The sequence below is a fragment of the Enterobacter sp. Taxon_8 genome (assembly GCF_058354585.1).
In genome coordinates, this window is sequence record NZ_CM177989.1 from 2,291,571 (window position 1) to 2,347,063 (window position 55,493).

General features: G+C 56.2%; 54 protein-coding genes and 1 pseudogene (2 of these 55 cut by a window edge). 23 read left to right on the forward strand and 32 right to left on the reverse strand.

The features are described 5' to 3' along the window. From urtD to AC4IBF_RS10860, 6 genes are all read right to left on the reverse strand, one after another. Nucleotides 1-584, reverse strand: partial view of an urea ABC transporter ATP-binding protein UrtD gene (urtD, locus tag AC4IBF_RS10835; protein WP_252092923.1) — the 5' portion only. The gene continues 214 nt to the left of window position 1, outside the view; the window shows 584 of its 798 coding nt (coding positions 1-584); its start codon is at nucleotides 582-584; its stop codon lies off the left edge, out of view. Beyond that, complete coding sequence (urtC, locus tag AC4IBF_RS10840; protein ID WP_133294403.1) at nucleotides 584-1,657, reverse strand: urea ABC transporter permease subunit UrtC; 1,074 nt, start codon at nucleotides 1,655-1,657, stop codon at nucleotides 584-586. Before urtC ends, urtD begins: the two co-directional genes overlap by 1 nt. After that, nucleotides 1,657-3,231, reverse strand: coding sequence for an urea ABC transporter permease subunit UrtB (gene urtB, locus AC4IBF_RS10845; protein WP_491462810.1), 1,575 nt, complete (start codon nucleotides 3,229-3,231; stop codon nucleotides 1,657-1,659). Before urtB ends, urtC begins: the two co-directional genes overlap by 1 nt. A gap of 24 nt (nucleotides 3,232-3,255) precedes the next feature. Next, a complete protein-coding gene (gene urtA, locus AC4IBF_RS10850) occupies nucleotides 3,256-4,527 on the reverse strand; it encodes an urea ABC transporter substrate-binding protein (protein WP_047958573.1) in 1,272 nt (423 codons plus the stop codon). 203 nt (nucleotides 4,528-4,730) lie between these two features. After that, a complete protein-coding gene (locus AC4IBF_RS10855; protein ID WP_111964617.1) occupies nucleotides 4,731-5,834 on the reverse strand; it encodes a cobalamin-independent methionine synthase II family protein in 1,104 nt (367 codons plus the stop codon). 156 nt (nucleotides 5,835-5,990) lie between these two features. Further along, complete coding sequence (locus AC4IBF_RS10860; protein ID WP_271367859.1) at nucleotides 5,991-6,404, reverse strand: rhodanese-like domain-containing protein; 414 nt, start codon at nucleotides 6,402-6,404, stop codon at nucleotides 5,991-5,993. 73 nt (nucleotides 6,405-6,477) lie between these two features. On the opposite strand from AC4IBF_RS10860, the gene ftrA reads away from it, so the two are divergent. Together ftrA and AC4IBF_RS10870 are read left to right on the forward strand one after the other, a co-directional pair. Beyond that, nucleotides 6,478-7,485 (forward strand): transcriptional regulator FtrA, encoded by a 1,008-nt coding sequence (ftrA, locus tag AC4IBF_RS10865; protein WP_252092918.1) that lies wholly within the window; start codon nucleotides 6,478-6,480, stop codon nucleotides 7,483-7,485. Between the two features lie 40 nt (nucleotides 7,486-7,525). After that, nucleotides 7,526-8,062 (forward strand): dihydrofolate reductase family protein, encoded by a 537-nt coding sequence (locus tag AC4IBF_RS10870; RefSeq protein ID WP_133294400.1) that lies wholly within the window; start codon nucleotides 7,526-7,528, stop codon nucleotides 8,060-8,062. A gap of 161 nt (nucleotides 8,063-8,223) precedes the next feature. Here the strand turns inward: AC4IBF_RS10870 and AC4IBF_RS10875 are convergent, their stop codons facing one another. Then, nucleotides 8,224-8,586 (reverse strand): hypothetical protein, encoded by a 363-nt coding sequence (locus tag AC4IBF_RS10875; protein ID WP_133294399.1) that lies wholly within the window; start codon nucleotides 8,584-8,586, stop codon nucleotides 8,224-8,226. 244 nt (nucleotides 8,587-8,830) lie between these two features. Between AC4IBF_RS10875 and AC4IBF_RS10880 the strand changes: the two genes are divergently transcribed. After that, complete coding sequence (locus tag AC4IBF_RS10880; protein ID WP_115876065.1) at nucleotides 8,831-9,061, forward strand: DUF2554 family protein; 231 nt, start codon at nucleotides 8,831-8,833, stop codon at nucleotides 9,059-9,061. Here AC4IBF_RS10880 and AC4IBF_RS10885 read toward each other — a convergent pair whose 3' ends face one another. Beyond that, nucleotides 9,062-11,026, reverse strand: coding sequence for a peptidase U32 family protein (locus tag AC4IBF_RS10885; protein ID WP_252092916.1), 1,965 nt, complete (start codon nucleotides 11,024-11,026; stop codon nucleotides 9,062-9,064). It abuts the gene before it with no gap. Nucleotides 11,027-11,106: 80 nt separating this feature from the next. Next, a complete protein-coding gene (locus tag AC4IBF_RS10890; RefSeq protein WP_491462811.1) occupies nucleotides 11,107-11,634 on the reverse strand; it encodes a helix-turn-helix domain-containing protein in 528 nt (175 codons plus the stop codon). 92 nt (nucleotides 11,635-11,726) lie between these two features. Here AC4IBF_RS10890 and AC4IBF_RS10895 point away from each other — a divergent pair, with 92 nt between their 5' ends. Next, the gene (locus AC4IBF_RS10895) at nucleotides 11,727-12,893 is read left to right on the forward strand and encodes a benzoate/H(+) symporter BenE family transporter (protein ID WP_367897290.1); all 1,167 of its coding nucleotides are present in this window, start codon (nucleotides 11,727-11,729) and stop codon (nucleotides 12,891-12,893) included. Here AC4IBF_RS10895 and AC4IBF_RS10900 read toward each other — a convergent pair. Next, nucleotides 12,873-13,745 (reverse strand): helix-turn-helix domain-containing protein, encoded by an 873-nt coding sequence (locus AC4IBF_RS10900; RefSeq protein ID WP_367897289.1) that lies wholly within the window; start codon nucleotides 13,743-13,745, stop codon nucleotides 12,873-12,875. The genes AC4IBF_RS10895 and AC4IBF_RS10900 overlap by 21 nt on opposite strands. A gap of 173 nt (nucleotides 13,746-13,918) precedes the next feature. Between AC4IBF_RS10900 and AC4IBF_RS10905 the strand changes: the two genes are divergently transcribed. Then, complete coding sequence (locus AC4IBF_RS10905; RefSeq protein ID WP_133294394.1) at nucleotides 13,919-14,815, forward strand: DMT family transporter; 897 nt, start codon at nucleotides 13,919-13,921, stop codon at nucleotides 14,813-14,815. 34 nt (nucleotides 14,816-14,849) lie between these two features. Here the strand turns inward: AC4IBF_RS10905 and AC4IBF_RS10910 are convergent, their stop codons facing one another. Then, a complete protein-coding gene (locus AC4IBF_RS10910) occupies nucleotides 14,850-15,524 on the reverse strand; it encodes a DUF3313 domain-containing protein (RefSeq protein WP_023311690.1) in 675 nt (224 codons plus the stop codon). Between the two features lie 135 nt (nucleotides 15,525-15,659). Continuing rightward, entirely contained in the window at nucleotides 15,660-17,255 is a 1,596-nt protein-coding gene (locus AC4IBF_RS10915; protein WP_491463318.1) for an ABC transporter substrate-binding protein, read from the reverse strand. 111 nt (nucleotides 17,256-17,366) lie between these two features. Between AC4IBF_RS10915 and pepT the strand changes: the two genes are divergently transcribed. After that, on the forward strand, nucleotides 17,367-18,596 hold the full coding sequence (pepT, locus tag AC4IBF_RS10920; protein ID WP_133294393.1) for a peptidase T: 1,230 nt from the start codon (nucleotides 17,367-17,369) through the stop codon (nucleotides 18,594-18,596). On the opposite strand, the gene tehB is transcribed toward pepT, so the two are convergent. Further along, nucleotides 18,593-19,186, reverse strand: coding sequence for a tellurite resistance methyltransferase TehB (tehB, locus tag AC4IBF_RS10925; protein ID WP_133294392.1), 594 nt, complete (start codon nucleotides 19,184-19,186; stop codon nucleotides 18,593-18,595). The genes pepT and tehB overlap by 4 nt on opposite strands. Before the next feature lie 133 nt (nucleotides 19,187-19,319). Between tehB and ydcK the strand changes: the two genes are divergently transcribed. Further along, the gene (ydcK, locus tag AC4IBF_RS10930) at nucleotides 19,320-20,300 is read left to right on the forward strand and encodes a YdcK family protein (RefSeq protein WP_367897287.1); all 981 of its coding nucleotides are present in this window, start codon (nucleotides 19,320-19,322) and stop codon (nucleotides 20,298-20,300) included. On the opposite strand, the gene rimL is transcribed toward ydcK, so the two are convergent. The 4 genes and pseudogenes from rimL to AC4IBF_RS10950 all read right to left on the reverse strand — a co-directional run bounded on the left by rimL (nucleotide 20,295) and on the right by AC4IBF_RS10950 (nucleotide 24,740). Then, a complete protein-coding gene (rimL, locus tag AC4IBF_RS10935) occupies nucleotides 20,295-20,843 on the reverse strand; it encodes a 50S ribosomal protein L7/L12-serine acetyltransferase (protein ID WP_491462812.1) in 549 nt (182 codons plus the stop codon). The two genes, ydcK and rimL, sit on opposite strands and share 6 nt — an antisense overlap. A 45-nt stretch (nucleotides 20,844-20,888) precedes the next feature. After that, nucleotides 20,889-22,544, reverse strand: a complete 1,656-nt coding sequence (locus tag AC4IBF_RS10940; RefSeq protein ID WP_491462813.1) for a glucan biosynthesis protein D — start codon at nucleotides 22,542-22,544, stop codon at nucleotides 20,889-20,891. A gap of 242 nt (nucleotides 22,545-22,786) precedes the next feature. Next, nucleotides 22,787-23,559: pseudogene (locus AC4IBF_RS10945) on the reverse strand (transporter substrate-binding domain-containing protein). An 11-nt stretch (nucleotides 23,560-23,570) separates the two neighbouring features. Continuing rightward, nucleotides 23,571-24,740 carry a pyridoxal phosphate-dependent aminotransferase gene (locus AC4IBF_RS10950; protein WP_491462814.1) on the reverse strand — a complete coding sequence of 390 codons (1,170 nt, stop codon included), beginning with the start codon at nucleotides 24,738-24,740 and terminating at the stop codon, nucleotides 23,571-23,573. A 114-nt stretch (nucleotides 24,741-24,854) separates the two neighbouring features. Between AC4IBF_RS10950 and AC4IBF_RS10955 the strand changes: the two genes are divergently transcribed. Next, entirely contained in the window at nucleotides 24,855-25,697 is an 843-nt protein-coding gene (locus AC4IBF_RS10955; protein ID WP_115875029.1) for a LysR family transcriptional regulator, read from the forward strand. Here AC4IBF_RS10955 and AC4IBF_RS10960 read toward each other — a convergent pair. Together AC4IBF_RS10960 and hglS are read right to left on the reverse strand one after the other, a co-directional pair. Continuing rightward, entirely contained in the window at nucleotides 25,684-27,189 is a 1,506-nt protein-coding gene (locus tag AC4IBF_RS10960) for a carboxylesterase/lipase family protein (protein ID WP_491462815.1), read from the reverse strand. The genes AC4IBF_RS10955 and AC4IBF_RS10960 overlap by 14 nt on opposite strands. A 43-nt stretch (nucleotides 27,190-27,232) precedes the next feature. Next, nucleotides 27,233-28,576 (reverse strand): 2-oxoadipate dioxygenase/decarboxylase HglS, encoded by a 1,344-nt coding sequence (hglS, locus tag AC4IBF_RS10965; RefSeq protein ID WP_133294385.1) that lies wholly within the window; start codon nucleotides 28,574-28,576, stop codon nucleotides 27,233-27,235. A gap of 528 nt (nucleotides 28,577-29,104) precedes the next feature. Between hglS and AC4IBF_RS10970 the strand changes: the two genes are divergently transcribed. The 8 genes from AC4IBF_RS10970 to AC4IBF_RS11005 all read left to right on the forward strand — a co-directional run bounded on the left by AC4IBF_RS10970 (nucleotide 29,105) and on the right by AC4IBF_RS11005 (nucleotide 35,643). Next, nucleotides 29,105-29,290 (forward strand): con-10 family general stress protein, encoded by a 186-nt coding sequence (locus tag AC4IBF_RS10970; RefSeq protein WP_006684659.1) that lies wholly within the window; start codon nucleotides 29,105-29,107, stop codon nucleotides 29,288-29,290. A 94-nt stretch (nucleotides 29,291-29,384) separates the two neighbouring features. After that, a complete protein-coding gene (locus AC4IBF_RS10975; protein WP_023311678.1) occupies nucleotides 29,385-29,879 on the forward strand; it encodes a YciE/YciF ferroxidase family protein in 495 nt (164 codons plus the stop codon). A gap of 23 nt (nucleotides 29,880-29,902) precedes the next feature. Next, on the forward strand, nucleotides 29,903-30,106 hold the full coding sequence (locus AC4IBF_RS10980) for a hypothetical protein (protein WP_111964639.1): 204 nt from the start codon (nucleotides 29,903-29,905) through the stop codon (nucleotides 30,104-30,106). A 25-nt stretch (nucleotides 30,107-30,131) separates the two neighbouring features. Next, entirely contained in the window at nucleotides 30,132-30,638 is a 507-nt protein-coding gene (locus AC4IBF_RS10985; RefSeq protein ID WP_014883791.1) for a ferritin-like domain-containing protein, read from the forward strand. 17 nt (nucleotides 30,639-30,655) lie between these two features. After that, on the forward strand, nucleotides 30,656-31,528 hold the full coding sequence (locus AC4IBF_RS10990; RefSeq protein ID WP_008502274.1) for a manganese catalase family protein: 873 nt from the start codon (nucleotides 30,656-30,658) through the stop codon (nucleotides 31,526-31,528). A gap of 67 nt (nucleotides 31,529-31,595) precedes the next feature. Continuing rightward, nucleotides 31,596-32,999 (forward strand): cytochrome ubiquinol oxidase subunit I, encoded by a 1,404-nt coding sequence (locus tag AC4IBF_RS10995; protein ID WP_143345098.1) that lies wholly within the window; start codon nucleotides 31,596-31,598, stop codon nucleotides 32,997-32,999. Beyond that, nucleotides 32,999-34,009, forward strand: a complete 1,011-nt coding sequence (gene cydB, locus AC4IBF_RS11000) for a cytochrome d ubiquinol oxidase subunit II (RefSeq protein WP_133294382.1) — start codon at nucleotides 32,999-33,001, stop codon at nucleotides 34,007-34,009. The genes AC4IBF_RS10995 and cydB overlap by 1 nt, the downstream gene beginning before the upstream one ends. An 8-nt stretch (nucleotides 34,010-34,017) precedes the next feature. Beyond that, entirely contained in the window at nucleotides 34,018-35,643 is a 1,626-nt protein-coding gene (locus AC4IBF_RS11005) for an alpha-amylase family protein (protein WP_143345096.1), read from the forward strand. On the opposite strand, the gene AC4IBF_RS11010 is transcribed toward AC4IBF_RS11005, so the two are convergent. Genes AC4IBF_RS11010 through AC4IBF_RS11025 form a run of 4 tightly spaced genes read right to left on the reverse strand, consistent with a single transcriptional unit; the run spans nucleotide 35,644 to nucleotide 38,137 of the window. Next, nucleotides 35,644-36,630, reverse strand: a complete 987-nt coding sequence (locus AC4IBF_RS11010) for an SDR family oxidoreductase (protein ID WP_104948601.1) — start codon at nucleotides 36,628-36,630, stop codon at nucleotides 35,644-35,646. It lies immediately after the preceding gene. A gap of 17 nt (nucleotides 36,631-36,647) precedes the next feature. After that, nucleotides 36,648-37,166 carry a 2-oxo-tetronate isomerase gene (locus AC4IBF_RS11015; RefSeq protein ID WP_133294380.1) on the reverse strand — a complete coding sequence of 173 codons (519 nt, stop codon included), beginning with the start codon at nucleotides 37,164-37,166 and terminating at the stop codon, nucleotides 36,648-36,650. A gap of 11 nt (nucleotides 37,167-37,177) precedes the next feature. Next, a complete protein-coding gene (locus AC4IBF_RS11020) occupies nucleotides 37,178-37,624 on the reverse strand; it encodes a DUF421 domain-containing protein (protein ID WP_127730802.1) in 447 nt (148 codons plus the stop codon). A gap of 9 nt (nucleotides 37,625-37,633) precedes the next feature. Further along, complete coding sequence (locus AC4IBF_RS11025; RefSeq protein ID WP_491462816.1) at nucleotides 37,634-38,137, reverse strand: hypothetical protein; 504 nt, start codon at nucleotides 38,135-38,137, stop codon at nucleotides 37,634-37,636. A gap of 138 nt (nucleotides 38,138-38,275) precedes the next feature. On the opposite strand from AC4IBF_RS11025, the gene AC4IBF_RS11030 reads away from it, so the two are divergent. The 4 genes from AC4IBF_RS11030 to AC4IBF_RS11045 all read left to right on the forward strand — a co-directional run bounded on the left by AC4IBF_RS11030 (nucleotide 38,276) and on the right by AC4IBF_RS11045 (nucleotide 43,356). Then, on the forward strand, nucleotides 38,276-38,665 hold the full coding sequence (locus AC4IBF_RS11030) for a YdeI family stress tolerance OB fold protein (RefSeq protein WP_045910503.1): 390 nt from the start codon (nucleotides 38,276-38,278) through the stop codon (nucleotides 38,663-38,665). Between the two features lie 64 nt (nucleotides 38,666-38,729). After that, on the forward strand, nucleotides 38,730-39,614 hold the full coding sequence (locus tag AC4IBF_RS11035) for an SDR family oxidoreductase (protein ID WP_021242539.1): 885 nt from the start codon (nucleotides 38,730-38,732) through the stop codon (nucleotides 39,612-39,614). Between the two features lie 180 nt (nucleotides 39,615-39,794). Next, on the forward strand, nucleotides 39,795-40,718 hold the full coding sequence (locus AC4IBF_RS11040) for a LysR substrate-binding domain-containing protein (protein WP_127730796.1): 924 nt from the start codon (nucleotides 39,795-39,797) through the stop codon (nucleotides 40,716-40,718). Nucleotides 40,719-40,974: 256 nt separating this feature from the next. Beyond that, complete coding sequence (locus AC4IBF_RS11045) at nucleotides 40,975-43,356, forward strand: glucose/quinate/shikimate family membrane-bound PQQ-dependent dehydrogenase (protein ID WP_252092896.1); 2,382 nt, start codon at nucleotides 40,975-40,977, stop codon at nucleotides 43,354-43,356. 89 nt (nucleotides 43,357-43,445) lie between these two features. Here AC4IBF_RS11045 and AC4IBF_RS11050 read toward each other — a convergent pair whose 3' ends face one another. From AC4IBF_RS11050 to AC4IBF_RS11075, 6 genes are all read right to left on the reverse strand, one after another. Continuing rightward, a complete protein-coding gene (locus tag AC4IBF_RS11050) occupies nucleotides 43,446-45,140 on the reverse strand; it encodes a methyl-accepting chemotaxis protein (RefSeq protein ID WP_136194841.1) in 1,695 nt (564 codons plus the stop codon). A 160-nt stretch (nucleotides 45,141-45,300) separates the two neighbouring features. Continuing rightward, entirely contained in the window at nucleotides 45,301-46,419 is a 1,119-nt protein-coding gene (locus AC4IBF_RS11055) for an S-(hydroxymethyl)glutathione dehydrogenase/class III alcohol dehydrogenase (RefSeq protein WP_021242543.1), read from the reverse strand. A gap of 30 nt (nucleotides 46,420-46,449) precedes the next feature. Beyond that, nucleotides 46,450-46,725, reverse strand: coding sequence for a metal/formaldehyde-sensitive transcriptional repressor (locus tag AC4IBF_RS11060; RefSeq protein WP_021242544.1), 276 nt, complete (start codon nucleotides 46,723-46,725; stop codon nucleotides 46,450-46,452). 101 nt (nucleotides 46,726-46,826) lie between these two features. Continuing rightward, nucleotides 46,827-47,597 (reverse strand): SDR family NAD(P)-dependent oxidoreductase, encoded by a 771-nt coding sequence (locus tag AC4IBF_RS11065; RefSeq protein ID WP_136194840.1) that lies wholly within the window; start codon nucleotides 47,595-47,597, stop codon nucleotides 46,827-46,829. 55 nt (nucleotides 47,598-47,652) lie between these two features. Then, nucleotides 47,653-48,852, reverse strand: coding sequence for an arabinose transporter (locus tag AC4IBF_RS11070; protein ID WP_133294375.1), 1,200 nt, complete (start codon nucleotides 48,850-48,852; stop codon nucleotides 47,653-47,655). Nucleotides 48,853-48,999: 147 nt separating this feature from the next. Continuing rightward, a complete protein-coding gene (locus tag AC4IBF_RS11075) occupies nucleotides 49,000-50,241 on the reverse strand; it encodes an amidohydrolase family protein (RefSeq protein ID WP_491462817.1) in 1,242 nt (413 codons plus the stop codon). Between the two features lie 169 nt (nucleotides 50,242-50,410). Here AC4IBF_RS11075 and AC4IBF_RS11080 point away from each other — a divergent pair, with 169 nt between their 5' ends. Then, nucleotides 50,411-51,325, forward strand: a complete 915-nt coding sequence (locus AC4IBF_RS11080) for a LysR family transcriptional regulator (protein ID WP_143345090.1) — start codon at nucleotides 50,411-50,413, stop codon at nucleotides 51,323-51,325. Between the two features lie 123 nt (nucleotides 51,326-51,448). Here AC4IBF_RS11080 and AC4IBF_RS11085 read toward each other — a convergent pair whose 3' ends face one another. Beyond that, a complete protein-coding gene (locus tag AC4IBF_RS11085; RefSeq protein WP_143345723.1) occupies nucleotides 51,449-51,754 on the reverse strand; it encodes a nitroreductase in 306 nt (101 codons plus the stop codon). A 224-nt stretch (nucleotides 51,755-51,978) separates the two neighbouring features. On the opposite strand from AC4IBF_RS11085, the gene AC4IBF_RS11090 reads away from it, so the two are divergent. Next, a complete protein-coding gene (locus AC4IBF_RS11090; RefSeq protein WP_045620237.1) occupies nucleotides 51,979-52,845 on the forward strand; it encodes an AraC family transcriptional regulator in 867 nt (288 codons plus the stop codon). 289 nt (nucleotides 52,846-53,134) lie between these two features. Beyond that, the gene (locus tag AC4IBF_RS11095; protein WP_252092891.1) at nucleotides 53,135-53,725 is read left to right on the forward strand and encodes a LysE family translocator; all 591 of its coding nucleotides are present in this window, start codon (nucleotides 53,135-53,137) and stop codon (nucleotides 53,723-53,725) included. Between the two features lie 4 nt (nucleotides 53,726-53,729). On the opposite strand, the gene AC4IBF_RS11100 is transcribed toward AC4IBF_RS11095, so the two are convergent. Both AC4IBF_RS11100 and AC4IBF_RS11105 read right to left on the reverse strand, forming a co-directional pair. Further along, complete coding sequence (locus tag AC4IBF_RS11100; protein ID WP_045354903.1) at nucleotides 53,730-54,623, reverse strand: LysR family transcriptional regulator; 894 nt, start codon at nucleotides 54,621-54,623, stop codon at nucleotides 53,730-53,732. Between the two features lie 139 nt (nucleotides 54,624-54,762). Continuing rightward, a protein-coding gene (locus tag AC4IBF_RS11105) for a LysR family transcriptional regulator (protein WP_252092889.1) crosses the window boundary here: on the reverse strand, nucleotides 54,763-55,493 show its 3' portion. 232 nt of this gene lie beyond the right edge of the window; 731 of the gene's 963 nt are visible here — the last part of the coding sequence; the start codon falls outside the window, past its right edge — the gene reads right to left on this strand; it ends in the stop codon at nucleotides 54,763-54,765.

Below are 55,493 nucleotides of genomic sequence, written 5' to 3' on the forward strand. Positions count from 1 at the left end.
GCTGCGGGTTCATCCAGCAGCAGAAGATGCGGGTCCTGCACCAGCAGCATGCCGATCTCCAGAAACTGCTTTTGTCCATGGGAAAGCAGCCCGGCGCGGCGGTCGCGCTCGGCGGTCAGCCGCAGTAAAACCAGCATCTCATCGATCCGGTCGCGCTGCGCGCCGTTGAGTTTTGCCCGCAGGCTCGCCCAGACGGACTTATCGCTTTTCATCGCGATCTCCAGGTTTTCCCACACCGTCAGCGCCTCAAAGACCGTGGGCTTCTGGAATTTACGCCCGATGCCCTGGCGGGCAATGGCCGCAGGCTCCAGCGCGGTCAGGTCGATGGACTGGTCGTAAATCGCCCTGCCGCTCTCTGGACGCGTTTTGCCGGTGATGACGTCCATCAGCGTGGTTTTACCGGCCCCGTTGGGACCGATCACGCAGCGCAGCTCGCCCACGCCGATATTCAGCGAGAGATCGGTCAGGGCCTGAAAACCGTCAAAATTGACGTTAATCGCCTCAAGCTGCAGGACCGGGTCGGTCTGCTCTCGGTAGCGATCGCCGGGCAGCTGGCGGGTGAATAACCCTTCGGCTGGCTGCATTATTTTTCTCCCTTACGAAACAGTCCGTAGACGCCGCGCGGTAAAAACAGCGTAACGGCGATAAAAATCAGCCCCAGAAACAGCTGCCAGTATTCCGGCATCGCGACGGTGAAGAAACTTTTCGCCCCGTTAACCAGCGCCGCGCCAATCACCGGCCCCACCAGCGTGCCGCGCCCGCCAAGCGCTACCCAGATGGCGGCCTCTATCGAGTTCGTCGGCGACATTTCGCCCGGGTTGATAATGCCCACCTGCGGGACATAGAGCGCCCCCGCCAGACCACACAGTACGGCAGAGAGCGTCCACACCAGCAGCTTGAACCCGCGCGGATCGTAGCCGCAAAACGTCAGCCGGTTTTCGGCGTCGCGAACGGCGGTCAAAATGCGGCCAAACTTGCTCTTCGCCAGCACAAACCCTGTGCCCAGGGCCAGGAGCAGCAACAGCACGGTGGCCAGAAACAGCGCGATACGGGTCGTCGTTTCCGTTACCGAAAACCCGAGCAGCGTGGTGAAGCCGGTAAAGCCGTTATTGCCGCCAAAGCCGGTTTCGTTGCGAAAGAACAACAGCATCCCGGCATAGGTCAGCGCCTGGGTCATGATCGAAAAATAGACCCCTTTGATCTTCGAGCGGAAGGCGAACCAGCCAAACACCAGCGCCAGCAGCCCCGGCACCAGCACAATCAGCACCAGCGCCCAGGCAAAATGCTGGGTTCCCCACCAGAACCACGGCAGCTCGCTCCAGGAAAGAAACGACATAAACGCGGGCAGACCGTCACCCGCGGCCTGGCGCATCAGGTACATGCCCATCGCGTAGCCGCCCAGGGCGAAAAAGATGCCGTGCCCAAGAGAGAGCATCCCGGCGTAGCCCCATACCAGATCCAGCGCCACCGCAACGATGGCATAGCAGAGGATCTTGCCAGTCAGCGTCAGCATCCAGGTTGACAGCGCCAGCGGATGCGTCGCAGGCAGTAAGGCGAAAAACGGCAATATCAGCAAGCACACCACCAGCAGGCTGCCTGCAATCTGCGTAGTGAGCGGCGCTTTGCGCGCCAGCGTTAAGGTCAGCGGCTGGCTCATCAGTCAATCACCCTCCCTTTCAGCGCAAACAGCCCCTGCGGGCGTTTTTGAATAAATAGCACGATCGCCACCAGAATCACGATCTTGCCCAGCACCGCCCCCATCTGGGGTTCAAGGATTTTATTAAAAATCCCCAGACCAAACGCCGCGGCCACGCTGCCTGCCAGCTGGCCTACGCCTCCGAGCACCACCACAAGGAAGGAGTCGATGATATAGCCCTGGCCCAGCTCCGGCCCGACGTTACCGAGCTGCGATAACGCCACGCCGCCTAACCCCGCAATCCCGGAGCCAAGCCCGAACGCCAGCATATCGACGCGACCTGTCGGTACCCCGCAGCAGGCGGCCATGCTGCGGTTCTGCGTCACCGCCCGCACGTTGAGCCCCAGACGGGTTTTATTCAGAATGAGCCAGGTAAAGAACAGCACCAGCAGCACGAAGCCCAGCACCACGATGCGGTTCCACGGCAGCGTCAGGTTGGCAAAAACCTGCACCCCGCCGGAGAGCCATGCCGGGTTCGCCACCTCCAGGTTCTGGGCGCCAAAGGTCATGCGCACCAGCTGGATAAGCATCAGGCTGATGCCCCACGTCGCCAGCAGCGTTTCCAGCGGACGACCGTACAGATGACGGATCACCGTGCGTTCCAGCACCATTCCAATGCCCGCCGTCAGGCAGAACGCGACCGGCAAGGCGATAACGGGATAGAGCGCCAGCCACTGGGGCGCAAGCCCGGCCATCGCCTGCTGCACCATCCAGGTGGCATATGCCCCCAGCATCAGCATCTCGCCGTGCGCCATATTAATGACGCCCAGCAGGCCGTAGGTGATAGCCAGCCCCAGCGCGGCCAGCAGCAGCACCGACCCGAGGGAGAGCCCCATAAACGCCTGGCCCAGCAGATCGCCCCACATCAGCCGATGCTGGATCTGGCTAAGACTCTCTTCTGCGGCCGCGCGCACGCCGCCATCCGGCTCAGTGTCTGGCTGGGTAAACGGAGTGAGCCTCGACTGTACGTCCGGATCGTCGGACTGACCTAATAGTTCGACGGCCTTGCGACGCACCTCTGCCTGCGGGCTTGCCAGCTGGAGGTTCGCGACCGCCAGCAGCAGCGCCTGACGCGCCACGGCGTCCGTTTCATCGTTCACACGTTTTTCCAGAAAAGCGAGCATACCGGGCTGGGCATCGCGCTGCAGATGACGCGCAGCCGCCCGCCTCTCGGTGACACTGTCACTCACCAGCTGATGGGTGGCGATGGCGGTCGCAGCCAGCACGCGCAGCCGGTTCGTCAGACGAACGGCTTTGATTGGCGCTTCTGCAGCACGGGCGTCCCCAAGCGACACCATTTGCCCGTTACGCTGCGCAAAGGCGTGCTTTTGACTGTCGGCATACAGGTTTTCCTTCTGCAGGGACTGAAGCAGCGGAAGCCTGGCGGCATCCGGCGCGGCGGCCCACTGCGTCAACAAATCCGCCTGCTGGCTGCGGCTGGCGGCAACAAAAAGATCGGCATCCGATGCCTGCACCATCCCTGGCAGCAGTCCGGAAAGCCATACAAGAGCGATGAACAGGCGCATGGCGTTCATGACGTTTCTCCCTGCGGTGATGGCTTAGTTGCTGGCGGTTTTCATCGGCTGGTCGGGCTTTTTGTCATTTCCGGCGATGAACGGGCTCCACGGCTGGGCGCGTACCGGCTGTTCCGTCTGCCATACTACGTTGAACTGGCCGTTACCTTCGATTTCACCGATCATGACCGGCTTATGCAGATGATGGTTGGTGGCATCCATGGTGAGCGTAAAGCCTGATGGCGCCTTAAAGGACTGGCCGGCCATCGCCGCACGCACTTTGTCCACATCGGTAGTACCGGCTTTTTCCACCGCCTGCGCCCACATGTGAATGCCCACGTAGGTCGCCTCCATCGGGTCGTTGGTGACTACGGTGTCGGCGTTCGGCAGCTTGTGCGCCTTCGCATAGGCTTTGTAATCCGCCACGAACGCCTGGTTAGTCGGGTTATCGACGGACTCAAAGTAGTTCCAGGCCGCCAGGTTACCCACCAGCGGTTTGGTGTCGATCCCGCGCAGCTCTTCTTCGCCGACGGAGAACGCCACCACCGGCACGTCGGTCGCCTTCAGACCCTGGTTAGCCAGCTCTTTGTAGAACGGCACGTTGGAGTCGCCGTTGATGGTCGACACCACGGCGGTTTTGCCGCCCGCTGAGAATTTTTTGATGTTGGCAACGATGGTCTGGTAGTCGCTGTGGCCAAACGGGGTGTAAACCTCTTCGATATCCTTATCCTCCACCCCTTTCGAATGCAGGAACGCGCGCAGGATCTTGTTGGTGGTGCGCGGATAAACGTAGTCCGTGCCCAGCAGGAAGAAGCGTTTCGCCGCGCCGCCGTCTTCGCTCATCAGGTATTCAACCGCCGGGATGGCCTGCTGGTTCGGCGCCGCGCCGGTATAGAACACGTTTGGCGACATTTCCTCGCCTTCATACTGCACCGGATAGAACAGCAGGCCGTTCAGCTCCTCAAAGACCGGCAGTACGGATTTGCGCGAAACCGAGGTCCAGCAGCCGAATACCACCGCCACTTTATCCTGGCTTAACAGCTGTCGCGCCTTCTCGGCAAACAGCGGCCAGTTTGAGGCCGGATCCACCACTACCGGCTCCAGTTTCTTGCCCAGCACGCCGCCTTTGGCGTTGATCTCGTCGATGGTCATCAGGGCGACATCTTTAAGCGGGGTCTCGGAAATGGCCATCGTGCCGGAGAGAGAATGCATGATCCCCACTTTGATGGTATCGGCCGCCTGCACGCCAAAACTCATTCCCATCGCCACGACGGACGCGGATAACGCAAAGGCTTTTAATAAGGTACGACGGTGCATATTTTCACTCCTGAAAAAGAACGCTGTGCGAAAACGTCCGTTACGGCGTGGACGCGGAAATAAATGTGTCAGCGAAGCAGGAGCAAAAAGAATGCCAGAATGGAGATAGCGCTATTTCCGGGAGGGGAGCGCAGGATGTAAAGAGAACGTCTCAGAATGGCACAGCGCTGCACTTTTATAATGCAGCGCTGAGGAGGAAGGTTTTACCAGACTTCGCTGGCGATCTGCGTCACCAGCCGGACTTTGTCCCACTGCTGGGTTTCGCTCAGGCTGTTGCCCTCTTCGGTCGAGGCAAAGCCGCACTGCGGGCTGAGGCAAATTTGCTCTTTCGCCACGTATTTCGCCGCCTCTTCCAGACGGGCTTTGATTCCCTCCGGGTTCTCCAGCTCGCCGTTTTTCGTGGTGATAAGACCCAGCACCACCTGCTGCTTGCCCGGGCGAACAAAGCGCAACGGCGCGAAATCCCCGCTGCGGTCGTTATCGTATTCCAGGAAGAAGGCATCAACGTTGACCGTTCCGAACAGCACTTCCGCCACCGGCTCGTAGCCGCCTTCGGAAATCCAGGTGGAGCGGAAGTTGCCGCGGCAGACGTGCAGCCCGATGGTCAGATCGTCCGGCTTGCCCTCCAGCGCCTTGTTCAGGACGCGGGCATAGATACGTGCAAGCTCATCGGCATCGTCGCCGCGCTCGCGGATCTGACGACGCTGATCGTCCGAACAGAGGTAGGCCCATACGGTATCGTCCAGCTGCAGGTAACGGCAGCCTGCATCATAGAATGCGCGAATCGCGTCGCGCCAGGTGGTCGCCAGATCGTCGAAATAGACGTTCAGGTCCGGATACACCGTCGCATCAATGTCTTTGCGACCGCCGCGGAAATGCAGCACGCTCGGGCTGGGAATGGTCATTTTTGGCTGGGCGTTACCGCTGATGCTTTTCAGATAGCGGAAATCGTCCAGCATCGGGTGCTCGCCAAAGCCCAGTTTGCCGGTGACGCGCACGCCGTGGGCTTTGGTTTGCACGCCGTTAAACTGGATGCCCTGCTGGGAATCGTAACGCTCAACGCCCTGCAGACCGTCGAAGAAGTCGAAGTGCCACCAGGCACGGCGAAACTCACCGTCGGTCACGACATGCAGGCCGCACGCGCACTGCTGCTCAACGACGTGGCGAATGGCTTCGTCCTCCACCGCGCGAAGCTGTCTCGCGTCAATCTCGCCGCTGGCAAATTGCAGGCGAGCCTGCTTGATGGCATCCGGACGTAAAAAACTGCCGACTACGTCGGCGCGGTACGGGGCGTGGTGTCGTTGCATGGAAATCTCCTCAGTCTGCCAGCAATAATTGCCCGCAGTGATAATTCATTATTTGAACTTTTAGACTTCTGGATGTCTAAATGTCCAAAAACAATGTCATACCTCCCCGGTGCCGGCAAACGAGAAAATTTCACGGGTGTTGAAAAAAATTCATCTTCACAGCGCGGCAGTGGTTTCGCTGCTGGCAAACGCGTAGCGTTCATCTTCCCAGCCGGTGATCCCACCGAGCATGATTTTGACCGGCAGCCCGAGACGCGCCAGCTTCAGCGCGGCTCTGTCCGCGCCGTTACAGTGCGGCCCCGCGCAGTAGACGACGAACAGCGTCCCTTCAGGCCATTGGGCCATGCGCTCAGCGGTCATCTGGCTCCACGGCATATGCAGAGCGCCCGGCACATGGCGACGGGCAAACTGCTCCGGGCTCCCCACCACGTGCAGCAAAACAAAGTCCTGCTCATTATTGGCGATGGCGTGATGCACATCGGCGCAGTCGGTTTCTACGCTCAGGCGGCGCAGAAAATGGGTGACGGCTTCCTGCGGCTCGGCAGCCGGAAATTCAGTAACATAGCTCATGATCCTTCCTCATCTTTGGCGTTTGTGTTAACACTACTCTATCCAGAAATTCAGCACGTGAATGCGCTCGCTTATGCCAGAAAACAGCAAAAAGATGACAAACTTAAGACAAATTGCCCGCCCGCAGGTGGTGGTGCTGGCCTATGACGGCCTGTGTACCTTTGAGTTTGGCGTAGCGGTGGAGATCTTCGGTCTGCCACGTCCCGAGCTGGGCGATGAATGGTATCGTTTTGCGGTGGCGAGCGTGGATAGCGGTGAACTTCGGGCAACAGGCGGGATCCGTATCGTCACCGATGGTGATTTAAGCCTGCTTGCGTCTGCGGACCTGATTGTGGTTCCCGGCTGGCGTGGGCTGGACTCGCCGGTTCCTGACGCGCTCTGCAACGCATTACGTCAGGCCAGCGCGCGAGGATGCCAGCTGCTGTCCATCTGTTCGGGCGTATTTGTGCTGGCCGCTACGGGGCTGCTCAACGGGTGCAAAGCCACGACGCACTGGCGCTACATTGAGACGCTTAAAGCCCGCTACCCTGACATCGACGTGGTTGAGGATGTGCTCTACCAGGACGAAGGCGATATCCTGACTTCTGCAGGCAGCGCGGCGGGGATCGATCTCTGCCTTCACGTTGTACGAAGGGATTATGGAATGGAAACCGCTAACAGCGTGGCGCGGCGGCTGGTCATTCCCCCACACCGGGATGGCTCTCAGCCGCAACAGCTGAGCCGCCCGGTGGCACAGCTGCGGGAAAGCCAGCGCCTCGGCCAGCTGTTTGATTTTCTGCATACGCATCTTACCGAGCCGCACAGCGTCGACTCGCTGGCGCGTCGTGTCGGTATGAGTCAGCGCACGTTTCTTCGTCGCTTCGAGGCGGCAACAGGAACGACGCCTGCCCGCTGGTTACTCAATGAGCGCCTGCTGCGGGCGAAAGATTATCTGGAAAGCAGTCGTTTAAGTATCGACAGCATCGCGGAACAGACCGGGTTTGGCCAGGCATCGACGCTGCGTCATCACTTTCGCCAGCAGTTCGCGATTTCCCCGGTCCAGTACCGCAAACAATTTTCTCATTCCGCTACAGCCCGCTGAGGCGTCAGTCTTTTGGTTTCGCAGGAATACGGAGAACCTTATGGTCACCACACACGTTTTTATCGCAACCAGTCTTGATGGTTACATCGCCCGACACAATGATGATATCGACTGGCTCCTGCAGCGCGATGACCCGGCTGAAGATCATGGCTATGCGGCGTTCATCGCTGACAAAGAGTGGATAGTGATGGGCCGAGGCAGCTATGAGAAAGTATTGACCTTTGATGCATGGCCTTATGACCGGCCCGTGCTGGTGCTCTCCAGACAGCTGGCCGACACGCCCGTGCCCGACGCGCTGAAGGGGAAAGTGCAGTTTTCCGGCCGCACGCCAAAGGAGGTGCTCGACTACCTGGCGTTGCAGAACGTCCATCGCGTCTATCTCGATGGTGGGCAGGTGATACAGTCGTTCCTGCGAGAAGGACTGGTGGCCGATATGGTGATCACAACCGTTCCTGTCCTGCTCGGTTCGGGAAAATCGCTGTTTGGCGCCCTGCCAGAGGATATCGATTTGACGCTGGTATCCAGCCGTAGCTTCCCTTCGGGTCTGGTACAGTCGCACTATCGACTGCTATCATAAAAAGACGGTAAACACTGCGCAAAAAAACCGCCAAAAAATGGCGGTAAATGCTTGCATGGATAGATTTGTATTTTGGTCTCTACGTCCCGACACTCCATGGCCGGGCTGCGGATCCCATACAACCTAACACCCGTTGTCTTAACGAAGATTAAACAGTCTTATTAACCTGCATGAGTATTGATCTGCAAATAACGCATAAGGCCCTGTTCAGCGCTCTGTTTTGCGTCATCATTTATGGCTTCAAGATAAAATGACCGCGCCACTCCATAAGGTGCTTTATCAGAGGGGTACGCCGCAAACTGGAATGTTTTTCCTATCGTCTGCTGGGTGCAGTCTAATTCCCAACGCACATCGTTAATTTTTTTACTGTTACAGGTTACGGCTCCATAATCGCTGGTCAAATAGGAACTAACGCGAATTTCTGCCGATTGTATATATTCTGGTTTGTTATCACCAGCATAACGAATCCCTGCAACGGCCCCAACAGCAACCGCCAGAAGCGCAAGCGCAATTATTTTTTTCATTTATTAACGACCCGTTCCTTAGCCAGAGATTAACTATTATATAAGATTTATCCTTAATGCAAATATCCGATTATGGACCAGAAATGGCAATTTACAAACATTCATGACTTTTTAGGAAATGTCCTGGACAATTTTCCGGACACACAATATTTGACAATCTCTTTTCACGAGTTTGAATTATTAAATAATAACACTAAAAAATAATCGGCATGATTACCCCGCAATGTCATTCGGCGGCGATCTCATGATTAAAAAAGGCTTATCTCTCGTCATGCTTATCTGTGCACTCTTTTCAGGCCAGCTTATGGCCGGGCACAAAGGACACGAATATTTATGGGTCAAGAATGTGGCGCATCAGCTTCGTCATGAAGCCGACAGCGATGAGTTACGAAGCGCTGCGGAAGAGTCGGCGGAGGGTTTGCGCGAACACCACCTGTGGCAGAAATCGCGCAAACCGGATACCCACGTTCGGTAATTAACTGCCCTTGCGTTTAGGCAGAGTTTTCATCAGATCGTCCGGACTGACGGACGCCACAATACTGCCCGGCTGCGGCATTTTGAAGATGTGGTTTTTCATCTTGCCAATCACATGCATTTCGCAAGGACGGCAGTCGAACTTGAGAGTCAGAACTTCATCACCGTTTACAAGCTGCATGGGGGTTGCCTTCCAGCTCTTAATATTCCCTTTCGCCTGCTTAGGGCAAAGGTTAAACGCAAAGCGCAGGCAGTGCTTGGTGATCATCACCGGCACATCGCCCTTCTCTTCATGCGCTTCATAAGCCGCGTCGATCAGCTGCACGCCGTGGCGATGATAGAATTCACGCGCTTTATGGTTATAAACGTTGGCCAGGAAGGATAAATGTGTCTCCGGGTATACGGGTGCAGGTACGGCTTCCGCTTTACGGCTAGCGCGCGGATACTGCGCCAGGCGCGCGGCATCCAGCATCTCTGCCGTTTCACGACGGAACTGGTTAAGCAGGCTGTTCGGCACGAACAGAGCATCCGGCAGACTGACCTCAACGTTGCGGGCGTAGTAAATCGTCTGGCCAAGCTTCGCCACCCCATCCTTCAGGCTGTTGAGCGCTTTTTCCGCGTTGTTTGCCACCTCGAACAGGCCATCGAGCGTATGCGTTACGCTGATGCCGTCTTCACAGGTCATGGTCAGAATCAGCTGCTCTTCCCAACCGCCCAGCTCAATGTCCACCGCGATACGACGTTCGCTGGAGGTTTTCAGCAGCGCCTGCTGCCAGTTATGATCGAGGTTACGGTTAAGCGCCGCGTTTGGTCGCGCCTTGTAGAGATCGGCCGGCATTTCATTCGGCCAGACGCGGTAGCGGTTCTCGCCGGTTTTCTCGACCGTATTGGCGCGGAAGCCCACGACCTCACGCTTAATCATCACGTTAAGGCCATCGCCGTTCGCCAGCGGTTCCGTTACCTGGACATCAAGGTGATCTTTCGCCACTTTCAGCACTTCACCCACCGGTAAACCGATAAACTTCGGTGAGTCAAACGCGCCGATATCCCCTTTACGGGCATTAACGAAATAGTCCGTGCTCCCACGGTGGAACGTTTTGTCCGTCGACGGAACAAAAAAATGCTCGGTGCGCCCGGCGGACGCGCGTGCCAGGTCACCGCGATCTTCGATAATGGCGTCGAGCATCTGGCGATAGTGCGCGGTGATGTTCTTCACGTAGCTCATATCTTTGTAGCGCCCTTCAATCTTGAAGGAACGCACGCCCGCGTCGATCAGCGCGCCCAGGTTGGCCGTCTGATCGTTATCCTTCATGGAGAGCAGGTGTTTTTCGAACGCCACGACGCGGCCCTGATCGTCTTTCAGGGTATACGGCAGACGGCAGGCTTGAGAGCAGTCGCCGCGATTGGCGCTGCGGCCCGTCTGCGCGTGGGAAATATTACACTGACCGGAATAGGCGACGCACAGCGCGCCGTGGATAAAGAATTCAATCGTCGCGTCTGTCGCCTGGTGAATATCGCGGATCTGATTCAGGTTCAGCTCACGCGCCAGAACGATCTGCGAAAAGCCGACGTCAGAGAGAAACTTCGCCTTCTCTACCGTGCGGATATCACACTGGGTACTGGCATGCAGTTCAATGGGGGGAATATCCAGCTCCAGCACGCCCATATCCTGAACAATCAGGGCATCCACCCCGGCCTGGTAGAGATCGGTAATCAGACGTTGCGCAGGCTCCAGCTCATCATCATGAAGAATGGTGTTCAGGGTCACGAACACTTTCGCCCCGAAACGGTGGGCGAACGGCACCAGTTCAGCAATATCGCTCAGGCTGTTACTGGCGTTATGGCGGGCACCGAAGCCTGGGCCACCAATGTAGACGGCATCTGCGCCATGAAGGATCGCTTCACGGGCAATGGCGGCGTCGCGGGCCGGGCTTAAAAGTTCAAGATGATGGGATTGCAGGCGCATACTTCGTCGTTATCCGTTATGGTCAAAATGGCGGCTATTGTAGTCAGAAGTATGCGTCAGCGAAACAGTTTTGCGCAGCGTCAGCGGGGATAATGGATCAGGGAGTGAAAATGCACCGTCCGGTCGCTGCTGTTGCGGTAGGCGTGCGGTTTATCGCCTGCGAAACGGATGCCCGAATCGGCAGAAATCATCTGCCATTTGCCGCCAAGCTTCATCTCCAGCTCGCCGCTTATTACGACGACATGTTCAATTACTCCGGCCTCATGCGGCGTGGATTCGCTCAGCGCGCCGGGTGCCAGCGTGATGGAGAAATAATCAAACCCGAGCGTCTCGTCCCACGGAAAGAGCGGCTTGACGACCATCGCCTGCTGCTGGGGGTCAAATACCGCCTGCCGGTCCGCGTCTGGGGTGATGAACGCGGAAAACGGCACGTTCAGCCCGGTGGCAATTTTCCACAGCGTCGACACCGTCGGGCTGGATTCATTGCGCTCGATTTGCCCGAGCATGGCTTTTGACACGCCGGTCTCGTCCGCGAGCTTCGACAAACTCCAGCCGCGCGCCTGGCGCAGCGTTTTCAGCGTTGTTGCAAGGTGTAGTGTGATATCCATGTTCCCTCCTGGTGACGATCAGCATACCACTTGTACGCTATAGCGCACAGTGCTACCTTACTCCGGACGTTATAACGCACAATGGAGTTTTCATGCGCCCTTCCTCTCACTTTATTCCGGTCGCACTGGCTGGATTTGTCGCCGTTCTGGTCGGTTACGCCAGCTCGGCCGCCATCATCTGGCAGGCCGCCGCCGCGGCAGGCGCCAGCGCACAGCAGATTGCGGGCTGGATGACCGCGCTGGGAATTGGAATGGGCGTCAGTACGCTGGCGCTTTCCTGGTGGTACAAAGCGCCCGTACTGACCGCCTGGTCGACGCCCGGCGCGGCGCTGCTCGCCACCAGCCTGCACGGGATCACGCTGGCAGAAACCATCGGCGTGTTCATCTTTGCTAACGCGCTTATTTTGCTCTGCGGCATTACCGGGCTCTTCGCCCGTCTGATGAAGCTGATCCCTCATTCGCTTGCTGCCGCCATGCTGGCAGGGGTATTGCTGCAGTTTGGCCTGCATGCCTTTGCGCATCTTGAGGGGCACTTTCTGCTGTGCGGCAGCATGATTGCGGCGTGGCTAATCGCAAAAGCGCTGTCGCCGCGCTATGCCATCGTGGTCACGCTGCTGGTGGGCGGGATTGTGGCATGGGCGGCAGGTGACGTTGTCACGGATAAACTCACCCTTTCTCTGGTAATGCCCGAATTTATTGCACCCGCCTTCACCTTCACCAGCCTGGTGAGTATTGGCTTGCCCTTCTTCCTCGTGACCATGGCTTCGCAAAACGCGCCGGGGTTCGCCACGATGAAAGCCTCCGGTTACCCGCTGGCGGTCTCACCGCTCATCATCGTCACGGGAGGGCTGGCGCTGCTGTTTTCTCCGTTTGGCGTCTTTTCCATCTGCATTGCGGCTATAACCGCCGCCATTTGTCAAAGCCCGGATGCACACCCGGATGCGGATAAACGCTGGCTGGCGGCCATCGCAGCGGGAGGATTTTACCTGCTGGCGGGAATTTTCGGTGGCTCCATTACCGGGCTGATGGCCGCGCTGCCGCTCAGCTGGATCCAGACGCTTGCCGGTCTGGCGCTGCTGGGCACCATCAGCGGGAGTTTATATCAGGCGCTGAATCATGAAGCGGAGCGCGACGCGGCTATCGTCACGTTTCTGATGACCGCAAGCGGCGTCACGCTCCTGGGCATCGGTTCGGCATTCTGGGGACTGGTGCTGGGCGGGATGTGCTACGCCCTGTTTTCACGCGCTCGCCGCACGTAGCTGCGAAGGCGTCATGCCCGTCGCGCTGCGAAAGCGGTTGCTGAAGTGGCTGGCGGAGTTGAACCCGCAGGCAAGCGCGATCTCCGTCAGCGGCGTCGTCGTATGCTGGACGAGGGCCTTAGCTTTATCCATTCGCCTCTGCATCACGTACTGATGCGGCGCCAGCCCCGTCGACTGGCGGAACATGCGGGCAAAGTGGTATTCGCTGAGCGCGGCCTGCACCGCCAGCTCGGCCAGCGTCAGGGGCTGGCCCAGGTTCTCTTCAATAAAGGCCAGCACGTTGCGCAGCACGAATGGCGATAGCCCTCCGGTGACGACCGGCAGCTTCCACTGCACGTTAGAGTAGTTTTGCAGCAGATGGGTCAGCAGCAGCGTGGAGGCCGTGCTCAGGGTGAGCTGGTTGGCGTGCTGCTGCCAGTCACAGCCGAGCAAAAACTGGCGATACAGCGCGGTGATCTTCGGATCGCTACCAAAAATGCGCTCGTCCAGGGTCAGCGAAAGCGGGCGCTTGTCCCAGATTTTTTCCCCCACGTCGCGCAGGTGTTCGTCGGTGCAGTAGAGATGCACAAACGACAGGTCATCGCGGATATCCCACGTCGATTCGCTCTCTTTGGGCATCAGACAGAAACGGTCCGGCCCCCCGCCGTTCTTCCAGCCGCCCGGCGTTTTTTGATAGCTTTCGTAGCCGTCCGCCACGTACAGGCTGAGGGTATGATGGTTACTTTTTACCGTTATCGTATCGTGCTTGTTGTACCACGCTGCCAGCTGAATACCCGAATTCAGCGAGACGGTTTCCCGCAGGACTGCATTCTGTTGGCAAAGCGTTTCAAAGGTATCGTAAGCGTGAGACATAACCGTTAGCGCATAATTGATGGGAATATCAGTCTAAGAAGAGTTGCCCCCCGTTGCCAGTCCCGCCGGAAGAAAAAAGCGCAAGATTTTGCAAGTCACCCGCAACCCGGTGAAAGCCCGTCGCGAGTTTCAGCGCCATACTGCGGGCTTCCGCGGTTTGAGAAGAGAGAACTATGAACGCATTATTATATGGACTCGTGGTCATTATCTGGGGAACCACCTGGATTGCGATTTTCCTGCAGCAGGGCCCCGTCGCGGCGCCGGTGTCGATTTTCTGGCGCTTCGCCGTCGCCAGCCTCACGATGATGGCGGTGTTAATCGCCCTGCGCCGCCTGCGCAAGCTGGCGCTGCGGGATCACCTCTTTTGTATACTCCAGGGATGCTGCGTTTTCTGCTTTAACTTCTGGTGTTTTTACGCCGCAGCCTCGCACATTAACACAGGGCTGGAATCCGTGATCTTCTCCATGGCCGTGCTCTATAACGCCATCAACAGCTTTATCTTCTTCGGGCAGCGCCCGCCGGCGCGCTTCTGGACGGCGGCGGCACTGGGCCTGACTGGGATCGTCACTCTCTTCTGGGACGATCTGCTGGCCAGCGGCTGGAGCGCGTCGCTCCTGACCGGGATTGGCCTCTCCGCGCTCGGCACCTACGGCTTCTCGCTGGGCAATATGATCAGCATGCGCCATCAGCGCAGAGGCCTAGAAACCATGACCACCAACGCCTGGGCGATGCTCTACGGCACGCTGGTGATGGGCTGCATTGCGCTGTTCAGAGGCGATAGCTTCGCGCCAGAGTGGACCATCAGCTACATTGGCGCGCTGCTCTATCTGGCTGTATTTGGTTCGGTGATTGCCTTTGGCGCCTACTTCACGCTGGTGGGACGCATTGGCCCGGGCAAAGCGGCCTACAGTACGCTACTCTTCCCACTGGTGGCGCTGTCCATCTCTACGGTGTATGAAGGATACGTCTGGCATATCAACGGTATCGTGGGGTTATTGCTGATTCTGGGGGGAAATATGGTGATGTTTACCAAACCAGAAACCTGGTTCAGACGCTTACGAACGGCGTAAATAAAAAGGCCTGCATTACGCAGGCCGTTTTATTTTATTTCGCGGTCTTTTTCACATCAAACATGGTGGCGTCCGTCGCCATGTCATCAACAACCTGCTTCAGGGTTGCAAAGGTCATCGGCGTACTTTCGTTGTTCAGATCTTTACCTTCGCCTTTGCGCACCACCTTCATGACCGGTTTGTTGGTAGCCGCATCGATCAGTTCGCCTTCAAAGAAGAGATGCGTATCCATGGTGCGATGCCCGGTTGCCATCTGCGTACCTGCTACCACCAGCGCGACCGGCACCACTTCATAGAACTGCAGACCCTCTTTCTGCGAACTCACCCCGGTAATTGCACCACGGAAAATCAGGCTGTGTTTACCCGGCGTGGTCACAATTGGCTTACGGGTACCAATAGCGGTTTTCATTTTGTTATTGGTGTAATTCAACAGCTCATCAAGCGTTTTTTGACCAATTTGTGTGGTCGGTTTAGGCGCAGGATAATAAGTAATCGGCGTCCAGAGAATACTGTCGTAATTAGCTTCGTTATAAGAAGGATCAACCCAACGCAGCGTTGGTTTACCCGTCGCAGACGTCGTCTGCTGCAAGCCGGAATAGTCTTTTAAAAAGCCAGAATATTGTTCGGGAGCCGCAACTTTTGAAGAACAGCCCGCCAACGCCAACAGACCAGTAAGCACTGCAACTTTAAAAAAAGTTTGAGTACGCATGATAGTTTTCCATGTTATCTGCAAGTATGCATTTGAAGTTATAGCAAAAGACCGGCGGGTTTGTTGTGACAAAAAATGATGCGGAGAGCACAAATTGCGAAAAGACTGCCCGGAGGCGTGCCGGGCAGTGAAAAATTACTGATTTATATCCAGTTGCCAGAACAGATGTTTGCCAAACGGGTCAATTTCATAGCCCGTCACCTCCTTGCGCACCGGTTCGAAAATGGTTGAATGCGCAATCATCACCGCGGGCATCAGGTCATGCATCATTTGCTGCGCCTCTTTATATAGCGCCACGCGCTTATCGCGATCGGTCGTTGATTTTGCTTCCGCAATAATTTTATCAAAGGGCTTATAGCACCATTTCGCCGAATTTGACCCACCGTTTGCCGAGGTGCAGGTAAATAGCGGGCCGAAAAAGTTGTCCGGATCGCCCGTTGCCGTCGTCCAGCCCATCAGCGCGGCCTGATGCTCTCCGCCCTTCACGCGTTTCAAATACTCGCCCCATTCGTAGGTAACGATTTTGGTCTGCACGCCTATTTTCGCCCAGTCCGCCTGAATCATCTCCGCCATGCGTTTCGCATTCGGGTTATAGGGACGCTGCACCGGCATCGCCCATAAATCGATGCTGACGCCGCTGGCAAAACCGGCCTCTTTCAGCAGCGCTTTGGCTTTTTCAGGGTCGTAGTCGTAATCCTTAAGCTCGCTGTCTGCGCTCCATACGCCCGGCGGCAGCAGGTTCTTCGCAGCGGTGCCGGTACCGTGGAACACCGCATCAATAATGGCTGGTTTATTGATGGCCATCGCCAGCGCCTGACGGACCTTCACGTTATCCAGCGGCGGCTTCTGCGTGTTGAACGCCAGGAAGCCGGTATTTAGCCCCGCCTTACTCATCAGATTAATGTCTTTGTTGGCCTTCATGCGCGGCAGATCGGCCGGGTTTGGGAAGGGCATGACCTGACATTCGTTCTTCTCAATTTTGGCAAAGCGCACGGAGGCATCTGGGGTGATGCTAAACACCAGCCTGTCCAGCTTCGATTTCCCCTGCCAGTAGTCGGCAAACGCCGTGAAAAGGATCCGGGAATCTTTCTGATACTGCGCCAGCTTAAACGGCCCGGTGCCGATGGGCTCCATATCCACCTTCTCCGGCGTGCCCGCTTTTAGCATCGCGTCGGCATACTCCGCCGAAAGGATTGAGGCAAAATACCAGGCCAGATCGGCGACAAACGGCGCTTCCGGGTGCGCCAGGGTAAAGCGCACGGTGTGGTCATCGACTTTATCAATGGCGGTAATCAGGCTGCCGAACTCCAGGCTTTCGAAGTTGGAATAGCTGCCGTTAGAGACGTTGTGGTAGGGATGATTCACGTCTTTCTGCCGCATAAACGAGAAGATCACGTCGTCGGCGTTAAAGTCGCGGGTCGGCGTAAAGGATTTATTGCTCTGGAACTTCACGCCTTTACGCAGAAAGAAGGTGTAGACCTTGCCGTCGTCGCTCACCTCCCAGCGCTCCGCCAGGCTCGGCACCAGCTCCGTGGTGCCGGGTTTGAAATCGACCAGACGGTTATAGACCGGCACGGCGCTGGCGTCCACGCTGGTTCCCGAGGTATATAGCTGAGGGTTAAAGTTTTCCGGCGATCCTTCGGAGCAATACACCAGCGTTTTCGCAGCAACGGTGGAACTGACCGTGAGTGCAGCGAACGCCAGCGCTATAGTTGTGAGTTTGCTTGTCATCATTTATTCCTGTCTTTTTAATTCGACGGCTAATTAATTCTTTTGCCATTTCATAAATAACATTAAAGTGATGTGGCAAACACCTGAAAAATAAATAAGGAATAAATCACTATGGGCTCGCCGCTTTCCAGACAATTAACGCACCGTTTTTTCCGCTATCTCGCGATCACCAGCCAGAGCGATCCCAAAGTCAAAACCCTGCCCTCAACGCCGGGCCAGCATGACATGGCGCGCGAGCTGGCGCAGGAGCTGGCACAGCTGGGGTTAGACGACATTGTGATTGATGAATTCGCCACGGTGACGGCGGTAAAAAAAGGCAACGTGCCCGGTGCGCCGCGCATCGGCTTTATTACCCATATTGATACCGTCGACGTGGGACTTTCACCGGATATTCATCCACAAATATTAACGTTTACCGGTGAAGATCTCTGTCTGAATAAAGAGAAAGACATCTGGCTGCGGGTTAACGAGCACCCTGAAATTCTGGCTTATCCGAATGAGGAGATTATTTTCAGCGACGGAACCAGCGTATTGGGCGCGGATAATAAATCGGCGGTCACGGTGGTCATGACGGTGCTGGAAAACCTCACGGCGGAGCATCGGCATGGGGATATCGTCGTGGCGTTTGTGCCTGACGAAGAGATCGGCCTGAACGGTGCCAAGGCGCTGGATCTTAAGCGCTTCGACGTCGACTTTGCCTGGACCATCGACTGCTGCGAGCTGGGTGAAATTGTTTACGAGAATTTTAATGCGGCCGCCGCGGAGATCCGCTTTACCGGCGTGACGGCGCACCCAATGTCCGCCAAAGGCGTGCTGGTGAATCCCCTGCTGATGGCGACTGATTACATCAGCCATTTTGACCGCCAGCAAACGCCGGAGTGCACCGAGGGACGTGAAGGCTATATCTGGTTTAACGGCATTCAGGCCGGACAGAACGAGGCCGTTCTTAAGGCCAATATCCGCGACTTTGACAAGGAGAGCTTTGCCGCGCGCAAGCAGCAGATTGCCGACGTGGCCGCACTGATTGCCGCCCAATATTCGACGGCCAGAGTGGACTATCGCATTGAAGATACCTACAGCAATATCAGCAATGCGATTGGTGAAGACCGGCGCGCTATCGATCTGATGTTCGAGGCGATGGAATCGCTCGGCATCACGCCGAAACCGACGCCGATGCGCGGCGGCACCGACGGCGCGGCGCTCTCGGCAAAAGGGCTACTCACGCCGAACTTCTTCACCGGGGCGCATAACTTCCACTCGAAGTTTGAATTCCTGCCGCTGTCGTCGTTCGAAGCGTCTTACAACACGGCCCTGCAGATCTGCCTGCTGGCCGCCCGTTAAGCGGGCTTGCGCGCCAGCATCGTGGCAAAGCGCAGCCTGATGCGGTTACCATTTTCATCGGTGCGGTGCAGTTCGCCAACGTCTTCGTTGTATTTGAGCAACTCCCAGCCTTCATAGTAGTTGCTCAGCTCACCGCTCTTGAACGCAAACGGGAAGCCGACGGTGCACGGGTAATCCACCGTGTCCATCGCGGCAACAATCAGGTTGTAGCCGCCAGGCCTGGTGCAGCGCTGCATATTAGCGATAAGACCCGGGATGGTTTTTGACTCCAGGAACATCAGCACCACGGTGGAAAGAATGAAATCGTACTCGCCGTCAAAACTCAGGTTGTTGAGATCTTTAATCGCCGCGTGGAGGTTATCGATCCCTTCTTCCGCCTTAATGCGCTCGATATTATCGATGCTCATCGGGTTCTTGTCCCACGCGGTGACATCGTGGCCGTTAGCTGCAAGATAGAGGCTGTTACGGCCGTTGCCGCAGCCCAGATCCAGCGTTTTACCGGGCTTCACAATCTCCGCGCTGTACAGCACCTCTGAATGGGTACGGGTTAAGCCATATTTCTCTGTGAAGTAATTCTCATCGACGGTCATTGTTTTCCTGCGTTCTCATAAAGTGAAAGTGCATCCTGGATGCTATTTTAAGGCGTTTACCGTCTGGTTGCCAGCCGCTCGAAAATCGAAAAATTTGCTACGTTTAGTTAAGACGCTTATCAGAGAAATAAAGATGAACAAATATCGCCTTAGCGACGAGACCCGCCTCTGGCAATGGAAAAACGGCGAAACCACCCACGCCACTACGCTGCGGCAGATTATCGCCACGGCGGACTTTAACGACGTGACGGTCGGGACGAGAGGCGGCTGGATTGACGATGAGCGCGCCCTCGCGCAGGACGGCCACTGCTGGATCTACGATGAAAACAGCGTGGTGTTCGCCGGAGCGACCGTGTCCGGCAACGCGCGTCTTACCCTGCCGTGCGTCGTGAGCCATGATGCCCGTATCGGTGACAGCTGCTGGCTGGACGGCGCAGAGGTCAGCCACGGGGCGCGAATAAGTGACAACGTCACCATTCAGCAATCCTGCGTGCGGGGCGAGTGTCATATCTACGGCGAAGCGCGCGTGCTGCACCACAGCGTGGTCATTGCTGCCAAAGGGCTTACGCCGGACCATGAACAGATCCTGCAAATCTACGATAAGGCAACGGTGATCCAGTCGAGGATTGTGCACCAGGCGCAAATCTACGGCGAGGCGATGGTTAATTTTGCCTTTGTTGAACACCGGGCCGAAGTCTTCGACAACGCGATCCTCGAGGGAAACGAACTCAACAACGTGTGGGTGTGCGACTGCGCAAAAGTCTATGGTAACGCCCGCGTGATTGCCGGCTTTGATGAAGATGCCATCCCAACGGTGCGCTACAGCTCGCAGATTGCGGAGAATGCCGTGGTCGAGGGAAACTGTGTCATCAAGCATCACGTCCTGATTGGCGGTCAGGCCTGGCTGCGCGGCGGGCCGATCATGCTGGATGATAAAGTCGTGATTCAGGGGCGCGCGCGCATCAGCGGGGATGTGCTGATCGAACATCGGGTTGAAATTACCGGCGATGCGGTTATTGAAGCATTTGCCGGCGAGAGCATTCACCTGCGCGGCGAAAAAGTGATTAACGGCGACCAGCGCATCACCCGCACGCCGCTGCTGGGTGCGTTATAGGGTATAAATCCTGCCGTAGATATTCACGTCTTCAAAGCGGCCATTCAGGTATTCCGCTTCCCGCAAGCACCCTTCCAGCGTAAAACCGTTGCGTACGGCAACGCTGTTGCTGTGCTGATTCGCCACCCGACATTTGATCACAAAACGACGGATCTCACCGCGCTCAGCGTAGTAGCGCATAAACGCCTGCAGTGACCGGGAGAGAATACCCTGCCCCTGGTGGGCTTCATCCAGCCAGTAGCCGATGTACCCGGCCTTGTTGGTTGGTTCAATCGTGTTGAACGACAGTACGCCAACCAGCGCATCATCCTTAAAGATCAAAAACATTTTGGCGTAGCCGCGCTGCTGCAGCATCTGGTTACTCTGCACGTTGCGGCGGGTATCCTCTTCGCTGCCTACGTGCTGCGCCCAGTAAAAGGCGGTTTGCAGAAAGATTCTGTTTTTGACGACGAGATTGTGCAGATCGGCGGTATAGCGCTCTTCGACGGCGCGAAGCTCGAGAGCGTCAGATACCGGGATAATTTCGGATTTTACTACGGTCATTGCCCCTCACCCTAACCCTCTCCCGGAGAGAGAGGGAATCGATCGTTAACGCATTACCCTGTCGTCAACGTAGTTACGTTTATCCGGCGCCGGTGGGAAATACTGGTACAGCCAGGTTTCACTGATGGCGTCGCCCTGGCAGCGCAGGAACAGACGCATATCCACCGGCTCCGTCGAATCCGACGTCGGGTACCAGTCAAACAGAATTCGATAGCCGTCAAACGGTTCAACGTAGAGGATCTCCACCTGCTTCGCTTCACCGCTGGAGAGCGTAATCACCGGCTCGATGCCTTTTGGCGCAGCGGCCTTCAGATCGCCGCCGACAAAATCTATCGCAAAGCGACGGGCCCATACTTTCGGGTAGTTTTCGCCCGGCGCCCAGCCTTCCGGGAACCCGCCCATGCCGGTACGGGTGGCGAAGACGTTGGCCAGCGGAGAACGCACCGGCGGCATAGCGCTCCAGTAGAGGCGATATTTGAAGTCCAGCTCGTCGCCCGCTTTGACTGCTTTTTCCGGCTGCCAGAAGCAGACCACGTTATCCAGCGTTTCACCGGTGGTCGGGATCTCCATCAGGCCAACCGCGCCTTTCCCCCAGTCGTTACGCGGTTCCACCCACAGGCTTGGACGCTTGTTGTACCACCCCATCACGTCCTGATAGTGGGAGAAATCGCGATCGAGCTGCAGCAGACCGAACCCTTTCGGGTTTTTGTCCATATAGGCATTAAACTGCAGCTTCTGCGGGTTGTTCAGCGGACGACAAATCCACTCACCGTTGCCGCGCCACATCGCCAGGCGGTCGGAGTCATGAATTTGCGGGTGAATGGTGTCACACATGCGGCGTTCGTTATTACCGCAGCTGAACATGCTGGTCATCGGCGCAATGCCGAGCTGCTTGATGTCCTTACGCGCGTAGAGGTGGTTTTCCACCTCCATGATCACCTGGCTCTTCTCGCAGTGGATCACGAATTTATAGGCACCCGTGATGCTCGGGCTGTCGAGCAGCGTATAAACGGTAAAGGTCGTGTCGCCTGGCTTGACGGTTTCAAACCAGAAGGAGGTAAAGTCCGGGAACTCTTCCGGCGTGTCGGTAAAGGTGTCTACCGCCAGACCGCGGGCGGAAAGGCCGTACTGGTAGGTGTCATCCACCGCGCGGAAGTAGCTCGCGCCCAGGAAGGAGACGATATCGCGACGCGCCAGCTCCGGCGCCTTAAAGGCGCGGAAGCCCGCAAAGCCGAGATCGCTTTGCCCTTCCAGCTGTTTTGTATCCACGCCCGTTTCAGCGTAGCTGAACAGCTCCGGACGGAAGTGGATCTCACGCGCCATAGAGGTCGACTGGTCCAGCGAGAACATCCGCACGCGACGGCGGAACCCCATTCCCATATGGAAGAACTGCACGTCCAGCTGACGCCCTTCAATGTTGTTCCACAGAGACTGTTTTTCATCGTAGCGGATGGCGTTGTACGCCTGCGGCGTCATGGTGGCCAGCGTCTCCGGCAGCGGGCGCGGCGCGCCACCCCAGGGGGTTTTTGCCAGGTCATGCGCCATGGATTGCAGTACGGAGAAGTCAAAACGACGGCTCTGGCCGTCAGCAATGTCAGAGTCGGCGGCGTATGCCGCTTTGGAAAACAGGGAGGCAAGGCCGGATGTGCCGCTCAGGGCTGCCACTGCCAGCGAGCCTTTTAGAAAACGTCTGCGATTCATGCCTGGAAAAACGTCCTTATGGTCGTGTGAATGTGTTCCGCGCTCGGCGAAATGACGGCAAGAAAGAACGCACAGCCTAAACAAAAATGGTTAAGAATCCAATTGTTGGCCGGTGATTATATGAACAAAGTGAGAAATATTTTCTGTCGACCAGAACGGCCCGAAAGTGGTGTAAAGAAAGCCTGGAAAATGTGTAGAAAAATGCCCCGGCGCGACATCGTTCACCGGGGCCAATGAGGCGGTTATTTTACGCTGACATCGATACCCGGGAAGTACTTATCAGCGAGTTTGGCGATCGTGCCGTCGGCACGTACTTTATCAATTGCGGCATCAAGCTGCTTTTTGGTGGCCTCGTCACCTTTACGCAACCCAAAGCCGATCCCACTGCCGAGGATAGTGTCGTCAGACACCGGCTTGCCGATGAAGCCAAACCCTTTCCCCTGCGGCTTGCTGAGGAAACCTGCCTGCCCGGCCGCGGACATGACCAGCGAGGCGTCGATACGGCCATTCAGCAGATCGCCCCAGGCCATATTCTGATCTTTATAAGACACCACGGTGACACCCTGCTTTTCCCAGTGCTCTTTGGCATAGGTTTCCTGAATGGAGCCCTGCAGCACGCCGATGGTTTTCCCCTTCAGCCCTTCAGGCGTCGCCTCGACCGCCGTACCGGCCTTGCCCACCAGCTGCGACGGAATACGGTAGATAGGCTGGGTAAAATCAATGCTCTTGCGGCGCTGCTCGGTGATATTCATCGCCGAGTTAATGGCGTCGAATTTCTTCGCCACCAGGCCCGGGATCAGCGCATCAAACGAGGTTTCCACCCAGCTGCACTTCAGCGCTGCCGCTTTGCAGATGGCATTCCCCAGCTCAACGTCAAACCTTTCAGTTCGCCTGCCGCATTGCGGCTTTCAAACGGCGGATATTCGGCTTCCAGACCGTAACGCAGCTCGGACGCCGCGAAGGAGGAAAAGGTACACAGCAATCCCATGCCGACAACTAGCGCGCGTAATTTCATTTCAAAACTCCTTAGCGTGGTTTAACCCGACACAGGGCATGGGCACCTGCCCGTAACGTTGCCTCATCTTTCGCAAAAGAGAGACGAATCAATTTATTATCCGTACCGTCCGCATAAAACGCCGACAGCGGAATAGTGGCAACACCGTACTCAACGATCAGCCGCTTCACCAGATCGCTGTCGCGCTCGTCGCTGAACTGGCTGTAGTCCGCCAGCATGAAGAACGATCCGGCGCTGGGCAGCAGCGTGAACGGCGAATCGGCCAGCAGACTCTGCAGCAGATCGCGCTTGCGCTGGTAAAACGCCGACAGCGACAGCCAGGTTTGCGGGTCGACCATATGTTCAGCAAACGCTTGCTGCATTGGCGTATCGGCAGAGAACATTAAAAATTGATGGACTTTACAAATCTCGTCCATCAGCACCGCCGGTGCAACACAGTAACCCACGCGCCAGCCGGTGACGTGATAGGTTTTTCCGAAAGAAGAAATAATCACGCTACGCTCCGCCAGCTGCGGGTGCGTAGCCATCCCATGGTGCGGCTCACCGTCAAAAACCACGTGTTCATACACTTCGTCAGACAAAATAATGATGTCAGTATTGCGCGTCAGCGCCGCCAGCTGCTGCAGATCGTTGGCCGAAAAGACCTGACCGCTCGGGTTGTGCGGCGTATTGATGATAATCATGCGCGTGCGCGGGGTGATAGCAGCCCGGACCTCATCCCAGTTGACGGCAAAATCCGGCACGGTCAGCTTGATGGCAATTGGGGTTGCCCCCTGCAGACGGACAATCGGCGCGTAGCTGTCAAAAGAGGGCTCAAAGTAAATCACCTCATCACCCGGGTGCACCAGCCCGCTAATCGCCGAATAGAGACCTTCGCTGGCGCTGGCGGTCACCAGGACCTCGCCGGCCGGGTCATACCGCGTGCCGTAAAGCGTGGCAATTTTATCGGCAATGCGCTCTTTGAGCGGCTGCAGGCCGGTCATCGCCGCATACTGGTTATGCCCCGACTCCATTGCGCGGGTGACGCCCGCAATCAGCTTCGGGTCGCAGGAAAAATTCGGTGCGCCCTGAGAAAGGTTAATCGCGTTATGCTGCGCCGAGAGCTGGCCGATAACGGTAAAAATGGTGGTGCCCACATCGGGCAGTTTGGAGCGCGTCTGCACTGGCGTTCGTAAAGTCATCCTCTTTCCCTTCTCATGGACATTGCATAACTATTCAAACAACATCTCTGTTGTCGGGACAATCGAATTGTTGTCATAATAGCCATGATAAAAATGCATAGCTGAGGGTTTTCCATGTCGCGCCGTTCGCTCCCGCTCAATGCCATCGACGCATTTTTAGTCACCGCGCGTCACCTGAATCTGACCCATGCTGCCGCAGAACTTTGCCTGACGCAGGGGGCCGTGAGCCGCAAGATCGCGTCCCTCGAAGCGTGGTTTGGCTTTCCGCTTTTTGAACGCCATGCGCGCGGCCTGCGCCTCTCTTCGCAGGGCAGCGCCCTGCTTCCGGAGCTGCAGTCTGCTTTTGAACAATTGCTGACCGTAGCCGATCGGGCCCGGAGCCAGCAGACCGTGATCCGGCTCAAGGCGCCCACCTGCGCCATGCGCTGGCTGGTGCCGCGCCTGCTGGAGGTTGAGCGTGAGCAGCCGGATCTGCAGATCGCCCTGACCACCACCACCGATCACAACGTCAATTTCAAAACCGAATCTTACGACGCGGCCATCGTGTTCGGCACGCACATGAGCGCAGGCGACCTGCTGTTCGAAGAGGCGCTCACCCCGGTGATAAGCCCGGTGCGGGCGGGTGCAACGCTGGGATCGCTGACGTTCCTGCACCCCACAAGGGATAAGACAGACTGGTCGCTGTGGCTGACGAAACAGGAAGGTCCGGGCTTTGCCATGCACAAAAATCAACACTTCGACACGATGGATCTCGCGATTACGGCCGCCATTCAGGGGCTGGGCGTGGCCATTGCCGACGAAACGCTGGTGGCCGAAGATGTCCGCGCCGGAAGGCTGATGCGGCCCTATGAGACAAGCATTAAAACCGGCGCCAGCTACCGGCTGGTGCTGCGCGAAACGCCAGGCGAGGAAAATGGACTGGCGGCGTTTCGCGCCTGTTTGCTTAATCGAGGCTGACGTGGTGCTTCATCACCCGTTTGAAGAGGCTCATCCGGGCGCGCATAAAGCGGTTTTCAAGCCTGAAACCTGCATGTTTATTCACGCCAATGCGTAATAAAACGTCCCGGCCTTTACGGCATGCGGGCCAGTGCGTCGGCCCTGGCAGGATCTCGCGAGGACCAGCGTCACGCGCAAAGCTCACCCAGTAATCGGCCACGTGGGCAGCAAACTGCAGATCCCGTTCGTTGACGTACTGACGTGAAGGCTCTACCTGACCTAACGTATCAAAGACATAGGGAACCTCGTTGCCGTGCCAGGCACCGTTGATATAGGTGGCATGTTCCGCTTCCGCGACATAGTCAAACCAGTAACGCCAGCACAATCCGCGGACGCGCTGCTGAGCCTGCATCACGACGTAGCCCATCGTGGTGAACGCCATGTCGCGGCACACCTGCCTGCCCAGCTCTTCATCGCCTTTGACGCCAGGATAGAGCAGCTTAATCAGCCCCAGTCCGAAGCGCCGCTCCCGGCGGAGCTTCTGGATTTGCCCGGCGAGATCGATGCCAAACACCGCCATTACGCTGGCCTCATCGCTGTTCGACCCAATCATTACCGGTACGGGATGCTGGCGGGCCGCGAAAAAGACGTCCAGCATCGCTTCGGGCAGAACGCAGTCCCCGACGATGGGCGCGGGTGCGACGTTCAGCGGCGCGGTTAACGGCCAGAACGCCTCGGGCGGAATGGCGCGCAGCTGCTCAGCAGTCGCCTTCTCCAGGCCAAAATGGGCGGCCAGCGCCTCCCCTTTTTGCAGCGCCTGCTCGCGCGGCGTGTCCGGCAAGGTGTACCCGCTTTGCACAATAGCCTTATGGAACAATCCTGCCGCCAGCGGCGAGGCCATCAGAGAAAGCACGCTGCGCGCACCGGCGGATTCGCCAAACAGGGTCACGTTAGCGGGGTCGCCACCAAATGCGGTGATATTGTCCCTAACCCATTCGAGCGCGGCGATCTGATCCAGCAGTGCAAAATTATGCACCACGCGATCTTCCTCGCCCTCCAACGCGGGATGGGCGAAAAAGCCGAGATGGCCGAGACGGTAGTTGATCGTCACGACAACAACGCCTCGCGTAGCCAGCGCTTTACCGCTATAGGGCGGTAACCCCCCCGCGCCAATGGTAAAGCCACCACCGTGCAGCCAGACCATAACCGGAAGCGCCCCGGCGCGCTCTTTGGGGGACCAGACGTTCAGATAAAGACAGTCTTCCGAGAACTGACCGGGATCGCCTCCGCCCAGCTCCTGACAATATTCGCTGCTTTGCCAGCTTGAGGCCGAAAAGGCGGTGGCCTCGCGAACGCCATCCCACGGCTCAGGGGGCCGCGGGGAGCGCCAGCGCCACTCGCCCACGGGCGGTGCAGCATAAGGAATACCGCACCAGACGTGGACATTTTCATCGGTTAAACCAGAAAGTGCGCCCTGGCGCGTTTCAACCACAGGGGCGGAAGGATTTTGCATAACGACCTTATTTTTTCCATCACACCCCAGCAGAGTAACGATTTCAGAGCAAACCGCAACGCTGTTTGCTGCGCGTTTCAGCCTCCTGGTAGAGCGTAAACTCGTCATATACCGGGCAGCCCAGCGCGTCTTCAAACGCATCGCGGCTGGCGTTACCGTGGCTGCGGGCCTGTGTTTCATTCCCGAGATTGGACTGGAAAATCCCCGCGGCGCTGACCGGGAGGAAATCTTCGTAGGTGATCGGCTGGGCAACCACCCATCCGCGCTCGATCAGCGGTTGCGGATCGTCTCCCGGCCGGAACGCATGGCGATGCGCTTCTCCCGCGGGCGTCAGACGGTAGCGGAAATACGCCAGCTCCTGACGGCGCATCAACAGTTCGCTGTCAGGGAAGGCGCTAAAGATATCGCGCAGATGCAGCTGGTGGGTCAGGTTATCTTTGCCGGTGCCTGCCTGGGCAAGCAGGCTATCGTACAGCTCCCGGCCTTTCGGGGTCAGCGCCACGCCGCGCTGTTCAATCTCACCGAAGCGCGCGGTGTGGGTGCCCTTATGTTCCCCGGCAAACAGCACCGGCTCTTCCAGCGCCTTGAAGCTGGTTTGACGCAGCAGGACGGGCACCTCGCGACGCGGCGGGCCTTCTATCAGAATTTTCGGCTCGATACCGTACTTCGGCATCAGCTCCTGCACCCGATCAATATCCAGCGTGCGCGGCGTGAGGTGGTTAATGTGGCAGCCGGGGAAGCAGACCACATCGGCAATCAACCGGTGCTCGTTGTGCAGCGCAAGATAGGTTTCCCGATCGACCGTCGCGTGACGGTGCCAGCGGAAGGTTTCCAGCGCTTCCTGCACAAACTCGTGCGCCTGCTCGTCAGTAAACTGCCCTTCCGATTCATACAGATCGAGAAGCGCCAGACAGCGCGGGGTGAAGATGTTCCGGTGAGAGAGGATTTCCGCCGCACGTTCGCGCAGCGCGACGTTTTCAATCAGCTCAAGGCGCAGCAGCGACGTAAAGATGCGGAACGGATTACGGCACAGCGCCGCATCATCGATCGGGCGAAACGCCGTTGAGTGAACCGGCACCCCCGCCTGGGAGAGATCGTAATAGCTGACCGGGTACATGCCCATAATGGCAAACATACGGCGCAGGGTTGAAAGTTCTTGCGCACTGCCAACGCGAATTGCTCCGTGACGCTCCACGTTCAGGCGCGCAAGCTCATCAGCGTTTGCCAGTTGTTCATGTAATAGTGGATTATTTTCCAGAACCGTCAGGTTTACGTCCGCAACCAGTTCAAGCAAGGTGCCGTACTGCGGAACTTCCTGCTGGTACATCGCCGACATAGCCTGCGAAAAGTGTTCCCGAATGTCATCAGCCGTGATGGTGTTCGCCATGATGTCATGCCTCCAGTGAATATTACCTGGAGTGTAGAGAAACCCGTTCCTTCCGGGGGGAAGAATTTCTGAATTGTGATCTTAAGACGACAGTGGTCAAACCGTGTGCTACTGGTCCCTGAACAGCGCCGAACGGAACCGCCCTTTAAACCTGAACGCTTTTATCCAGGATTTTACTTATAATTATTTAGGGTTCCGCTTTCTAGCTATAAAGGAGTATTTTTGGGGTCTCTCCTGAATGCAAATTAACCAATTCGAGTAAGCCATTATTTTTATCCTCACCTTTCAAATTTTTAGCTCGAAGTTAGGATTAATCTGAATGGCTGTTTACAAGTCCTTCCTGTCTATCCATATTTCCCTTTTAAGCGAAGCGTAAATTTACAAATATTTAAAAATAACGCAACCGCAAATAGCAAAACGCATTTGACGGATACCGCACAGCGACTAGAGTTATTACTCGAACGACGAGTGATACGGAATATTTTCGTATCGTACTGGCATAACCAATATATGACTATGAGGTTTAATATGGCAGAGCATCGTGGTGGTTCCGGTAATTTCGCTGAAGACCGTGAAAAAGCATCAGAAGCTGGACGTAAAGGTGGCCAGCATAGCGGTGGGAACTTTAAAAACGATCCGCAACGCGCTTCTGAAGCGGGTAAGAAAGGTGGACAGAGCAGTCACGGCGGAGGCCGTAAATCTGATAACTCCTGATCTTATTTAATACTCTTTTAATAAAACCAGAGAGCATGCTGCGGGCTGAAAAGCTCGCAGTACCCTTTCTATATTTTACCGGAGCGTAATTATTATGAATATGAAAAGCGTCGAGGATGTCTTTATTCATCTTCTGTCGGATACCTACAGCGCAGAAAAGCAGCTTACCCGAGCGTTAAGCAAGCTTGCCCGCGCCGCCTCCAGCGAGAAGCTGAGCGCTGCTTTTACCGCCCACTTGGAAGAGACGCAGGGCCAGATTGAACGTATTGACCAAATCGTTGAGCAGGAAGACGGTATTAAGATCAAACGCATGAAGTGCGTGGCGATGGAAGGCTTAATTGAAGAAGCCAACGAAGTCATCGAAAGTACGGAAAAAAATGAAGTACGTGATGCCGCACTTATTGCCGCCGCGCAAAAAGTCGAACATTACGAAATTGCCAGCTACGGTACCCTTGCCACATTAGCAGAGCAACTGGGCTATAAAAAAGCCGTTAAGCTTCTTGCCGAAACGCTGGAAGAAGAAAAAGAGACCGACCTTAAACTCACCGACCTGGCCGTAGGAAATATTAACCAAAAAGCGCAGAAATGACGCAATAATACAGGTTAAATAAAATGAGCATCAGTCCCAGGACAATTAAACGGTGCCATTTGGCGGCAGCAATAATATGGTTCATTCTCGCTATCCCTTCCGTAATATGGTGGAAGAACAGCGTGCTATGGGTCATTATCATCAGTATTTATGCCAATATTGTCGGCCATTTATCTGGCTATAGTGCCGCACGTGCCGATCAGGCTGCTGAAAGTGAGAACAAATAAGCGAACCCCTAATGAGGATACAATGATGAATCACGTAGAACACTACCATGACTGGCTACGCGATGCCCATGCAATGGAAAAGCAAGCCGAATCAATGCTGGAATCCATGGCCAGCCGTATCGATAATTATCCTGATGTTCGCGCCAGAATTGAGCAACATATTAATGAGACAAAACGGCAAATCACATTGCTGGAGGAAATCCTCGACCGTAATGATATTTCTCGTTCGGTCTTAAAAGACTCGATGAGCAAAATGGCGGCGCTGGGACAATCCATCGGCGGCATGTTCCCTTCCGACGAAATCGTGAAGGGCTCAATCAGCGGCTATGTTTTTGAACAGTTTGAAATCGCTTGCTATACCTCCCTGCTCGCGGCGGCGAAAAAAGCGGGCGATACCGCTTCAATACCCGCTATTGAGACGATCCTCGCCGAAGAGCGCGAAATGGCCGACTGGCTGATTCGTCATATCCCGCAAACGACGGAACAGTTCCTGCTGCGTTCAGACGCGTCGGGTGTCGAAGCGAAAAAATAACCCACAGGAGAGTGAGCATGTTTCGACACGTCAAACAGCTGCAATACACGGTTCGCGTCGCCGAACCGAATCCCGGCCTTGCCAACCTTTTACTGGAACAATTTGGCGGGCCGCAGGGTGAACTGGCTGCCGCCTGCAGGTACTTTACGCAAGGGTTGAGCGATGACGATCCGGGCCGTAAGGATATGCTGATGGATATCGCAACCGAGGAGTTAAGCCACCTCGAAATTATCGGCACCCTGGTCGGCATGCTGAATAAAGGTGCCAAGGGGGCGCTGGCGGAAGGGGTGGAAAATGAGGCCGAGCTGTATCGCTCCATGACCGAAAACGGGAATGACAGCCACATCACCTCCCTGCTCTACGGCGGCGGCACTCCGCTCACCAACTCAGCGGGCGTGCCCTGGACGGCGGCCTACGTCGACACCATTGGCGAGCCGACGGCGGATCTGCGTTCGAACGTGGCGGCCGAAGCCAGAGCCAAAATCATCTATGAACGGCTGATCAACGTGACCGACGATCCCGGCGTTAAGGACGCGCTGGCGTTTCTGATGACGCGTGAGGCGGCGCATCAGCTCTCCTTTGAGAAGGCGCTGCAGTCCATCCGTAATAATTTCCCGCCGGGAAAACTGCCGCCAATCGAGGAATTCACCAACAAGTACTACAATATGTCTGAAGGTGGAGAGGTTCGCGGAAGCTGGAACAGCGATAAACATTTCGATTACGTTGAGTCCCCCCAGCCTGCGGTTGACGGCGGCGATGGCAGTGCCAGCGTGACGCTCACAACCGAGCAGGCAACTCTGGTTAAGGCGATGTCTGCCCGCACGAAGTCCGATCCACATTCCGACCCGCTGACCGGTGCCGAGCTGGGTGCCGGTAAGACTAAACCGTAATCGGTTTGCCGGGCAGTCCTGAACTGCCCGGCAAGTCGCGTGCCCCATCGTCTCAGAGGTACGGACCATGTTCGAACTCGATGCATTTCATCTGGCCAGAATTCAGTTCGCTTTTACCGTCTCGTTCCATATCCTTTTTCCCGCGATCACCATCGGCCTCGCCAGCTATCTGGTGGTGCTGGAAGGCATGTGGCTGCGCACCAAAAACGACGTCTGGCGATCGCTATACCACTTCTGGCTAAAGATATTTGCCGTTAACTTCGGCATGGGCGTCGTTTCCGGGCTGGTTATGGCGTATCAGTTTGGCACCAACTGGAGCGGGTTCTCCCAGTTCGCGGGCAGCATTACCGGCCCGCTTCTGACCTATGAGGTGTTAACCGCCTTCTTCCTGGAGGCCGGATTCCTCGGCGTTATGATGTTCGGCTGGAACAAGGTCGGCCCGGGGCTGCACTTCTTTTCGACCTGCATGGTGGCGCTCGGCACGCTAATGTCGACCTTCTGGATCCTCGCCTCCAACAGCTGGATGCATACGCCGCAGGGTTTCACTATCGAAAATGGGCAGGTTATTCCGCAGGATTGGCTGGCCATCGTTTTTAACCCCTCCTTCCCTTACCGTCTTATTCATATGGCTATCGCCGCGTTCCTGAGCAGCGCGCTGTTTGTCGGCGCGTCGGGTGCCTGGCACCTGCTGCGCGGGAACGATACGCCAGCCGTTCGCACCATGTTTTCGATGGCGATGTGGATGGCGCTGCTGGTCGCACCCATTCAGGCGGTGGTGGGCGATATGCACGGCCTGAACACGCTTGAGCATCAGCCGGCGAAAATCGCCGCTATTGAGGGGCACTGGGAAAATCCGCCCGGCGAGGCCACCCCGCTGCTGCTGTTTGGCCTGCCGGATATGGAGGAGGAGCGCACCAAATACGGTCTGGAGATCCCTGCCCTCGGCAGCCTGATCCTGACGCACAGTCTGGATAAACAGGTCCCCGCGCTGAAAGACTTCCCAAAAGAGGATCGCCCAAACTCGACCATCGTTTTCTGGTCGTTCCGCGTGATGGTCGGGATGGGGCTGCTGATGATTACCCTCGGTCTGGTCAGCCTCTGGCTGCGCTATCGCCATCGACTTTACCACTCGCGTCCGTTCCACTGGTTTGCCCTCTGCATGGGGCCTGCCGGGCTGCTGGCGCTGCTCGCCGGCTGGGTGACCACCGAAGTGGGCCGTCAGCCGTGGGTCGTCTATGGCTACCTGCGCACCATCGACGCGGTATCGCTGCACAGCACCCTGCAGATGAGCATCAGCCTGCTGGCGTTCTTCGTCGTCTACTCATCCGTGTTTGGCGTGGGCTATGTTTATCTTATCCGGCTGATTAAGAAAGGTCCTCAGCCCGTCGATACGCTGACGTCAAACACCTCGGGCACGCCTGCCCGTCCGCTGTCAGCCGCGGAGTCTGTTCCGGAAGAGGAGAGAATCTGATGGGCGTCGATATCTCGGTGATTTGGTTTGCCATCATCGTTTTTGCCACGCTGATGTATATCATTATGGACGGCTTCGACCTGGGGATTGGCCTGCTGTTTAACTTCGTGGGCGATGCGAAAGAGCGCGATGTGATGGTCAACAGCGTCGCGCCCGTCTGGGACGGCAACGAGACCTGGCTGGTGCTCGGCGGCGCGGGGCTTTTCGGCGCGTTTCCGCTGGCCTACGCGGTCATTATTGATGCGCTGACGATCCCGCTCACCGCAATGCTGATCGGCCTCATTTTCCGCGGGGTCGCCTTCGAGTTCCGATTTAAAGCCACCCCTTCACACCGCAAATTCTGGGACTACTCCTTTGCCGGCGGCTCCCTGCTCGCTACCTTCAGCCAGGGCGTGGTGGTGGGCGCCGTGATCAACGGCTTTGACGTGGAGGGCCGACGCTATGTCGGCTCGGCGCTGGACTGGCTCACCCCCTTCAACCTCTTCTGCGGCATCGGGCTGGTCGTTGCCTACACGCTGCTGGGCACCACCTGGCTCATTATGAAAAGCGAAGGCGCGCTGCAACAGCGCATGCGCGAGCTGACCCGCCACGTGCTGCTTGCGCTGATGGTGGTTATCGCGGTGGTCAGCGTCTGGACGCCGCTCGGCTGGCAGTACGTCGCCGACCGCTGGTTTACCCTGCCCAACTTCTTCTGGTTCCTGCCGGTTCCGCTGCTGGTCGGGATCTTCAGCGTGCTGATCTGGCGCCTGACCCGCAATCCGGACAGCCACGCGCGCCCTTTCCTGCTGACGCTGGGGCTGATCTTCCTCGGGTTCAGCGGGCTGGGTATCAGCCTCTGGCCGAACATTATTCCGCCGCGCATCACCCTGTGGGAGGCCGCAGCTCCGCCTGCCAGCCAGCTGTTTATGCTGGTCGGGACGTTACTGATTATTCCGGTGATCCTGGTATACACCGCCTGGAGCTATTACGTGTTCCGGGGCAAGGTTTCGGATACTGAAGGCTATCACTGAGGAACGCTATGACGGACTGGCATACACGGGCCATTATTTACCAGATTGATACCGCACTCTTTTATGACCTGAACGGCGATGGCTGCGGGGACATCGCCGGGATAACGGCCAAGCTGCGCTACATTCGCCGCATGGGGGCGACAGTTATCTGGATCACCCCGTTTTACCTCACGCCCTTTCTTGATGAAGGCTATGACGTCAGCGACCATCTCCAGGTGGATCCCCGCTTCGGAAAGCTGGCCGATATCATCGCCTTTATCGAACAGGCCCGCGAGCTGGGCATGCAGGTCATTATCGAGCTGCTGATCCAGCACACCTCCGACGCGCATCCCTGGTTCCAGCAGGCCCGCCGCAACCCGGCATCACCCTACCGGGATTACTACCTCTGGTCAGATAACGACGAGGACGATACGCCCCCCATGTTTCCCGGCGTCGAAAAGAGCATCTGGAGCTGGGACGACGAGGCGGGACAATACTACCGGCACATGTTCTATCGCCACGAACCGGATCTGAACCTCACCTCGCCCGCGGTGCTGAAAGAGATTGAGAACATCATCCTCTTCTGGCTCAAGCTGGGCGTGTCGGGATTTCGACTGGATGCCGCATCTCACCTGACCACCCAGGCGGGAAACGGTGATGAAAAAAAGGGCCTGTGGATCCTCGAGCATATGCGTCGTCTTATCGAGCAACACAACCCGGACGCGATCCTGCTGGGTGAGGTCGACGTTGAGGTGGAGGCCTATCAGGACTACTTTGGCAATAATGACCGCCTGAATCTGGTGCTCAATTTCTGGCTCAACAAGTATTTTTACGTCAGCCTGGCCCGCAAAAGCGCCCGTCCGCTGCGCAACGCGGTGAAGGAGATGATCGTCCCGCCCGATTCATGCTGTTTTGCCAACTGGCTGCGCAATCACGACGAGCTGGATCTGGAGGGCATCAGCCAGAAAGACAAACAGTTTGTCCTCGATACCTTCGCCCCTGATAAGGAGATGAACGTCTACCAGCGCGGGATCCGCCGCCGCCTGGCGCCGATGCTCAACGGCGATCTGAAGCGGCTGGCGTTCTGCCATGCGGTGCTATTTTCCCTGCCCGGCGTTCCGGTGATGCGCTATGGCGATGAGATCGGCATGGGGGATGACCTCGCTCTGGAGGAGCGCTACGCTGTGCGCACCCCGATGCAGTGGGCGGGATCGCAAGGCGGCGGTTTTTCGGCAGCCGACCCGAAAAAATTTATCGCGCCGATTATCGACCGCGGCCCTTATCGCTATCAGAAAATCAACGTCGCCGATTCGCTGCTCCACCGCAACTCGCTCCTGCACCGGATCATTGATATCGCCAATACCCGCTCGGAGTTCCCCGAAATCGCCGTTGCGCCCTTTCGGCTCCTCACGATCGATAGTGACGCGGTGCTGGGGATCTATTACGAGACCGAAGAACGCAGCATTCTGACCTTTGTTAACTTCAGTGACCAGCCGGTGCAGTTCACCGTGAAGGGGATCCGCAACGCCACCTGGACCGCCTGTCTTGCGGACAAACGCTACGATGACGCGCTGGTTTGCGGTAAAACCGTTGAGCTCAGCCTTGGCGGCTACGGCTATCGCTGGTTCTGGACGCACCGCAGCGCGCTGCGCTGATTATGGTTTCCGGCGGGTTAGCAAACGCGTCAACACAATACCCGCCAACGCCAGCCCCCCTAACGCCACTTTGCCCGGCATACCGGAGGTCACGGACGACGCGCGGGTTTTCGCTTCATCAGTGAAACGGCCATGGATTTTGTGCAGGTCGTTAACCGGCTGGTCGAGATAATCCCGACGGTCCGGCGCGTTCAGATCGTCGGTCATCTGGCCTTCCCAGGCTTTCTTCACCATCAGCCTGTCCAGAAAACCCGGGAAGAGGAACTGCCCGACAATCGACTGAATGGTGCTGCTGCCAACCCACAGCTCGCGTACCGGCTTTTGCGCCACCCTGAAGATGGCGCTGGCGGCGACTTCAGGCTCGAACACCGGCGGTACCGGCCGCATTGCCCAGGCGAACTTATTCCTTGCCCATTCAAACTGCGGCGTGTTAAGCCCCGGCATCTGCACCATCGAAAGCTGAACCCGGCTGTTTTCATGCATCAGCTCGGTACGCACCGCATCGGTAAACCCGCGGATCGCCGCTTTGGCCCCGCAGTAGGCGGACTGCAGGGGAATGGAACGGTAGGCCAGCGCGGACCCTACCTGGATAATCACGCCCCTGTCGCGCGGAACCATAAGCTCCAGCGCCGCGCGGGTGCCGTTCACGTAGCCGAGGTACGTCACCTCAGTCACGCGCCGAAACTCGTCCGGCGTAAGGGTACGAAACGGTGCCAGCACGGCCCCCATGGCATTATTCACCCAGACATCAATCGCGCCGAGGCGATACTCAATCTCGTTAGCCGCATCCACCACCGCCTGACTGTCGGCGACGTCCGCCTGCACGGCGTGTGCATTTACGCCGAAGCGGCGCAACTCTTCCTGGGTGGAGTGCAGGCTTGCTTCATCGCGGGCGATGAGGCCCACATCGTAACCTGCTTTTGCAAAGTGCAGCGCCGTGGCTTTTCCCACGCCCGCCGTCCCACCGGTAATTACTATGACAGCCATAGAACCTCCACGTGAACTCAACCGTTATGCCCGTCCGACAATGCTGTCACCAGCTCGGCCAGCGAAAAATGCACCGCTTTTTCCACCACGTCCTGACAGTCTCCGGAAAACAGTACGGTGCGGGTTTGCGTCTCGCCGCGAATGTTCCACGCAAAGCAGACCGTCCCCGCCGCCGTGCCGTCGTCGCCCCCTTCCGGGCCAGCATAGCCGCTGATGGCGATACTGATATCAGCCTGGGCGATGTCGCGGATGCTGGCGGCCATCTCGGTCACCGTCTGCTCACTGACCGCGGTATACCGCGCGAGCGTCTCAGGACGAACGCCGAGGATCCGTGCTTTGGCTTCGTCGCTGAATACGACCAGGCCAACATCATAAAAATCGGCCGTGTTCTCTTCGGCACAAAGTGCTACCGATAGCTTTCCGCCGGTACAGGATTCCGCCGTGGTTAAGCGAAGCCCGAGATCGGTTAATTTGCTCGCCAGTTTTTTCGTCAGTTCACCCACGGTATAATTGTTGTCGTGAAAAAGATTGCTCATCTTTGCGCCTCTTATTTCTCGAATGGAATGATTGAAATATGTCCATTGCGCTCCAGTATGGCATATTTAATTTGGCTTATTTCGTTAATACCATTATTTTGACGCGCCGACACCAGAATATCATCACAGGATACATCGACTTTTTTCAATTTATCGGCTAACGGCACGCCGTTCTCAACCAGAATAACGGGAGTACCGTCCAGAATATTCTCTACGGGCGAAAAATACTTTTTCATAAGGCCAAAAATAATATCCACCACCACCAGGGTGGTAATCGTAATCATCGCGCCGGTGACGGAAAAATCCTGTCCCAGAAGCGCCTGTTGCGTGGCTTCACTAATTATCAGGAGCAGAATGAGATCGAAGCTAGTCATCTGCAGCAGCGCACGCCGCCCGGCCACTTTAAAAACCACCACGAGGAACAGATAAATCGCCAGCGCACGAAAGACCATATCCATATCAGCCTCCTAGGGGTAAATAAATTGCCAGAAGGTTATCTCCGGCTCGCTGTTAATACGGATGGTTGTGTTCCATTTACCGGCTCTCGAAGGCGTGTTGAAGAATAACACCGCGAAGCGGTCTGACTTTTTCAGGTTGTTATAGACGAAATAGAGGGTCTTGCCACGGCTGAACATGCTGTCCGGCTGCGGCCAGACGCTGCCAGGCTCGTAAACATCGCTGCTCTCGCTGGTCATGCTGAGAACATACTTACCCTCTGATTGCACCGGGAACGCCAGCTCCATTCGCGTCTCCGTCTCCCGGCGGCCAAACCGTTCATAGCTTATGGTCAGTGATTTTGCGGAATTGGTTTTGACCGTATCGCTGACCCACCCGCTTGAAAACAGACCGGCGATAGCCGCGATGATAATAGCCAGCAGAACAATAAAACCCACCTGACGAAACGCGTATTCAAACGTCAGCAAGCGAAAACTCTCATCTATCCCGGGCAACTTTTCATTTTCACGCTTCATGGTCATCGTCACCGTTTCGCTTATTATCCGATAAGTTTGATTTCTCACGCGAATGTTTTTAGGACTTATCACATTTGCCACATAAAGGAATAGCAACAATACTTAATAAGTCAAGACACCCAAAATGAAGGATATCCGATGAAATTATCGCTTATTTCCGCTTTTATGATATTTCTGGTTCCGGCCGCCTTCGCAGATAATAACGGCGGGTTACAAAAAGGTGAAGCCCCGCCGCCACCCCATGCGCTGGATAGCGGATATCGCGGAACCGATGATGCGCGTATTATGACCATCGATCAGGCAAAACAACTGCACGACGGTGCCACCATTTCACTGCGCGGTAATCTTATTGACGGTAGCGGCGATAAGTTTGTATTTCAGGATAAAACCGGAAAAATCGACGTTATTATTCCCCAGGCAGTCTTCGATGGCAGAACGGTAAAACCCGACCAGATGATCAGCATCAACGGTTCGCTTGATAAAAAATCATCTCCTGCCGTCGTCCGCGTCGATCGTTTGCAGAAATAATTCAGCGAAGCGTTAACGCTGCAGTTATCCATCAAATCTCACCCCTTGGCTTAAGGAGTCAGCTATGAGTGATACCCAACAACGTACGAACGCTTATCCGCAGCCCCCGTTCCCGGAACAGCCACAAACGCCACCGGGACTGGCATCCGAAATGCAGCCTGTACCCGACCACGGGGAAACCAGCTACAAAGGGCATGGCCGCCTGGCCGGTAAAAAAGCGCTGATCACCGGCGGTGACTCGGGTATCGGTCGCGCAGTGGCCATCGCCTATGCCCGTGAAGGCGCTGACGTGGCGATTAACTATCTGCCTGAAGAGGAAAAAGACGCCGCGGAGGTCATCGACCTGATCAAAGCCGAAGGCCGGAACGCCGTCGCGCTGCCGGGGGACGTTCGGGACGAAACCTTCTGCCAGAACCTGGTCGAAGAAGCCGTCTCGAAGCTGGGCGGGCTGGATATTCTGGTCAACAACGCCGGTCGCCAGCAGTTCCGTGAATCCCTCGAAGAGCTGACTACTGAAGATTTTGACGCGACGTTTAAAACCAACGTTTATGCTCCTTTCTGGATCACGAAGGCGGCCCTGCGGCACCTGAAGGCCTCGTCCGTTATCATTAATACCTCCTCCGTTCAGGCCGTGAAGCCAAGCCCGGTGCTGCTGGACTACGCCCAGACCAAAGCCTGTCTGGCGGTATTTACCAAATCCTTAGCCAAGCAGCTGGGTCCGAAAGGCATTCGCGTCAACGCGGTCGCTCCCGGCCCATACTGGACGGTGCTGCAGTCCAGCGGCGGCCAGCCGATGGAAAAAGTGAAGGAGTTTGGCGGAGATACCCCGCTGGGACGTCCGGGTCAGCCCGTCGAGATCGCCCCGCTGTACGTCACGCTGGCCTCGGATGAATGTTCGTTTACGTCCGGCCAGGTGTGGTGTTCTGACGGCGGTGACGGCGTAATCTAACCGCTTAACCCTTTCCCCTCAGCAATGAGCAATAAATGAACAAGGACGTTCGCTCTTATTCCCCGCCGAAAAACATGTTGTAACTCAAACAGATCAAATGTTAAAAATATTTTGCTATCAGGTTATCAAAATTAAATAACTTAACTTGTCACCCGCATCGCTCTGTTTTTAACATCGCCTATGGAAAAAAATGGTCTGTTCAGTCAGCGCATACGCTTGCGCCATTTGCATACATTTGTGGCCGTCGCTCAACAGGGAACGCTGGGGCGTGCGGCTGAAACTCTTAACCTGAGCCAGCCTGCGCTCTCAAAAACCCTCAACGAGCTTGAACAGCTGACCGGCGCCCGTCTTTTTGACCGCGGTCGGCTGGGGGCGCAGCTTACCATCGTGGGCGAACAGTTCCTTACGCACGCCGTTAAGGTGCTGGATGCGCTCAATACCGCAGGCCAGTCCCTGCACCGAAAAGAAGAACACACCAGCGAGGTCGTCCGCGTCGGGGCCCTGCCCACCGCCGCGCTCGGCATTCTTCCGCCGGTGATTGGCCAGTTCCACAAGCAGCAACGGCATACCACAATTCAGGTTGCCACCATGAATAACACCATGCTGCTCGCGGGGCTGAAATCGGGCGAGCTGGATATCGGTATCGGCCGCATGTCCGACCCTGAACTGATGGGGGGTCTCAATTACGAACTGCTGTTCCTGGAGTCCCTGAAGCTGGTGGTTCGTCCCGATCACCCGCTGCTGCAGGACACGGTGACGTTAAGCCGCGTCATGGAGTGGCCGGTGGTGGTGTGCCCCAAAGGGACCGTCCCGCGCCAGACCGCCGAAACCTTGCTGCAAATGCAGGGGTGTACGCTGCCCTCAGGGTGTATCGAAACGCTGTCAGCCTCGCTTTCACGCCAGCTTACGCTGGATTATGACTACGTCTGGTTCGTCCCTTCCGGGGCGGTAAAAGATGATTTACGCCAGGCAACGCTGATCGCGCTGCCGATTACCTCCCCTGGCCCCGGTGAACCTATCGGCATACTGACCCGCGTCGACACCCCACTCTCAACGGGTGCGCAGACGCTGCTGAGCGCCATCCGTAAATCAATGCCGGTTTAGAACCTTTTTGCCCCTCGCCCTGACCCTCTCCCCTTAGGGGCGAGGGGGTTGACCTGTGCGTTAATCAAATAATGCGGAATAAATCATTAACAATTGCGTAAAACAATTTAACAGTTTTATCATAGCGGCGAATTCACCAAATGGTTCGCAAATTATTTGATATAAACGAATTCACCGGTATTAACCATCAATCCCACCGCATTTATTACCCAACTGGTACATACCCGACACAGCGGGGGGAGCTAAGGAGACAGAAATGGCATTTGGCAGCGCGCCGCGCGGGATACCTCGTATTCTGCAGTGGCTTCTTGCCGGACTGATGATGCTCATCGGTCTGGCCGTCGGCGGGTTGGGCTTAAAGCTCGCCACCGTGGGCGGAAGTAGTTACTTCCTGATAATGGGCGTGGTAATGGTGATTGCCGCGATCCTGATTTTCCTCAACCGCACCAGCGGGATTGTGCTTTACGGCATCGCGTTTATCGCCTCGCTATTCTGGGCGGTAAGCGATGCGGGCTGGGATTTCTGGCCGCTCTTCTCCCGCCTGTTTACCTTTGCCGTACTGGCGTTCCTGTGCACCATCGTCTGGCCCTTCCTGCGCACGGCAAACTACGCTGCACCGAACAAGACGCCCGCCTTTGGCGTCGCGGCCCTGCTCGCGGTGGCCATGCTGGTCAGCCTGGGCTGGATGTTTAAGCCGCAGACCCTCGTGGCAGCGAACGAGCCCGTTCCGGTGAAACCCGTCGCCCCCGGCGAGCAGCAAAAGAACTGGGAGCACTGGGGCAATACCACCCACGGCGACCGTTTCGCCGCGCTGGACCAGATCAACAAGCAAAACGTCAGCTCGCTGAAAGTCGCGTGGGTTGCGCACACCGGCGATATTCCGCAGAGCAACGGCTCGGGTGCGGAAGATCAAAACACGCCTCTGCAGGTTGGCGACACGCTGTACGTCTGTACCCCATACAGTAAAGTGCTGGCGCTGGACGTGGATTCCGGTAAAGAAAAATGGCGCTACGATTCCAAAGCCACGGCCCCTAACTGGCAGCGCTGTCGCGGTCTGGGCTATTTTGAAGACCACTCTAGCGTGACAACGTCACAGGCAGAAACACAGCCTGCGGCATGCCCTCGCCGCCTGTTCCTGCCCACTACCGATGCCCGTCTGATTGCCATCAACGCGGATACCGGCAAGGTCTGCGAAGACTTCGGCGACCATGGCACCGTGGATCTGAGCGTCGGCATGGGTGAGATTAAGCCCGGATATTATCAGCAAACCTCGACGCCGCTGGTTGCCGGGAACGTTGTCGTCGTCGGCGGTCGCGTCGCAGATAACTACTCAACCGGCGAGCCGCCGGGCGTGGTGCGCGCCTACGACGTTCACACCGGTAAGCTGGCCTGGGCGTGGGATCCGGGTAATCCGAACCTGACCGGCCTGCCGCCGGAAGGCCAGACCTACACCCGCGGTACGCCGAACGTCTGGTCCGCGATGTCCTACGACGCCAAACTGAACCTGATCTACCTGCCAACCGGCAACGCCACGCCAGACTTCTGGGCGGGAGAGCGTACCGCGCTGGACGATAAGTACAGTTCATCCATCGTCGCCGTCGACGCGGCCACCGGTCAGGTTCGCTGGCATTTCCAGACTACCCACCACGACCTGTGGGACTTCGACCTGCCTTCCCAGCCGCTGCTGTACGACCTGCCTGACGGTAAGGGCGGCACCACGCCTGTGCTGGTGCAGACCAGCAAGCAGGGCATGATCTTCATGCTTAACCGCGAAACCGGTAAGCCGGTCGCGAAGGTAGAGGAACGCCCTGTCCCGGCGGGTAACGTTGAAGGTGAACGCTATTCCCCGACCCAGCCGTACTCCGTCGGCATGCCGATGATTGGCAACCAGACGCTGACCGAATCCGACATGTGGGGCGCGACGCCTGTCGACCTGCTGCTGTGCCGCATTCAGTTTAAAGAGATGCGTCATCAGGGCGTCTTCACCCCACCGGGTCTCGACCGTTCCCTGCAGTTCCCTGGCTCACTCGGCGGGATGAACTGGGGCAGCGTCTCCGTTGACCCGAACAACAGCCTGATGTTTGTCAACGATATGCGCCTGGGCCTGGCAAACTATATGGTGCCGCGCGCAAACGTGGCGAAAAATGCCAGCGGCATCGAGATGGGGATAGTTCCAATGGACGGCACGCCGTTCGGCGCGATGCGTGAACGCTTCCTGTCGCCGCTGGGCATTCCGTGCCAGAAGCCGCCGTTTGGCACCATGTCAGCCGTTGACCTGAAAACCGGCAAGCTGGTGTGGCAGGTTCCTGTCGGCACGGTGGAAGATACCGGCCCGCTGGGCATTCGCATGCACATGCCAATCCCGATCGGCATGCCGACCCTGGGCGCGTCGCTCTCTACCCAGTCCGGCCTGCTGTTCTTTGCCGGTACCCAGGATTTCTACCTGCGCGCGTTTGATACCGCCACCGGGAAAGAGATCTGGAAAGACCGCCTGCCGGTTGGCAGCCAGTCCGGCCCGATGACCTACGTGTCGCCGAAAACCGGTAAGCAGTACATCATCATTAACGCCGGTGGCGCCCGCCAGTCGCCGGACCGCGGTGATTACGTTATCGCGTACGCATTACCCGATAAGAAATAAGATGTGAAAAAGGGACCGAAAGGTCCCTTTTTTGTAGGTCAGTTTTTGTAGGTCGGGTAAGCGAAGCGCCACCCGACACGACTGTCGACTCAGAACGTCTCCCAGTTGTCCCCGCTATCTGCAACCGCCGGACGTAGTGCAGCCGGTTTTACCGCTGCGGAGTTCTGCGGTTGAGTACGCCCCTGTGTCTTGCTGCTCAACCGAAACGCGCCGACCGCCTCGGTCAGACGCGCGCCCTGTTCTTCCAGAGACGCCGCCGCCGCGGAGGCTTCCTCCACCAGCGAGGCGTTCTGCTGGGTCACTTTATCCATCTCGGAAATCGCCTGGCTCACCTGCACGATACCGCGGCTCTGCTCATCGGACGCTGCGGCAATCTCCAGCATGATGTCGGTCACGCGTTTAACCGCTTCGACGATTTCATTCATGGTGTTACCGGCGGCGACAACCTCGCCGGAACCCTGGTCGATCAGCGATACCGATTCGTTGATCAGGCTTTCGATCTCTTTTGCGGCATTCGCACTGCGGCTTGCCAGAGTGCGCACTTCACTTGCCACCACAGCAAATCCGCGCCCCTGCTCGCCCGCCCGCGCCGCTTCTACCGCCGCGTTAAGCGCCAGGATATTGGTCTGGAAGGCAATGCTGTTAATCACGGCGGTGATTTCAGAGATCTTCTTCGAGCTGCTGGAGATATTGCCCATGGTTTTCACCACGCCGGAAACCATCTGACCGCCGCGGGTGGCTTTCCCGGAGGCATCTTCCGCCAGCTTGCTGGCATGATGGGCGTTATCGGCGTTCTGCTTCACCGTCGCGGTCAGCTGTTCCATGCTGGCGGCGGTTTGCTCGATGGCGGCAGCCTGCTGCTCGGTGCGGGAAGAGAGATCGGTGTTACCGGCAGAGATCTCGCTGGTGCCGCGGTAAATCTCCTCCGCCCCCTGACGCACGGTGCCGACCGTTTTTTCAAGCGAGTGCTGCATGGTTTGCAGATCGCGCGTCAGGCGGCCAATCTCGCTGCGCCCGGCCACGTCGTCCGGCATCGTCAGGTCGCCCTTAGCGATATTCTCGATACGTTTCGCTGCACGCTGCAGCGGATTGATTACCGTGCGGCGCAGCACGACAAAGGTCATCGCCGTCAGCACCAGCGCCAGCGCAAACGCGCCCACCATAAACATCAGGCCCAGCTGCGTGCGGCTGTGCGCCTGCGCCGTTAGCGCATTGGCACGGTCGGTACGGATTTTAATTGCCTTCAGCAGTACGGCGTTGTAAGCGTCGTCCAGCGGACGCGCCGTTTCGTTTTCATGGTTGATAATCGCCTCGAACATGCCGTTTTTGGCGAATTTCACCATCGGCTGCATGCCCGCGATATAGGCGTCATACCGGGTCTTAAGCTCCGCATCCAGCGCTGCGCCCTCGGCGGTACGCACGGCGCGATTCATGTAGGCGGTAAAGCTATCCTGAGACTGCTTAATGCGTGTTTCCGCCTCGCTGATGTTCTGCTTCATCGCATCCATCTCCGCGATTCGGCTTGCCGCACCGGCGTGGATCAGATTAATACGCGCGGTTCGAAGATGGTTTGAGCTGTTCGACAGCCCCATACGCACCTGAATTTCGGATGTGACATCCTGCTGATCGTTATCGGCCTGCAGCAGGAAATACCCTGCCAGACCCGAGCTCAAGGCAAACAGAAGAATAATGCCACCGAGAATGGAGGAAAACAGCGGAACCAGCCTGATGTGATGCAAGAAGCCCAGCTTGCGCTGCGCCAGCATCGAAGTAGTGTTGTCCATGACCGTCGACTCTCTTGTAGGTAAGATGCGTAAAAACACGCCTGTTAAATAGTCATCGGCACGGCAGAGATTTAGATTACGGCTAAAAACGCCGCACTGGTCACACTTTAGAGAAGATTATTAAAGAAACGCCAGCGGCGAAAAACCGCTGGCAGAAGAGTTACTTGTCGCCGAAATGGATAACGGTACGGATGGATTTTCCTTCGTGCATCAAATCGAACGCCTCGTTAATCTGCTCCAGCGGTAAGCGGTGGGTAATGAACGGATCGAGCTGAATCTTGCCGACCATCGCATCTTCAACCATACCCGGAAGCTGGGTACGCCCCTTCACGCCGCCAAACGCGGAACCGCGCCATACGCGACCGGTGACCAGCTGGAATGGACGGGTTTTAATTTCCTGGCCCGCTCCGGCCACGCCAATAATGATGCTCTCGCCCCAGCCTTTGTGGCAGCATTCCAGCGCGGAACGCATCACGTTGACGTTGCCGATACATTCGAAGCTGAAGTCAACGCCGCCATCGGTCATCTCAACAATGACATCCTGAATCGGTTTTTCGTGATCCTTCGGGTTAACGAAATCGGTCGCGCCCATTTCACCCGCCAGCCTGAATTTCTCCGGGTTGGTGTCGACCGCAATGATACGACCGGCTTTCGCCTGAACCGCCCCCTGAATCACCGCCAGACCAATGCCGCCGAGACCGAACACCGCCACGGTATCGCCCTCTTTAACTTTTGCCGTGTTGTGCACCGCGCCGATGCCGGTGGTTACGCCGCAGCCCAGCAGGCAGACTTTGTCCAGCGGCGCCTGCGGGTTCACCTTCGCCAGCGAGATCTCCGCGCAAACGGTGTATTCGCTGAAGGTGCTGGTGCCCATGTAGTGATAAACCGGCTCGCCGTTATACGAGAAACGGGTAGTACCGTCCGGCATCAGCCCTTTCCCCTGAGTGGCGCGCACCGCCTGGCAGAGGTTAGTTTTGCCGGATTTACAGAACTTACACTCGCCGCATTCCGCGGTGTACAGCGGGATCACATGATCCCCTGGCTTCAGGCTGGTCACGCCCTCGCCCACTTCCACCACAATCCCGCCGCCTTCATGGCCGAGTACCGCCGGGAAAACGCCTTCCGGGTCGTCGCCCGAGAGCGTAAACGCATCGGTATGACATACGCCGGTATGGGTAATTTTGATCAGCACTTCACCTTTCTTTGGCGGTGCCACGTCAATTTCAACGATTTTGAGCGGCTGGCCGGGGCCAAATGCAACTGCAGCGCGAGATTTCATATGTCTTCCCTTCTTGTCAGGTATGTGGATTTATTTTAGATAAGAGCGCAGTAAATGGCCGACTTCCGCCATGCGTACGGCACGCTGATCCGGCGTGGTTTCCCCCGCTACCAGCTCATCTTTTAGGTGAATCTCAACCATTTCGCCCATCAGGCCATTGGCAGCCCCGCGCACGGCGGCAATTTGCTGCAGGATGGCCAGACAGGGATCGCCCGACTCCAGCGCGCGTTCAAGGGCATCAACCTGGCCCCGAATGCGCCGGACGCGGGTAAGAATACGTTTTTTATCTTCGGGTGAATGCGGCATACGCCCTCCTGATACTATAGGGGGGTATGGTACCTATTTTATCCTTGATATGTAAACACTCTGTTTTTTATGGTTAATGCGCATTTCGTTAACGTTACGTATTACTCCGGCAGCGCTATACCTGAAATCTCAGTACAAATATCAATGAGACGATCCTGCAATGCCGCATTGAGAGCCTGTGGATTAGCGGCCATGCGCTTCATGTGGTAGAAATATTTGCCCGTCACATCAGCCGCAGAATCATGGCTGGCTGCGAGCCATGCCTGAGTGAGATGTGCCAGGTCCATATCGTCCGGAGCGTGCGGCCCACCCATTTTTGTCGGCACCCAGCCAGGCTCCAGGCTGTTGATCCGCACGTTACGCCAGCGACGCGCCAGAGCAAAAGCCAGCATAGCGTCATGTAATTTGCTCTCAGCATAGGCGTCAGCACCATTCCAGCGACGTTTTTGCCAGAGAATATCATCCAGGTTAGCCCGGGCATGATGATGCATACCCGAACTCAGATAGACGAGGCGCTGCGGACGTTCAATCAACGCGGTAAGTATGTAAGCCGAGAGCGTGTTGATCGCGAAAACATGCGGCAGCCCGTCGCGGGTCACGCGATAGGCTTCGTTGTAGCCAACGGCAGCATTGTGGATCACGGCATCGAAATGCCCCAGGTCGTTGACGCATAAAGCCGTTTCCCTGGCACCGGCAATGGTCTCCAGGTCACCTACAACGACGGCTTCAGCCTGGGGTAAGGCGCGCAGGGCATCTTCAGCACGGTTGGCATTACGCGCGTGCAATACAACCTGATGTCCTTGTTGAACCAGCAGTTCGGCTGCCATCAGGCCGAGGCCTGTAGACGAACCGGAGATGAAAATGCGTGACATATAATTTCTCCAGATTATTGAACCGACAGCAAGGGCTACCGGCTCGGATGTTTATTCAGGATTGCTGCATGCGAGACGCGCTCGCAATCAGCGCCCCCAGCAGCGCACAGACTGCACCAGACAGATATACAGCGGCATAACTAAACTGACCGGCGATCAGGCCAGCTACAGGCCCGGCGATTCCATAAGCGACATCCAGAAAGGCAACGAATGCGCCCATTGCACTGCCGCGGTTGGCTTGTGGAACGCGTCTTAAGGTTTCAACGCCCAGCGCGGGGAATACCAGCGCACAGCCCAACCCGGTGACCAAAGCGCCGGCAAGCGCCACCCCTTCGTTTGAGCCCAGCCACAACATGGCCTGACCGAGAGCTTCAACCACCAGGGACCATACCGCAACGCGGTAGCCGCCCAGCCGATCTGGCAGATGCCCGAAGGCGAGGCGAACAAAAATAAAACCGAGGCCAAAGGCAGTCATTACCAGTCCAGCGTTCTGCCAGTGATGTGCTGCAAAGTACAATGAGGCAAAAGCGGTAAGCCCGGAAAGCCCGACACCCTGCAGCATCAATCCCAGACCTTCGCGCCAGATGCGCCCTACTACGCGATGGAATGGCAGCCGCGGACCTCCTGGCGATCTATATGATGTAGTACCTAATGCAATCAGCGTGGCCAATAGCGGTGAAGCAATACAGGCAATCATCGCCGTCGCGAGGCTGTAATGCTGATAAAACGCCATTCCAACAGGAGCACCGATTGAAAGTGCCGCAAACATAGCGATGCCAGTCCACGACATAGACATCCCGGCGCGCTGAGGGCCAACGGAGGCAATTGCCCATGACACGCATCCCGTCACGAACTGGCTTTCGCCAAACCCGGCCATCAGACGCCCTGCGATAACAATGCAAAGTGTCGCTGTGGGTGAAAGGTCCGTTGCTGAAGCGACCAGATAGAGTCCTCCAGCCAGCGCCGAAAGGATCGCGCCCTGAAGCGCGGAACATTTGCCGCCCTTCTGGTCGGTAATCCGTCCGGCGTAGCCGCGAGTGAGCACCGTTGCCAGGAACTGGATGCCTATTACCAGTCCCACCACGACGTTGCTAAAGCCGAGATGGCCGTGGATGAACAAAGGAATCACCGGCAACGGCAGTCCGACGGCCAGATAGCCAAAAAATAGCGCGGCGATAACGCCCGTTGCCGGGCGGGGAAGAAGCACGGGCAGAGTATTATCCTCCGCTAGCCGCTTTATGACGTGGGCTTCCATCAAATTCTCCTTGATGATACAGGCGTGAGAGAGTTGAACGGTCCGGAGTATCGGGCCGCTCAGTTATCAAGATGCTGTAAAGAGATCGGCGTGATAGCCGCTGGCTTTGAGCAGGTAATCTCGAGAGCGGATGATATCCGCACTCAGCTACGCCAGATCGATGCCCGTTAATTTGCCCGCACGCTTGCGCAGCTGGCCAGCCACCATCACGGTATCCACATCAGACCGTTCAATCGCCTGCACAACAGTGCCGATCGCGTTGGTCACGGGGAAAACGGCGACGCCGTTAGTACGAATCATGATAATGTCGGCCTGCTTTCCTGGCGTAAGGGTCCCAATCTGGTCCTCAAGTCCAGCCGCTCGCGCGCCATTCACAGTTGCCGCCTTAAGGACCGCCTCTGCCGTAATGGGAGATGGCACGTTCTCCTCGCAACGGAAGCGACGGTAGCGCATAGCCGATCGCTGCTGACCGAACAGCGCGTGCATTTCTCCGAACATATCGCTGCCAAACGCCGTATCCAGGTCGATGCCCAGCGCCGGGGTTAAGCCGTTATCAACAGCCTGCTGGTAAGCAAAGGTTTCATCGTCGAAACCAAATAACGCATCCGAACGTGGATTGACCGTGACGTTGACCCGTGCATCGGCCAGCAGCTTCCACGTATCCTGAGGAACTCTTGAGCAGTGATTGAAGATATTATCCGTGCCCAGTACGCCCGGTCTGGCAAACTCAGGGCCGAGGCTAGCGAGATCGCCGATGAATTCAGTCAGAATGCGCATGTCGAGCTTGCGTGCGATCTCCCACCAGGCAAGATTGAGCTGACCAAACAGACCAACCTGCACAAGGCTGTCGTTTGTATTCCAGCTTCGCGACAGTCGCTCCAAATCGGCAGGCAAATGCGCCGATGAAGCTTCTTTATCCATTGCTGCACCGACCATATGTAACGCACGGATGCCGCTTTCCTTTAGAGCATCTAATGCTGCATCAGTATGCTCGGGGCTGCGCGAGTTGTGGCAGGCATCAATGATGGTAGTAATACCGGCATCCAGTGAGGCATGTGCCGTGAGCCTGGTACTCAGGTACATGTCCAGGGGACGATAATGTTTGCCCAGTTTCTCGGCGACCACATCAATGTAATCAAACAGATCGTCGACATTTGGCATCATGCGGCGCATTACGCCAAGCCACATATGGTGATGAGCATCCACCAGGCCGGGCATAACGATATGGCCAGCTGCATCAATCACCAGGGCATCATCCGCCTGCAGTTCCGGACCCACAGCTGCGATACGGTCGCCATGGACGAGAACATCGCCCACGGAGAGGTTGGGTATATCGGCATCCAGAGTAAGGATAATGCCGCCTTTAAAAAGAGTGCGCGTCGTTGTCATTTCGTATTCCTCGGGGTTAAGTGATGCCGTTCGTTGCGAGGTTTGCCCAGCCGGGGACAGGGAAAATAGCGCCTGGCAACGAATTGGCTGACACAATAGGTTGCGCACCATTTTTGATAAAGGTAGTTTTATGCAAATTATATTTGAATAAATTCAAAGGTGAGTCACTATGAGTTTTGACGGAAGGCTACTGTCAGGATTGAGCGTGTTGGCCGCAGTTGTCGAGGCGGGTAGTTTCAGTCGCGCTGGCGAGGTGCTGGGACTGTCCGCTTCTGGCGTGAGCAGATCGATAGATCGCCTTGAAGAGAGGCTCGGTGTGCGCTTGCTAAACCGTACGACGCGTACGATGAACCTGACGAACGAAGGCCGGGCTTTGTATGAGCGCGCCTCGCCACATCTTGAAGGGATTGAAGTTGCGGCAAGCTACGTATCCGGTGCCGCCATTGCTGTACGAGGATCATTACGGGTCAGCGTTAATCCAATCTTCGCTCGTTATATTTTGGCCCCGAAACTGCCTCTTTTGCGCGAACGTCATCCGGAACTGGAACTTACAGTAGTGCAGCAGCCTGACGTAGGGGATCTTGTGACAGAGGGTATAGATGTTGCGGTGCGTTTCGGGCCGCAACTCCCCTCAACTATTTCTTCGAAATTGCTCTTTCAGACGCGCGTACTCACTGTGGCATCATCGGCATATCTGAAACGGCATGGTCGACCTGAGCATCCTGAAGAACTAGTCACGCATGAGTGCATTCAGTATATCGATCCTCGCCGCGGGAAACCGTTTGAGTGGGAATTCCGTCGTGATCGCGAAGTACTGGCTATTGATACTCATGGTCATTTGACGACAACCGATGTAGATCTGATGGTGCAATCCTGCGTAAGTGGTGTTGGCATTGCCCAGGTACTTTCACTCAGCGTCACGCAATTGATCGCTGACGGAATGCTGGTCGAACTTTTTCCGGAATGGCCTGGCGAAACCTATCCGCTGTATATCACGCGGCCATCTCGTCGACTGCCCCCCGCTGCTGTCGAAGCCTTTATGGAATTTTGCGCTGAAATTTGCGTAAATCATGCAGCGAATTGAAAAAAGAAGCTATCAGCTGCTGGCCGCACTTCAGCGGCGAGCAGCTGATAGCCTCAGCGATAATCAAAGAATTTGTCTGCTCACAAGCATGGCCCCATTAATTTATTCCTTATTCGAGATTATTTACTCTGCCTCAACATGTACGCTGATGTTCAGCCGTTTTGCTTCCATGGATATCATTTTTTGGGCAAGAACCATATTGCCGCCATGTACTTGATCTATTAAGTGTTGAACGAGAGTCATCATCAAAAAATCCTTATTAGCCGGATAAAAATCGATCATATCAATCCCGCTATCCTGCAGCTGCTGGTGCGTAGTTCTCTCCGTTTCAGCAACAATTTTGACCACGCTGGCCTGCATCTTTTCGATTTGCTCAAATACAATACGGTTTATGATTTCGATTTGTTCTGGCTTTAAGTCCTTTACCATCATTACCTCTCATAAAATTTTGTAGCTAAGAAAATTTGGATTATGACAAACCTAATATAAGTACAGGAAGTGAGTCTTCATTCATCATTTAGCAGTATCTTAGGTACGACGGAACGTTTGCTGCCGCACAACGATATACCGCCAGTATAACCCCTCCATAATCAGCAAGATCGGTCAGGATTTTGGCCGTTCGGTGAGGCAAAGTAGGTCATCAGGAGGATGCAATGAACGATGCAATCAAAACGGCTTACCGCGAGCGCTTCACGACGGTGTGCGACTATATCGCCCAACATCTCGATGAACCGCTCACGCTGGAGAAGCTCAGCGCGTTAGCCTGCTGTTCGCCTTATCATTTTCACCGGCAGTTCCTGGCGTTTAGCGGCCAGCCTTTGTATCGCTATATTCAGTGGCTGCGCCTGCGTCATGCGTCCTGGCGACTGGCGTTTAATCCTCAGGATAAGGTGATTGATATTGCGCTCGATGCCGGGTTCCAGAGCCCTGAATCGTTCAGTCGCGCCTTCAGAAACGCGTTTGGAAAAAGCCCGCGTCAGTTTCGGCAGCAGCCGGACTGGCTGAACTGGCACCAGCGCGTACCGAAAATGACCTTTCAGGAGCAAAAAACGATGGAAATTAAGATTGTCGATTTCCCACAGACCCAAGTGGCAATGCTTCAGCACCGTGGCAACCCGGATCGGGTAAATGACAGCGCGGCGAAATTTATTGCCTGGCGTAAAAGCTCGGGCCTATCGCCAGTACACGAAAGCAGCACGTTTGGTATCGCCTGGGATGACCCGGCAACCACACCCGCAGACGCCTTTCGTTTCGATATCTGCGGCAGTATCTCTGAAGCGATACCAGAAAATGAATTCGGGGTTTGCAGTGGCGAAATCGACGGCGGACGTTACGCCGTAGCCCGCCACACGGGTTCTCTGGATACCATTTCCGCCACGGTGTGGGCGATGTTTCGCGACTGGCTACCGGCCAGCGGCGAAACGCTTCGCGATGCCCCGGTATTTTTCCATTACCTCAACTTCATTCACGAGGTGCCAGAACATGCGCTGCAAACGGATATCTACCTGCCGTTAAATTGACTATCCCTTGCTTCCACCTTTTCCGGGTAGCGCTGAGCTTGCCCGGCATAGGACTCCCTTGCAAACTGCGCCAGCGTTTGACGTTCCTCCTTGAGATAGCAACTGAAACCCTGTCACTAATGGGCCATCCGCGCCTGCGCGATTGGTACAAAAAATCAAACACACCTTTAGATAAAGGCCACTTATTCTGGCAGACGTTCCCAGGTAGTATTCAGACACATGACGAGTAAAGTTGTGACTTAATAGTCGCAGTACCTCTAATGCAGATAAACCAACCCACGGAGATAAAATGCTGGTACTTTTTACAATGTTTATATTTTCACTGACGCTTTCATTTTCTCCTGGCCCCGTTAATATGGTGATTATATCGTCTGGTGCCGTTCACGGCTTTAGAAAGACCTTCTCATTTGTCTCCGGAGCAACGATAGGGTTTACGTTATTACTTATCTTTATATGTTTCGGCTTTTACGCTGCAATCGAAAAATATCCAGTGTTTTTCCGGTATCTTAATATTGCCGGTTCTTTATTTATAATGTATCTGGGCTATAAGATAGCGTCGTCACGGTCCGATATGTCATTAACAAAAACAGATTCACCCGGTTTTATTCAGGGTTTTGTCATGCAGTGGATCAACCCAAAAGCATGGACCGCGTGCGCCTCAGGGGCTGCGATGTTTTCTGAACCCTCAACCCCTGTGACAGCTCTCGTCTTTATCACGGTCTATTTTTTAGTCTGTTATATGTCGCTTTCAGCATGGGCATTGATGGGAGAAAAAGTATCTGTGCTGCTCAGGAGCACGCGGCAGCTCCGCACGTTTAACGTGTTGATGGGCGGACTGCTGCTTATTACGGCGTGTTACATGCTCTTTTTAGCATTTTAACCCGTTATAACGCGTGAAACTCAATCGCGTTATAAATATCATTAATCAATTTGTAGGCAATACTGCTGGTCGACATATTAGAAGGCCATACGGCATAGACTTTCAGCGGTTCTAATGACCAGTCAGGAAGTATTTCCAGCATTTCTCCGCGCTTAACATCCTCTTCGCTTAAATAGCGAGGAGGTGCTGCGAGACCAATTTGTTGTCTGGCAAGGGCATAAGCGGCTTCGACATTATCTACATACACCGTGGGCGTATACGTTACGACGGCCACTTCTCCATTTTTATGTCGAAATTCCCGGTTATTCTGCCTCATATTGAGTCCAATCCATGGCAGTTTCGCCAGGTCATCAGGATGCGTAATCGTCGGGTAATGGCTGAGCAATTCCCGGGACGCAACTACCTGGCGCGGCAGCACAAAAAGATGGCGCGCTTTAAGAGAACTGTCCGGAAGCTCGCCGATTCGAAATGCCACATCGATACCGTCGGCAATAATATCTCTGCGCGTATCGCTGTAAGAGATATTCAGTAAAATGCCCGGATGACGTTTTATAAAATCGGCCAGATGGCGGGTAAACGCACTCTTCAGAAAAACGGCAGGAAGAGAAACAGTCAGCTTATTCGCCGTTGAGATCGAACGCTGCTTAAATTCAATGACCCCCTGCTCATAAAGCGCCAGCATCGATTTGGCCGTTTCCAGCAAGTTGGCGCCATCGTGAGTCAGAGAGAGTTTACGGGTATTTCTGTACAGTAACGCGCAGCCAAGATTTTTTTCCAGCTTTGATAAATGCGCGCTTGCCGTTGCGGTTGTAAGCCCTAACGCTTCCGCTCCACCTGAAATGGATCCTGCCTCAGCAATCTTTGCAAACACTATCAGATAACGGATGTCATCAATCATTTATCGTCCTGTTGCGACGGTGTTCCTGCGAACTACGCGTTTTATCATAGAGTTACGATATCGTACTTTCCTCTCCGGTCGCATAACTTTTTATCGTTTGGACTTTAGCGCTCTACTTATTTTACGAGGCGCTGCAGTGTCAACCCGGCGACATCCTCTTCTGGGAGCCGGACAGCCCGTAATGACGCGCCTGCGCCAGCGTTTGCAGCTCCTCCTTAAGCCAGCGCGTTGCGCCCCGCTGGCCGCTGCGTTTATGCGAGTAAATTTTCACCTCAAACGTGCGTATCGAAAACGGTAAAGGAAATATTCTCAGGTCCGCTGCCGCAGCCAGCTTCTCAGCGGCAAAACGGGGGATCGCCATCAGCAGGTCGCTTTCCGCAACGATAAACGGCGCGCTGAGCATCGACGGCGTTTTGATCGCGATTTGTCGGGTATAGCCCAGCTGCTCAAGCCGTACGTCAAGAACGCCCTGCTTCTCATTCCATGGGGTCACCACCAGATGTCGGGCCGCAAGATAGTCCTCCAGCGTCAGACGCGTCTGCCGCGCGTTGCTGATGACCACATACTCATCTTCAAACCAGTCGATCTCTTCCAGTTCCGGGTGTCGGATATCATCCTGAGTGCTGAAGCCCAGCGCCAGATCCACCTCGCCCGCCAGCAGTTCCGTCAGCGCCGGACTGTGCGGCAGATAGCGCAATTCAAAGCGTAACCCAGGGGCAGTAAGCTGCAGACTGTGCATCAGAGCCGGAAAAATGCAAAGCGCGGTAAAGTCCGTTATCGCAATCTTCAGGCTCTCCGTACTGCTGGCCGCATCAAACTCCGCCTGCGGGGTCAGTTCATGATTAAGGAACGAGAGTGCGGAAGCAATCG

What these genes read in the sequence shown, in the direction of transcription:
- AC4IBF_RS11055 (WP_021242543.1), bottom strand. Translation starts at nt 46,419, where the DNA reads ATGAAATCTCGCGCTGCAGTTGCATTTGGCCCCGGCCAGCCGCTCAAA.
- ydcK (WP_367897287.1), top strand. Translation starts at nt 19,320, where the DNA reads ATGAACAAATATCGCCTTAGCGACGAGACCCGCCTCTGGCAATGGAAA.
- AC4IBF_RS10885 (WP_252092916.1), bottom strand. Translation starts at nt 11,026, where the DNA reads ATGCGCCTGCAATCCCATCATCTTGAACTTTTAAGCCCGGCCCGCGAC.
- AC4IBF_RS11030 (WP_045910503.1), top strand. Translation starts at nt 38,276, where the DNA reads ATGAAATTATCGCTTATTTCCGCTTTTATGATATTTCTGGTTCCGGCC.
- AC4IBF_RS10880 (WP_115876065.1), top strand. Translation starts at nt 8,831, where the DNA reads ATGATTAAAAAAGGCTTATCTCTCGTCATGCTTATCTGTGCACTCTTT.
- AC4IBF_RS10915 (WP_491463318.1), bottom strand. Translation starts at nt 17,255, where the DNA reads ATGACAAGCAAACTCACAACTATAGCGCTGGCGTTCGCTGCACTCACG.
- AC4IBF_RS11080 (WP_143345090.1), top strand. Translation starts at nt 50,411, where the DNA reads ATGAGTTTTGACGGAAGGCTACTGTCAGGATTGAGCGTGTTGGCCGCA.
- cydB (WP_133294382.1), top strand. Translation starts at nt 32,999, where the DNA reads ATGGGCGTCGATATCTCGGTGATTTGGTTTGCCATCATCGTTTTTGCC.
- AC4IBF_RS10875 (WP_133294399.1), bottom strand. Translation starts at nt 8,586, where the DNA reads ATGAAAAAAATAATTGCGCTTGCGCTTCTGGCGGTTGCTGTTGGGGCC.
- AC4IBF_RS10960 (WP_491462815.1), bottom strand. Translation starts at nt 27,189, where the DNA reads ATGCAAAATCCTTCCGCCCCTGTGGTTGAAACGCGCCAGGGCGCACTT.
- AC4IBF_RS10870 (WP_133294400.1), top strand. Translation starts at nt 7,526, where the DNA reads ATGGTCACCACACACGTTTTTATCGCAACCAGTCTTGATGGTTACATC.
- AC4IBF_RS10985 (WP_014883791.1), top strand. Translation starts at nt 30,132, where the DNA reads ATGAATCACGTAGAACACTACCATGACTGGCTACGCGATGCCCATGCA.
- AC4IBF_RS10910 (WP_023311690.1), bottom strand. Translation starts at nt 15,524, where the DNA reads ATGCGTACTCAAACTTTTTTTAAAGTTGCAGTGCTTACTGGTCTGTTG.
- AC4IBF_RS11075 (WP_491462817.1), bottom strand. Translation starts at nt 50,241, where the DNA reads ATGACAACGACGCGCACTCTTTTTAAAGGCGGCATTATCCTTACTCTG.
- tehB (WP_133294392.1), bottom strand. Translation starts at nt 19,186, where the DNA reads ATGACCGTCGATGAGAATTACTTCACAGAGAAATATGGCTTAACCCGT.
- rimL (WP_491462812.1), bottom strand. Translation starts at nt 20,843, where the DNA reads ATGACCGTAGTAAAATCCGAAATTATCCCGGTATCTGACGCTCTCGAG.
- AC4IBF_RS11090 (WP_045620237.1), top strand. Translation starts at nt 51,979, where the DNA reads ATGAACGATGCAATCAAAACGGCTTACCGCGAGCGCTTCACGACGGTG.
- AC4IBF_RS10900 (WP_367897289.1), bottom strand. Translation starts at nt 13,745, where the DNA reads ATGTCTCACGCTTACGATACCTTTGAAACGCTTTGCCAACAGAATGCA.
- urtA (WP_047958573.1), bottom strand. Translation starts at nt 4,527, where the DNA reads ATGCACCGTCGTACCTTATTAAAAGCCTTTGCGTTATCCGCGTCCGTC.
- AC4IBF_RS10955 (WP_115875029.1), top strand. Translation starts at nt 24,855, where the DNA reads ATGTCGCGCCGTTCGCTCCCGCTCAATGCCATCGACGCATTTTTAGTC.
- AC4IBF_RS11015 (WP_133294380.1), bottom strand. Translation starts at nt 37,166, where the DNA reads ATGAGCAATCTTTTTCACGACAACAATTATACCGTGGGTGAACTGACG.
- AC4IBF_RS10970 (WP_006684659.1), top strand. Translation starts at nt 29,105, where the DNA reads ATGGCAGAGCATCGTGGTGGTTCCGGTAATTTCGCTGAAGACCGTGAA.
- AC4IBF_RS10860 (WP_271367859.1), bottom strand. Translation starts at nt 6,404, where the DNA reads ATGAGCTATGTTACTGAATTTCCGGCTGCCGAGCCGCAGGAAGCCGTC.
- AC4IBF_RS11010 (WP_104948601.1), bottom strand. Translation starts at nt 36,630, where the DNA reads ATGGCTGTCATAGTAATTACCGGTGGGACGGCGGGCGTGGGAAAAGCC.
- ftrA (WP_252092918.1), top strand. Translation starts at nt 6,478, where the DNA reads ATGCCAGAAAACAGCAAAAAGATGACAAACTTAAGACAAATTGCCCGC.
- AC4IBF_RS11050 (WP_136194841.1), bottom strand. Translation starts at nt 45,140, where the DNA reads ATGGACAACACTACTTCGATGCTGGCGCAGCGCAAGCTGGGCTTCTTG.
- AC4IBF_RS10905 (WP_133294394.1), top strand. Translation starts at nt 13,919, where the DNA reads ATGAACGCATTATTATATGGACTCGTGGTCATTATCTGGGGAACCACC.
- AC4IBF_RS11070 (WP_133294375.1), bottom strand. Translation starts at nt 48,852, where the DNA reads ATGGAAGCCCACGTCATAAAGCGGCTAGCGGAGGATAATACTCTGCCC.
- urtB (WP_491462810.1), bottom strand. Translation starts at nt 3,231, where the DNA reads ATGAACGCCATGCGCCTGTTCATCGCTCTTGTATGGCTTTCCGGACTG.
- AC4IBF_RS10980 (WP_111964639.1), top strand. Translation starts at nt 29,903, where the DNA reads ATGAGCATCAGTCCCAGGACAATTAAACGGTGCCATTTGGCGGCAGCA.
- AC4IBF_RS11005 (WP_143345096.1), top strand. Translation starts at nt 34,018, where the DNA reads ATGACGGACTGGCATACACGGGCCATTATTTACCAGATTGATACCGCA.
- AC4IBF_RS11060 (WP_021242544.1), bottom strand. Translation starts at nt 46,725, where the DNA reads ATGCCGCATTCACCCGAAGATAAAAAACGTATTCTTACCCGCGTCCGG.
- AC4IBF_RS11065 (WP_136194840.1), bottom strand. Translation starts at nt 47,597, where the DNA reads ATGTCACGCATTTTCATCTCCGGTTCGTCTACAGGCCTCGGCCTGATG.
- AC4IBF_RS10895 (WP_367897290.1), top strand. Translation starts at nt 11,727, where the DNA reads ATGCGCCCTTCCTCTCACTTTATTCCGGTCGCACTGGCTGGATTTGTC.
- hglS (WP_133294385.1), bottom strand. Translation starts at nt 28,576, where the DNA reads ATGGCGAACACCATCACGGCTGATGACATTCGGGAACACTTTTCGCAG.
- AC4IBF_RS10975 (WP_023311678.1), top strand. Translation starts at nt 29,385, where the DNA reads ATGAATATGAAAAGCGTCGAGGATGTCTTTATTCATCTTCTGTCGGAT.
- AC4IBF_RS10995 (WP_143345098.1), top strand. Translation starts at nt 31,596, where the DNA reads ATGTTCGAACTCGATGCATTTCATCTGGCCAGAATTCAGTTCGCTTTT.
- AC4IBF_RS11020 (WP_127730802.1), bottom strand. Translation starts at nt 37,624, where the DNA reads ATGGATATGGTCTTTCGTGCGCTGGCGATTTATCTGTTCCTCGTGGTG.
- AC4IBF_RS10940 (WP_491462813.1), bottom strand. Translation starts at nt 22,544, where the DNA reads ATGAATCGCAGACGTTTTCTAAAAGGCTCGCTGGCAGTGGCAGCCCTG.
- AC4IBF_RS11045 (WP_252092896.1), top strand. Translation starts at nt 40,975, where the DNA reads ATGGCATTTGGCAGCGCGCCGCGCGGGATACCTCGTATTCTGCAGTGG.
- AC4IBF_RS11040 (WP_127730796.1), top strand. Translation starts at nt 39,795, where the DNA reads ATGGAAAAAAATGGTCTGTTCAGTCAGCGCATACGCTTGCGCCATTTG.
- AC4IBF_RS10990 (WP_008502274.1), top strand. Translation starts at nt 30,656, where the DNA reads ATGTTTCGACACGTCAAACAGCTGCAATACACGGTTCGCGTCGCCGAA.
- AC4IBF_RS11035 (WP_021242539.1), top strand. Translation starts at nt 38,730, where the DNA reads ATGAGTGATACCCAACAACGTACGAACGCTTATCCGCAGCCCCCGTTC.
- AC4IBF_RS11025 (WP_491462816.1), bottom strand. Translation starts at nt 38,137, where the DNA reads ATGAAGCGTGAAAATGAAAAGTTGCCCGGGATAGATGAGAGTTTTCGC.
- pepT (WP_133294393.1), top strand. Translation starts at nt 17,367, where the DNA reads ATGGGCTCGCCGCTTTCCAGACAATTAACGCACCGTTTTTTCCGCTAT.
- AC4IBF_RS11095 (WP_252092891.1), top strand. Translation starts at nt 53,135, where the DNA reads ATGCTGGTACTTTTTACAATGTTTATATTTTCACTGACGCTTTCATTT.
- AC4IBF_RS11100 (WP_045354903.1), bottom strand. Translation starts at nt 54,623, where the DNA reads ATGATTGATGACATCCGTTATCTGATAGTGTTTGCAAAGATTGCTGAG.
- urtC (WP_133294403.1), bottom strand. Translation starts at nt 1,657, where the DNA reads ATGAGCCAGCCGCTGACCTTAACGCTGGCGCGCAAAGCGCCGCTCACT.
- AC4IBF_RS11085 (WP_143345723.1), bottom strand. Translation starts at nt 51,754, where the DNA reads ATGGTAAAGGACTTAAAGCCAGAACAAATCGAAATCATAAACCGTATT.
- AC4IBF_RS10855 (WP_111964617.1), bottom strand. Translation starts at nt 5,834, where the DNA reads ATGCAACGACACCACGCCCCGTACCGCGCCGACGTAGTCGGCAGTTTT.
- AC4IBF_RS10950 (WP_491462814.1), bottom strand. Translation starts at nt 24,740, where the DNA reads ATGACTTTACGAACGCCAGTGCAGACGCGCTCCAAACTGCCCGATGTG.
- AC4IBF_RS10890 (WP_491462811.1), bottom strand. Translation starts at nt 11,634, where the DNA reads ATGGATATCACACTACACCTTGCAACAACGCTGAAAACGCTGCGCCAG.